A 57,671-nucleotide genomic window follows, 5' to 3' on the forward strand; every position below is an offset into this window, starting at 1 on the left:
CGAGCTGCTCGCTAAGCTGCATGATCGCTGCATCTTCCGGATCCGCCGAGAGCAAAGCGCGCTCTTCGCCGAGGCGTTTCTGCCGATCGGCCAGGCGCTCCAGGCTGGTTTCCAGTTGCTGGATGCGCGACTGCTGGACTTCCGACTGGCGCCGCGGCTCGGCAGCGCTCAGGTTGAAGGTGTCCCACTGCTCCTGCCAGCCATGCATGGTGGTTTCGGATTCTTCCAGCGCAGCGGCGGCCTCTTCGGCGGCGGCGCTGGTGACTTCCTGCTCCGGCGTGAGCATGTCCAGTTCTTCGCCGAGAGTCAGCAGCAGCGTGCGGTCGTGACCAAGGTGCGACTCGGTCTCCAGGCGCGCGCGCTCGGCTTCTTTCAGATCGTCCTGCAACTGACGCAAGCGCTGCTGACCGTGCTGGATGCTCTGTTCGACCCGGGCTATGTCGCCGCCGACCGAATAGAAGCGCCCCTGCACCAGATTGAAGCGCTCGGAGAGGTCGTGATGGCCGTCGCGCAAACGTTCGATACTGGCATCGGCATTACGCTGTTCGGCCACCAGGGCTTCGAAACTGATTTCCTGGGTGCCAATGATCGCTTCGCGCTGGCCGACCTGTTCGTTCAGGTCCTGCCAGCGCAGGGCCGACAGTTGCGCCTTGAGCTGACGCTCTTCGCCTTTGAGTTCCTGATACTTCTTGGCCGCTTCAGCCTGGCGGTGCAGGCGTTCAAGCTGACGTTCCAGCTCTTCGCGCAAGTCGGTCAGGCGCTCGAGGTTTTCGTGGGTGCGGCGGATGCGGTTTTCGGTTTCGCGCCGACGCTCCTTGTACTTGGAGATCCCCGCCGCTTCTTCGATGAAGTTGCGCAGGTCTTCAGGCTTGGACTCGATCAGCTTGGAGATCATCCCCTGCTCGATGATCGAGTAGCTGCGCGGGCCGAGGCCGGTGCCGAGGAAGATATCGGTAATGTCACGGCGCCGGCATTTGGTGCCGTTGAGGTAATAGGTGGTCTGGCTGTCGCGGGTGACTTTGCGGCGGATGGAAATTTCCGCATAGGCGGCGTATTCACCGAGCAAGGTGCCATCGGTGTTATCGAACACCAGCTCGATGCTCGCCTGGCTCACCGGTTTACGGCTGGTCGAACCGTTGAAGATGACGTCGGTCATCGACTCGCCGCGCAGGTTCTTCGCCGAACTTTCGCCCATCACCCAGCGCACGGCGTCGATGATGTTCGACTTGCCGCAACCATTGGGCCCGACCACCGCCGCCATGTTGCTGGGGAAGTTCACCGTGGTCGGGTCGACGAAGGATTTGAACCCCGCCAGCTTGATGCACTTTAGCCGCACGCTTATGCGTCCGTCAGGGCAGAGATCACCAGATCGCAGCTGCGCTGGCCGTAAGCGGTCAGCACTTCGCGGATCTGTGCAAAGTCACGGGCGATCACGGCGGCGAGCAGGCGCTCGAACAAGGCCAGGTATTCGCTCATCGAGGCCTTGCGCTGGTCCAGGGCGAGGAAATACGCACGGCTCATGGCCGGCTGCAGGTTTTCGACGGTTTCCTGCAGGTACGGGTTGTTGGCGAACGGATAGGTGGCGCGCATCACATTGAAACTGTCGTCGACGAAGCTATGGATGTCCTGGCGTTCGAAGCTGGCCGTCAGGCGCTGCTGGATTTGCAGGAATGGCGCCAGGTCGGCCTGGACTTTCCAGCCGTTGGCCACGGCGTTGGCCAGCAGGATGTACATCTCGCTCATCAGCGTGCACAGGCTCTTGACCTTGTGCGCGGTGAGCTCGGTGACGTGGGCGCCCCGGCGCGGCAGGATGGCGATCAGGTGCCGGCGCTCGAGAATCAGCAAGGCCTCGCGAACCGAGCCGCGGCTGACGTCGAGTGCCTGGGTGACCTTCTGTTCCTGGATGCGCTCCCCGGGCTTCATCTCGCCGCGAATGATGCGTTCGGCGAGGTGATGCGCGATTTGCTCGGCGAGGCTGTCCGGCGCCTTGAACGTCATGGTTGTCCTTCAAACTCTTCGATTTGCACAAGCGGCGCAGTGTAGCGCAATTGATACGTCATGGCGCAGGGCCTGCCCGGTGGTTTTGGCACGATTCAAGCAAAAAGCAAGGTATTGATCGAGGGTCAATACTGAAGAAAACAGGCGTTAATCGACAAAATGCATTTTCCTGACCTTTAAGTCAGAAAATCATTGACCGGAAAGTCAGACCTGCTAAATTCGGTTCATGGCGGTTAACAACAATAATGAGTCTGCGAGGCCTTCCGTGATCCAGTTTTTACTCAACCAGGAACTCCGTAGCGAGCACGCCCTGGACCCGAACCTGACCGTGCTCAATTATCTGCGCGACCATGTGGGCAAACCCGGCACCAAAGAAGGCTGCGCCAGCGGTGACTGTGGCGCGTGCACCGTGGTGGTCGGCGAGCTGCAGACCGATGACGACGGCCGCGAACACATTCGCTACCGCAGCCTCAACTCGTGCCTGACATTCGTGTCGTCCCTGCACGGCAAGCAACTGATCAGCGTTGAAGACCTCAAGCACAAGGGTGAGCTGCACAGCGTGCAGAAGGCCATGGTCGAGTGCCACGGTTCGCAATGCGGGTTCTGCACCCCGGGTTTCGTAATGTCGTTGTTTGCCCTGCAAAAGAACAGCGATGCACCGGATCAGCACAAGGCCCACGAAGCCCTGGCCGGCAATCTCTGCCGCTGCACCGGCTATCGGCCGATCCTGGAAGCCGCCGAGCAGTCCTGCTGCGCCAAGCAACCGGATCAGTTCGATGCCAATGAAGCCCAGACCATTTCGCGGCTCAAAGCCATCGCGCCGACCGACATCGGCGAACTCAACAGCGGTGACAAGCGCTGCCTGGTGCCGCTGACCGTGGCCGACCTGGCCGACCTGTACGACGCTTATCCACAAGCCCGATTGCTGGCCGGCGGCACCGACCTGGCGCTGGAAGTGACCCAGTTCCACCGTACCCTGCCGGTGATGATCTACGTCGGCAACGTCGCCGAAATGAAGCGCATCGATCGCTTCGACGACCGCCTGGAAATCGGTGCCGCCACCGCCCTCTCCGACTGCTACGAAGCGTTGAAGGCCGAGTACCCGGACTTCGGCGAATTGCTGCAGCGTTTCGCCTCCTTGCAGATCCGCAACCAGGGCACCCTGGGCGGCAACATCGGCAACGCCTCGCCCATCGGCGACTCGCCACCGCTGCTGATTGCCCTGGGTGCGCAGATCGTCCTGTGCAAGGGCGATACCCGCCGCACCCTGGCCCTGGAAGATTACTTCATCGATTACCGCGTCACCGCGCGCCAGGAAAGCGAGTTCATCGAGAAGATCATCGTGCCGCGCGCCAGCGTCGAACAGCTGTTCCGCGCCTACAAGGTGTCCAAGCGCCTGGACGATGACATCTCCGCGGTGTGCGCGGCGTTCAACCTGCGCCTGGAAAACGGTGTGATCGCCGATGCCCGCGTGGCGTTCGGTGGCATGGCGGCCATTCCAAAGCGCGCCAACAGTTGCGAAACCGCGTTGATCGGTGCGCCCTTTAACAGCGCCACCGTTGAACGTGCCTGCGCTGCCCTGGCGGAAGATTTCACGCCGCTGTCGGACTTCCGCGCCAGCAAGGAATATCGCCTGCTCAGTGCGCAGAACCTGCTGCGCAAATACTTCATCGAACTGCAAACGCCGCACATCGAGACTCGGGTGACCGCTTATGTCTAACCATCACGCCGTAGAGAAGACCCAGGCCGAACTGGCTGAACTGTTCGCCAAGGACCTGACCACCGGTGTCGGCCGCAGCGTCAAGCACGACAGCGCGGCCAAGCATGTGTCCGGTGAAGCGCAGTACATCGACGATCGCCTGGAGTTTCCCAACCAGCTGCACGTGTACGCCCGCCTGTCCGACCGCGCCCACGCCCGGATCATCAGCATCGACACCCAGCCGTGCTACGCCTTCGAGGGCGTGCGCATCGCCATCACCCACGAAGACGTGCCGGGCCTGAAAGACATCGGCCCGCTGCTGCCGGGTGACCCGCTGCTGGCCATCGACGACGTGCAGTTCGTCGGCCAGCCGGTGCTCGCCGTCGCCGCGAAAGACCTGGAAACCGCACGCAAGGCGGCGATGGCCGCGATCATCGAATACGAAGACCTCGAGCCGGTGCTGGACGTGGTCGAAGCCTTGCGCAAGCGCCACTTCGTGCTCGACAGCCACACCCATCAGCGCGGCGATTCGGCCACGGCGCTGGCCACCGCCGAGCACCGCATCCAGGGCACCCTGCACATCGGTGGCCAGGAACACTTCTACCTGGAAACCCAGATTTCCTCGGTGATGCCCACCGAAGACGGCGGCATGATCGTCTACTGCTCCACGCAGAACCCCACCGAAGTGCAGAAGCTGGTGGCCGAAGTGCTGGACGTGTCGATGAACAAGATCGTCGTCGACATGCGCCGCATGGGCGGCGGCTTTGGCGGCAAGGAGACGCAAGCGGCGAGCCCGGCGTGCCTGTGCGCGGTGATCGCGCACCTCACCGGCCAGCCGACCAAGATGCGCCTGCCGCGGGTCGAAGACATGCTGATGACCGGCAAGCGTCACCCTTTCTATGTCGAATACGACGTCGGCTTCGACAGCACCGGGCGCCTGCACGGGATTGCCCTGGAACTGGCCGGCAACTGCGGCTGCTCGCCGGATCTGTCGGCGTCGATCGTCGACCGCGCGATGTTCCACTCCGACAACTCGTACTACCTGGGCGACGCGACCATCAATGGTCACCGCTGCAAGACCAACACCGCCTCGAACACCGCTTACCGTGGCTTCGGCGGCCCGCAAGGCATGGTCGCCATCGAAGAGGTGATGGACGCCATCGCCCGGCACCTGGCCCTCGACCCGCTGGCGGTGCGCAAGGCCAACTATTACGGCAAGACCGAGCGCAACGTCACCCACTACTACCAGACCGTCGAGCACAACATGCTCGAGGAAATGACCGCCGAACTGGAAGCCAGCAGCCAGTACGCCGAGCGCCGCGAAGCGATCCGCCGCTACAACGCCAACAGCCCGATCCTGAAAAAGGGCCTGGCGCTGACCCCGGTGAAATTCGGCATCTCCTTCACCGCCAGCTTCCTCAACCAGGCCGGCGCGCTGGTGCACGTCTACACCGACGGCAGCATCCACCTCAACCATGGCGGCACCGAGATGGGCCAGGGCCTGAACACCAAGGTTGCGCAGGTTGTGGCCGAGGTGTTCCAGGTGGAAATGGACCGCGTGCAGATCACTGCGACCAACACTGACAAGGTGCCGAACACCTCGCCGACCGCTGCGTCCAGTGGCGCCGACCTCAACGGCAAGGCTGCGCAGAATGCCGCAGAGACCATCAAGCAACGCCTGGTGGAATTTGCCGCTCGCCAGTACAAGGTCAGCGAAGAAGACGTGGAATTCCACAACGGCCACGTACGGGTTCGCGATCATATCCTGACCTTCGAAGCGCTGATCCAGCAGGCGTATTTCGCCCAGGTGTCGCTGTCGAGTACCGGGTTCTACAAGACGCCGAAAATCTACTACGACCGCAGCCAGGCCCGGGGGCGTCCGTTCTATTACTTCGCCTTCGGCGCCGCCTGCTGCGAGGTGATCATCGACACCCTGACCGGCGAGTACAAGATGCTGCGCACCGACATCCTCCACGACGTCGGCGCCTCGCTGAACCCGGCTATCGACATCGGCCAGGTCGAGGGCGGTTTCATCCAGGGCATGGGTTGGCTGACCATGGAAGAGCTGGTGTGGAACAACAAGGGCAAGCTGATGACCAACGGCCCGGCCAGCTACAAGATCCCGGCCGTGGCGGACATGCCGCTGGACCTGCGGGTGAAGCTGGTGGAAAACCGCAAGAACCCGGAAGACACGGTGTTCCATTCCAAGGCCGTGGGCGAGCCGCCGTTCATGCTCGGCATCGCCGCGTGGTGTGCGATCAAGGATGCGGTGGCCAGTCTGGGTGATTACAAGCATCAGCCGAAAATCGACGCGCCGGCGACGCCGGAGCGGGTGTTGTGGGGGTGTGAGCAGATGCGCCAGTTGAAGGTGGCCAAAGCCGTTGAGGCTGAAGCCGAACTGGCTTCGCTCTAGACCGAGGCGCGGCCTTCGCGAGCAAGCCCGCTCCCACATTTGGAATGCATTCCCCTGTGGGAGCGGGCTTGCTCGCGAAGAGGCCCGAACTGACAACAGAGATGTCGAGGTGAAACATGTACAACTGGATCGACGCCCTCGCCGACCTGCAAAACCAGGGTGAACCCTGCGTGTTGGTGACCATCATCGAAGAGCTCGGCTCGACGCCGCGCAATGCCGGTTCGAAGATGGTCGTCAGCGCCCGCCAGACCTTCGACACCATCGGTGGCGGGCACCTGGAATTCAAGGCCATGCAGATTGCCCGCGAGATGCTCGCCAGCGGCAAGCAGGACACCCATCTGGAGCGCTTCAGCCTCGGCGCCAGCCTGGGCCAGTGCTGCGGTGGCGCGACCGTGCTGCTGTTCGAACCGATGGGCCAGGTCCAGGCGCAGATCGCCGTATTCGGCGCCGGCCACGTCGGCCGCGCACTGGTACCGCTGCTGGCCAGCCTGCCCTGCCGGGTACGCTGGATCGATTCACGCGAAGACGAGTTCCCGGAACAGATCCCCCACGGCGTGCGCAAGATCGTCAGCGAAGAACCGGTGGACGAAATCGATGACCTGCCCGCCGGCAGCTATTGCATCGTCATGACCCACAACCACCAACTCGACCTCGAACTCACCGCCGCCATCCTCAAGCGCAACGACTTTGCCTACTTCGGCCTGATCGGCTCGAAGACCAAACGGGTGAAATTCGAACACCGCCTGCGCGACCGAGGTTTCGACAGCAGCGTCGTGCAACGCATGCGCTGCCCGATGGGCATCGGCGAAGTCAAAGGCAAACTGCCTGTGGAAATCGCCATCTCCATCGCCGGCGAGATCATCGCCACTTACAACGCCAATTTCGGCCAGCAAACCTCCAGCGCCGAACCGATTGCCAAACTGCTGCCCGTTTCACGCCGCAGTCAGGCGACAAAATTGAAAGCATCCAACTGAGAATAATCATGCCCCTGACTCGCAAAGCCTACCGCGCCGCCATTCTGCACAGCATCGCCGACCCTGCCGAAGTCGGGATCGAAGCCTCGTACGAGTATTTCGAGGACGGCTTGCTGGTGATCGACAACGGCAAGATCAGCGCCCTCGGCCACGCCAGTGAATTGTTGCCAACCCTGCCGGCCGATATCGAGATCACCCATTACCAGGATGCGCTGATCACCCCCGGGTTCATCGACACCCACATCCACCTGCCGCAAACCGGCATGGTCGGCGCCTATGGCGAGCAACTGCTGGACTGGCTCAACACCTACACCTTCCCCTGCGAAAGCCAGTTCGCCGACAAAGCGCACGCCGACCAGGTCGCGGACATCTTCATCAAGGAACTGCTGCGCAACGGCACCACCACCGCGCTGGTGTTCGGTAGCGTGCATCCGCAATCGGTGAACTCGTTCTTCGAAGCCGCCGAGCAGCTGGACCTGCGCATGATCGCCGGCAAGGTGATGATGGACCGCAACGCCCCGGACTACCTGACCGACACCGCCGAATCCAGCTACCTGGAAAGCAAGGCGCTGATCGAGCGCTGGCACGGCAAGGGTCGCCTGCACTATGCGGTCACCCCGCGTTTTGCCCCGACCAGCACCCCGGAACAGCTGACCCTGGCCGGCCAGTTGCTGACCGAATACCCGGATCTGTACATGCAGACCCACATCAGCGAGAACCTCAAGGAAATCGAGTGGGTCAAGGAGTTGTTCCCGGAGCGCAAGGGTTACCTGGACGTCTACGACCACTACCAATTGCTCGGCGAGCGCTCGGTGTTCGCCCACGGCGTGCACCTGTGCGATGACGAATGCGCGCGACTGGCGGAAACCGGTTCGGCCATCTCGTTCTGCCCGACCTCGAACTTCTTCCTCGGCAGTGGTTTGTTCAACCTGCCGATGGCGGAGAAGCACAAGCTGAACGTCGGCCTGGGCACTGACGTTGGTGGCGGCACCAGTTTCTCGCTGCTGCAAACCCTCAACGAAGCCTACAAGGTCATGCAACTGCAAGGCGCGCGCCTGAGCCCGTTCAAGTCGCTGTACCTGGCGACCCTCGGCGGCGCCCGTGCACTTCGCCTGGAAGACAGGATCGGCAACCTGCAGCCGGGCAGCGATGCCGATTTCCTGGTGCTGGACTACAACGCCACGCCTTTGCTGGGTTATCGCTTGCAGCAGGCCAATAACATTGCCGAGACGTTGTTTGTGCTGATGACCCTGGGGGATGACCGGACTGTGTTGCAGACTTATGCGGCGGGGAATCTGGTGCATCAGCGGTAAGGTTTTTCGGGCATAAAAATCCCCCGTAATCGTCAGATTCCGGGGGATTTTTTGTGTCTTTGCGGCCGCCTTCGCGAGCAAGCCCGCTCCCACATTTGATCTGTGTCGTTCACAAATCCCCTGTGGGAGCGGGCTTGCTCGCGAATCAGGCGACGCGGTCTCTCAGATTTTCGCCGGCGACCGCCCCGGCTTCTTGGTCTGCAACAAATGCGAGAACACCGCATGCAAATCATCCGACGCACTTTCCTCATCGAGATTGAGTTTGCTGTCGATGTGATCCATGTGATGCATCATCAGGTTCACCGCCAGTTCCGCGTCGCGCTTTTCAATGGCGTCGATCAACTGGGTGTGCTCGTCGTAGGAGCAGTGGGAACGGTTGCCGCTTTCATACTGGGCGATAATCAGCGAAGTCTGGGACACCAGGCTGCGCTGGAAGCTGATCAGCGGGGCGTTTTTCGCCGCTTCGGCCAGTTTCAGGTGAAATTCGCCCGACAGGCGGATGCCGGCGCCCCGGTCGCCACGGGAAAAGCTGTCGCGCTCGTCGTTGACCATCTGCCGCAACTCGGCAATCTGTTCGGCGGTGGCGTGCTCGACCGCAAGCTCGGTGATCGCCCGCTCCACCAGACGCCGGGCCATGAACACCTGGCGCGCCTCTTCGACGCTCGGGCTGGCAACCACGGCGCCGCGATTTGGCCGCAGCAACACCACGCTTTCATGGGCCAGGCGCGACAGTGCGCGGCGAATGATGGTGCGGCTGACCCCGAAAATTTCCCCCAGCGCTTCTTCGCTCAACTTGGTGCCGGGCGCCAGGCGCTGTTCGAGGATGGCCTCGAAGATATGCGCGTAGACAATATCGTCCTGGGTTCCGCTGCGGCCGGCTTTGCCTGCTCGCGGCTGTTTCTTTAGGGGTTGCAACTGTTCGTTCATGGGCACTCGAGTCGGAAGAACTGCGGCGAATTGACGGTGACTGTAATACGGCACAGTGGGTCGCTGGCAAGTATCGCGTAAAAATCACTGCGATTGTACACAATGGTTAGTGCCAACACGACTGTACGGCTGTTTGTCACATCCGCTGTATGGCAACAATCCATTACGTTTGAGTTTAGGCTTGTTCGCAGAATCCGCCTTTGTTCGCAATCCCTGTGGGAGCGGGCTTGCTCGCGAAGAGGGCGTATCAGCAGACATTAATGTAGCTGACGGACCGCATTCGCGAGCAAGCCCGCTCCCACAGGGGTTCAGTGTTGCAGCGGACATCTTCACACGTATAAAGGAACACCGCCGTCATGAACGACGCCACGCACACCCAACTGCGCCCCTTGGCCGACACCTCTCCATCAGCCATCGTCGCCGGGTTCATCGCCATGATGACCGGCTACACCAGTTCCCTGGTGCTGATGTTCCAGGCCGGGCAAGCGGCCGGGCTGACCAGCGGGCAGATTTCGTCGTGGATCTGGGCGATTTCCATTGGCATGGCGGTGTGCTCGATCGGCCTGTCCTTGCGCTACCGCACCCCCATCACCATTGCCTGGTCCACCCCGGGCGCTGCCTTGTTGATCACCAGCCTGGGGGGCGTGACCTACGGCGAAGCCATCGGTGCCTATATTACCTGCGCGCTGCTGGTGACGATCTGCGGGCTGACCGGCAGTTTCGAACGCCTGGTGAAAAAGATTCCGGCGTCCCTGGCGGCGGCATTGCTGGCGGGAATCCTGTTCAAGATCGGTAGCGAGATTTTCGTCGCGGCGCAGCATCGCACCGCGCTGGTGCTGGGCATGTTCTTGACTTACCTGGTGGTCAAGCGCCTGTCGCCGCGTTATGCCGTGTTGGGCGCATTGCTGATCGGCACGGCCTTGTCCGGCCTCATGGGGCTGCTGGACTTCAGCGCGTTCCATCTGGAAGTGGCCACGCCGGTCTGGACCACACCGCACTTCTCCCTCGCCGCGACCATCAGCATTGGCATCCCGTTGTTCGTGGTCGCGATGACTTCGCAAAACATGCCGGGCATCGCCGTGCTGCGCGCCGACGGCTACAACGTGCCAGCTTCGCCGCTGATCACCACCACCGGCATCGCCTCGCTGCTGCTGGCGCCCTTCGGTTCCCACGGGATCAACCTGGCCGCCATCAGCGCGGCGATCTGTACCGGGCCCCATGCCCATGAGGATCGCAACAAGCGTTATACGGCGGCGGTCTGGTGCGGGATTTTCTATGGCATCGCCGGCGTGTTCGGCGCGACGCTGGCAGCCTTGTTTGCCGCGCTGCCCAAGGAACTGGTGCTGTCGATTGCCGCACTGGCGTTGTTCGGTTCGATCATCAACGGCCTGAGCATCGCCATGAGCGAAGCGAAGGAACGTGAAGCGGCGCTGATCACCTTCATGGTCACGGCATCGGGGCTGACGCTGTTTTCCATCGGTTCGGCGTTCTGGGGGATTGTGGCGGGGGTTGTGACGCTGGTGATTCTGAATTGGCGTAAAGGCTGAAGATCGCAGCCTCGTTTCACTCGACAGCTCCTACAGGGGATCGCGTTCCAATGTAGGAGCTGCCGAAGGCTGCGATCTTTTGATCTTCCCAAAAAAAACGGCGACTCAATGGTCGCCGTTTTTTTATAACATCAGGCTACCGGATTGATCGGCTTTTCCGGGTACCAGACGTCCAGCAGCGGGCTGACTTCAACGCTGGTCAGCTCGGTGCGGCCTTTGAGCCAGGCTTCAACGGCAGCGCGTTGTTCAGCGCTGACCGAGCCACGCTTGATCAGGCAAACCAGACCGTAGTCATCACCGCCGACATAGCCCAGACCGTTGGCTTCCATGGCATCTTTGAGGAACGCCTCGAGGAAGGCATCAATGGCTTCTTCGGACAGATCTTCCTTGAAATCCAGGTTCAGTTCGAAACCCAGCTCTTGAAATTCATCAACGCACAGTTTTTTGCGCAGACGCTGGGAGCGGTTAGTCGCCATTGGAACAATCCTCTTAAGTAATAACGGGCCGCACTTTAGCAGTTTAAGCCGCCAATTGCCCGACTCTCTGGGGCGCAACGCCTACCGTCGGTAAAAAATAGCCCATTGGTGGCCCCGCGCACGGCACAAGCCGTGGCACCTTGGGGCATAATGCCGACACTTTCATGACCACTGAGGGAATTTATCTTCATGCCCTCGTCTTTATTTCCCCCTCGGCTGTAGGGTTTTATGTACATGATCAAATCGTTGCGTCCATTGCTCCTGGCCGGCCTGCTTTTCCCCCTGGCCCTCCCCGTTTCCGCTGAACCGATCAATACCAGCCTGTCACCCAACGTCGAAAAAGCCCTCAAGGCCAGCAAATTGCAGGACAACGCCCTGTCGCTGGTGATGATTCCACTCAACGGCCCCGGCACCCCGACCATCTTCAACGCCGACGTCTCGGTCAACCCGGCGTCGACCATGAAGCTGGTCACTACGTACGCGGCCCTGGAAATGCTCGGCCCCAATCACCAGTGGAAAACCGAGTTCTATACCGATGGCACCCTCAGCGGCGGCATCCTCAACGGCAACCTCTACCTCAAGGGCGGCGGCGATCCGAAGCTGAACATGGAAAAACTCTGGCTGCTGATGCGCGACCTGCGCGCCAACGGCGTGACCCAGGTCACCGGCGACCTGGTGCTGGACAAGAACTTCTTCGTGCAACCGCAACTGCCCGAATTCAACGACGACGGCAACGACGACAACAAGCCGTTCCTGGTCAAGCCCGATGCGTTGCTGGTCAACCTCAAGGCCCTGCGTTTCGTTGCGCGCAATGACTCGGGCAGAGTGCTGGTCTCGGTGGAGCCGCCGATCGCCAGCATCCGCATCGAAAACCAGGTCAAGGCGCTCAATTCCAAGCAATGCACCGGTGGTGTGCGCTACAACCCGGTGCCCCAGCCCGATGGCAGCGTGACCGTGACGGTCGGCGGCCAGTTGGGCGAAGGCTGCAGCTCGCAGACCTACCTGTCGTTGCTGGACCACGCCACCTACACCGCCGGCGCCGTTCGCGCGATCTGGAAAGAACTGGGCGGCAGCATCCAGGGCAAGGATATGCTGGCGCCGACACCGAAGGGCGCCAAGGTACTGGCGCGGGCATTCTCGCCGGATCTGGCGGAAATCATCCGCGACATCAACAAATACAGTAACAACACCATGGCCCAGCAGCTGTTCCTGAGCCTGGGCCAGAGATTCCGCACCGATGCCGACGCCGACGACGCCAAGGCCGCCCAGCGCGTGGTGCGTCAGTGGCTGGCGAAGAAAGGCATTACCGCGCCGCACCTGGTGATGGAGAACGGCTCCGGCCTGTCCCGTGCCGAACGCGTCAGTGCCCGGGAAATGGCGTCGATGCTGCAAGCCGCCTGGCGCAGCCCTTACGCCGCCGAGTACATCAGTTCGATGCCGATTGCCGGCACCGACGGCACCATGCGCAAACGCCTGAAGACCACCGCCATGCGCGGTGAAGCTCACGTCAAGACCGGCACCCTGAACACCGTGCGAGCAATCGCCGGCTTCAGCCGCGACGTCAACGGCAACACCTGGGCGGTGGTGGCGATCCTCAACGACAAGGCACCGTTTGGTGCGTCGTCGGTGCTCGACCAGGTGCTGCTGGACCTGTATCGCCAGCCGAAACTGGCGCAGACCGCTTCGGTGTTGTAATCCCCACCGAACCCATGTGGGAGCGGGCTTGCTCGCGAATAGGGAGTGTCAGGCGACATTATTGTTAACTGACACACCGCTTTCGCGAGCAAGCCCGCTCCCACAGGTATTGCGTACAGTCCGCATCAGTTCATTTCGCCCTGCACCCGATCCCTGCCCTCCTGCTTCGCCACATACACCCCCGAATCCGCCCGCAACAACAACGCATCCGCGCCCTCGCCCTCACGCCAGCTGGCAATGCCGAAACTGGCGGTGACCACACCGACTTCATCGATCGGCGCGCTGCGCAGGCATTGCCACAACTCCAGCGCCAGCAGATGGGCCTGCTCGCCGCCGATGTCCGGGCACAGGACCATGAACTCCTCACCGCCCAGGCGGCAGAACACATCGGTGCGCCGCAGCCGATGGCCAACGCGTTCGCACACCGCCTGCAACACCCGATCGCCCACGGCATGGCCGTACTGGTCATTGATGCGCTTGAAGTGGTCGATGTCGAGCATGATCACCGACAGATCGCCTCCTCCTCGCTCCACCCGCGCCATCTCGGTGGTCAGGCGCTCCTGGAAATAGCGGCGGTTGTGGATGCCGGTCAGGGCGTCGGTGACCGACAGCGCCCGCAGTTCTTCTTCCACCCGCTTGGTGTCGGTAATGTCCGAGATGTAGCCATGCCAGAGTACGCCGCCGCCGGGCAGTTCTTCCGGGGTCGCCTCGCCGCGGACCCAGCGCAGGCCGCGCTGGGGCAGTTGCACGCGGTATTCCTCGCGCCAGTGGCTGAGGGTTTCGGCCGAGTCCCGGATCGAGGCACGCACGCGCGTGGTGTCCTGGGGATGAATCCGCGTGAAAATCGCTTCGGCGTTGAGCAGCAGCACGTCCGGCTCCAGCTCATAGATCTCGCGAATGCCGTCGCTGGCGTAGATCACGCTGAAGCGCCCGTCGAACTCCATCTTGAACTGGTAGATCCCGCCAGGCACATGGGCGCTGAGTTTCTTCAACAACAGGTCCCGTGCGGCCAGGGCCTCATGCACGCGCTTGCGTTCGGTGATGTCGATGCAGATCGCCAGGTGCCCAACCCACAGGCCCTGCTCATCGAACACCGGCGTGGCCAGCATGTTGACGATCAGATGGCTGCCATCGCCACGCACCAGCGTCCACTCCCGCGCCTCATGGCCGCCCTCGACGCGCCCCTCGACCAGCATCGCATGACAGGCCGGTACCGGCTTGCCGTAACAGGCACTCAATTCTGCCGAACGTACCGCGAGCTCCCGGGGCAAGTGCAGGTTTTCCAGGGTCATGCGCCCGACCACTTCGGCGACGGTATAACCGAGCATGTGCTCGGCGCCGGCGTTGAAGGTACTGATCACCCCGCGCAGGTCCGTGGCGATGATCGCGACCTGGGTCGCGGCATCCAGCACCCCGCGTAACTGGCCATGGGTGCCGCGCAGCTCCTGTTCGCGGGCGCGCAGCTCCTCGGTCCTTTGCTCGACCATTTTCAGCGCCCGTTGCCGCTGACTGACCAGCACATAGAGCAATGCGCTGAGCAACACGCTGAGCAAGCCACCGAGCACCATCAGCGTGGTCACCGAAGAGTGATTGGCCCGCAGGAAAGCCTCGCTGGGCTGGATGTCGACCTGATAATCATGGTCGGCCAGACGTAACAGGCGAGACGCGGACAGGTCACTGAGCGCGGGCGCATTGGGCGATTGAAACAACACCTCATGCTGCTCATCGGTGGACAGGTCGAGAATGCGCACCGAGAGATAATCACGGTCCGCCTCCGGCAGACCGTCCGCCAGCAACTGGCGCATGCTGATCACTGCCATGACATAACCGAACGGCTTGCCCGTTGCGTCGGCGGCGCTACTGCGCAGCATGACCGGGGCAACCAAGAGTACGCCTCGCGCATAAGCCGGCTCGATATTGACCAGGTGCAGCGGTTGCGACACGGCCATGCCCCGGCGCTGCCCGGCCCGTTCCAGCACAGCGCGACGCAAGGGCTGCGCCAGCAAGTCATAGCCCAGTGGCGCACCGAGTTTGCTCTGTGTCTGGCTATACAACACCGCTACGTACTCATCCCGCTCGCCGGCCACTTGCAACTGGCCGTCGGCATTCAGTTCGCGCAGCGTGAACTCGCCCAAGCCCTCCTCGCGCGCCCGGCGCTCGAAGGCTGGTCGCTGGTCGCGAGTGATCCGTTCGGCAAACGAGTACGCCTGGGTCCGGTGCAGCAGAGGTTGGGTGTAGCCGTCGAATTCCGCGCGGGAGACCGCATCGGAGTTGGCAAAGAACCGGCGCAGGCCATCGAGGCGCTGTTCCTGATCCTGGAAGCGTTCTTCGATACGGCTGTAGCGTTCGCTGGCCAGCAACTGGAAGCGCTGGCGCAATTGATGGTGAAACAGGTTCAGCGTCGACCAGGCGAGCAATGCCGTGAGAGTCCCGCCGATAAGCAAGACCATGAGCGCGACCAGCCCGGCCGAGACATCTTCGCTGATAAAACCCAGGATCTTGGGGCGCACGGCGTGCAACGACATAGACGCAACTCAAAACGCCAGGTGCGGGAAAGCCCATTGGCCATGAGTTGAGTTATAGCTATTAGCCACTAATTTGACCAGTACCGTAGGCGCCGGCTTGTCGGCGAAGGCGATCCTGAAATCGCCTTCGCCAAGCCGGCGCCTACAGTGCCATTCACCCCATCAACGGGCAGTGATTTTCCAGGCGCGGTGGATCTTGGTGTTACGGGAAAAATCCGCGTCGATGGTCTGGGCGGTGATCTCTTCGATCGCGTAGCGCTCGCTGAGGTTAGGCTCGAGCTCGAACTTGCGGAAGTTGTTGGAGAAATACAGCACTCCACCCGGTGCCAGGCGCGCCATGGCCAGGTCGATCAGTTGCACCTGGTCACGCTGCACGTCGAAGATCCCTTCCATGCGCTTGGAGTTGGAGAAAGTCGGCGGGTCGATGAAGATCAGGTCGTACTCTTCACGGCAGGCTTCCAGCCAGACCATCACGTCACTCTGCTCCAGGCGGTTCTTGTCGGAGAAACCGTTCAGCGACAGGTTGCGACGCGCCCAGTCCAGGTAGGTTTTCGACAAGTCGACGCTGGTGGTACTGCGCGCGCCGCCCTTGGCCGCATGGACACTGGCGGTGGCCGTGTAGCAATACAGGTTGAGGAAGCGCTTGCCGGCGGCCTCTTTCTGGATGCGCATGCGCATCGGCCGGTGGTCGAGGAACAACCCGGTATCGAGGTAATCGGTGAGGTTGACCAGCAGCTTCACCCCGCCTTCGTTGACCTCGACGAACTTGCCCTGGGCGGCCTGGCGCTCGTACTGCTTGGTACCGCTCTGACGCTCGCGGCGCTTGACCACCACGCGGCTCTTGTCGACGTTCAGGGCCTGCGGGATCGCCGCCAGGGCGTCGAACATGCGCGCCGAGGCCTTCTCCGGATCAATGGATTTCGGCGCGGCGTATTCCTGGACGTGGACCCAGTCGTGGTACAGGTCGATGGCCATGGAGTATTCCGGCATGTCGGCATCGTAGACGCGATAGCAGTCGATGCCTTCACGCTTGACCCACTTGCCCAGCGCCTTGAGGTTTTTCTGCAGGCGGTTGGCAAACATCTGCCCGCCTTCGCTCAGGCGCGGCTGCTCGATCACCGGCGCCGGTGCCGGCGTCGGTTTGATCGGGTTGCCGTTCTTGTTGTACTGGCGCTCTTGCGGCTCGCTCGGCGCCTGGTCGTAGGCCGCCTGCTCACGCTCAGCCTGACGCTGTTCCGGGGTACGACGTTCGCCGGTGACGAATTGATCCGGCAATACCTTGATCAGCAACAGCTTGCACGGCAAGGCGCCGTTCCAGAACGAATACTGCTTGTGGCTGCGGATGCCCATGCGCTTGCCCAGGTCCGGGGCGCCGGTGAACACCGCCGCTTCCCAGTTCAGGCACGCCTGACGCAGGCGTTCGCCGAGGTTCTGGTAGAGGTAGAGCAGGCTCGCCTCGTCGCCCAGGCGCTCGCCGTACGGTGGGTTGCAGATCACCAGGCCTTTCTGGTTCTGGTCCGGACGCGGCTCGAAGGTCGCAACTTCGCCCTGGTAGATCTTGATCCACTCGCTCAGGCCGGCACGCTCGACGTTGTTGCGACCCGGTTGAATCAGGCGCGGGTCGGCTTCATAACCGCGAATCCACAACGGTGGCTTGGCCAGGCCGGCCGCCGCACGTTCACTGGCTTCTTCATGGAGCTTTTTCCACAGTGCCGGCACGTGGCCGAGCCAGGCGGTGAAACCCCATTGCTCGCGGCGCAGGTTCGGTGCGATGTCGGCAGCGATCATCGCCGCTTCGACCAGGAAGGTGCCGACACCGCACATCGGGTCAGCCAGGGCGCCGCCTTCAGCGGCAATACGCGGCCAGCCGGAACGGATCAGGATCGCCGCCGCGAGGTTTTCCTTCAGCGGTGCCGCACCTTGCTGCAGGCGATAGCCGCGCTGGTGCAGGCTGTGGCCGGAAAGGTCGAGCGAGAGGATCGCTTCACCGCGATCCAGGCGCAGATGGATGCGCAGGTCCGGGTTGAGCTTGTCGATGGATGGACGGTCGCCCTGCGGGGTGCGCAGTTTGTCGACGATGGCGTCCTTGACCTTCAAGGCGCCGAAGTGGGTGTTGTCGATGCCTGAGCCGTGACCGCTGAATTCGACGGCCAGGGTACCGTCATTGAGCATGTGGTCCTGCCACTCGATGTCCAGCACGCCGTGGTAGAGGTCTTCGGCGTCTTTCATCGGGAAACGCTTGAGGACCAGCAGCACCCGGTTGGCCAGGCGCGACCACAGGCACAGGCGATAAGCGGTTTCCATGGTGGCCATGCCACGCACGGCAGAAGTGTGCTCACGCGCTTCCTCAAGGCCAAGCCCGACGGCTTCCTCGATGAGCAGGCCTTCAAGGCCTTTAGGGCAAGTGAGGAAGAGTTCGAAACGATCGGACATGGGAATTCGGAGCCTTTGCTGAGTGGACCGGCAACGCATTGCCGGCCCGGTTTTCAATCAGGCGCTTTTCTCGAAGAGCGCCCGCGTGGCACGAGGGTGTGCCATTCCACCCTTGCTGCCCGGGTTAAATGAGCTTAGATGCAAGGACAGATAAAAAGGTTGATGCAACAAAATGACATAAGTCGACCCTTCGTCGAATAGTCCGTCCCGGCAACGGGAGGCATTCTCAGCAAAGGATTAACCTGATCATCCAACGCAGGGCCGATCATACCGGGGTTTGATCAATAAAGACGCCACAAACATCATGTTACTTAGTGCCATAGCACATTAACGGTTACGTCCTTATGACAAAACGATCATTCCCTCGATGTGACGCATTGGTTAGAACTCAACACAGGTTGGCGCCGCAATGACGTCAACACCTTGGCTCGTCACGCCGGCAACGAGCCCCAACGGCAGGTTTTTTCTGCCAGACCTCGATTGAGGTCAACGCGATACATACAGTCAACAAGTGAGGGCAACACCCTATGAGAAGACTTAAGCGTGATCCGTTGGAAAGAGCATTTTTGCGCGGATATCAATATGGCGTTGGTGGTAAATCCCGTGAGCTTTGCCCATTTACTCTACCGTCGGTACGCCAAGCCTGGATTAACGGCTGGCGAGAAGGACGCGGCGACAACTGGGACGGTATGACCGGCACTGCGGGAATCCACAGACTCAACGAACTTCACGCCGTCGGCTAACACAGGGCACACACTCCGACACACAATCTGATTTGTAGCGAATTAACCACGCACGTCCCATCCGGACGGCGGGCTACGGCCCAGGGGCTCCTTAGAAGGGGCCCTTTTTTATGTCTGCTCGCAATGCCCTTGTAGGAGCTGCCGAAGGCTGCGATCTTTTGATCTTGCTTTTTTAAGGTCAAGATCAAAAGATCGCAGCCTGCGGCAGCTCCTACAGGGACCGGGTTATCTCAGGGCAGCGATGGCGTCTACCGACTCGCGGATGAGCGCCGGGCCCTTGTAGATGAAGCCCGAGTAGATCTGCACCAGGCTCGCACCCGCGGTGATTTTCTCCGCTGCGTGTTTGCCTTCGGTGATACCGCCCGCTGCAATGATCGGCAAGCGCCCACCCAACTCCGAAGCCAGCACCTTCACGGTGTTCGTGCTCTTGTCACGCACCGGTGCGCCGGACAGACCGCCCGCCTCGTCACCGTGTTCCATGCCTTCGACGCCCACGCGACTCAGGGTGGTGTTGGTGGCGATGACCGCGTCCATCCCGGTTTCGATCAACGCTTGCGCAACCTGCGCGGTTTCTTCGTCGGTCATGTCCGGGGCGATCTTGATCGCCAGCGGCACGTGTTTGCCATGGCGCAGCGCCAGTTCGGCCCGACGGGTGGCGAGGTCCGCCAGCAGCTGCTTGAGCGAGTCACCGAACTGCAGGCTGCGCAGGCCCGGGGTATTGGGCGAGCTGACGTTGACCGTCACATAGCTGGCATGGGCATAGACCTTGTCCAGGCAGATCAGGTAGTCGTCGACCGCACGCTCGACCGGAGTGTCGAAGTTCTTGCCGATATTGATGCCCAGCACGCCCTTGTATTTGGCGGCCGCCACGCGGGCCAGCAGGTGATCGACGCCCAGGTTGTTGAAGCCCATGCGGTTGATGATCGCCTCGGCCTCCGGCAGACGGAACAACCGCGGTTTCGGATTGCCCGGTTGCGGACGCGGGGTAATGGTGCCGATTTCGACGAAACCAAAACCCAATTGTGCAAAACCGTCGATGGCGGCGCCGTTCTTATCGAGACCGGCGGCCAGGCCCACCGGGTTCGGGAACTCCAGGCCCATGACGTTCACCGGCAATCTTGCCGGGGCCTTGCACAGCAAACCGTTGAGCCCCAGACGCCCGCCCGCGCCGATCAGGTCCAGGGACAGATCGTGGGAGGTTTCCGGGGAAAGTTTGAACAACAGCTGACGGGCCAGGGTGTACATGGGCGGATTTGACTCGATTGGCGGCGAAATGAGGCGGCGATTATACCCGCGCATCGGGGTCGCAAGCGAGGCGCGCGACAAAATCAGCGGGCGATGGCATATGCCTTGCACCAGCACAGGCATCAGCACGCAGGCCAACGGCGGAATGCGTGCCAGGACAATGGCGTCGTCAGCCGGCCCTGCTCTTGCGGGGTCCGGGACGACGTTTTTTTTGGAAGGTGCGAAATCGATGAACGAACCCTCATTCGGCCCCCTGGCCTGGGTCAATGGCAGCGACGCTCCGGAAAAGAGCGAAATCAACCTCGGCTTCATGGCCCTGAGCGACTGCGCTTCGGTGGTGGTCGCCGCCACCCAGGGCTTCGCCCAGCCCTATGGACTGACCTTGAACCTCAAGCGCCAGTCGTCCTGGGCCAACCTGCGGGACAAACTGGTCAGCGGCGAACTCGATGCCGCCCACAGCCTGTACGGCTTGATCTATGCCGTGCACCTGGGCATCGGCGGCGTGGCCCCCACCGACATGGCGGTGCTCATGGGCCTGAACCAGAACGGCCAGAGCATCAATCTCTCCCACGGCCTGCAGGCCGCCGGCGTGACCAGTCCTGAAGCATTGGACCGGCACGTGCACCAAAGTCGCCCAAAACTGACCTTCGCCCAGACCTTTCCCACCGGCACCCATGCCATGTGGTTGTACTACTGGCTGGCGAGCCAGGGCATTCATCCGCTGCACGACGTCGACAGCGTGGTGGTGCCGCCACCGCAAATGGTCGCGCACCTGCAGGCCGGGCGCATCGACGGCTTTTGCGTCGGCGAGCCCTGGGCCGACAGCGCAGTGAAACAGGACCTCGGGTTTACCCTGGCCACGTCCCAGGCCATCTGGCCCGACCACCCGGAAAAAGTCCTCGGCTGTACACGCGCCTTTGTCGAGCAATACCCCAACACTGCCCGCGCGTTGGTGATGGCGATTCTCGAAGCCAGCCGCTTCATCGACGACAGCAGCGAAAATCGCCGCAGTACCGCGCAATTACTCAGCGCACCGCAGTACCTCGATGCGCCGCTGGCGTGCATCGAACCGCGGTTGCTGGGCGACTACGCCGACGGCCTGGGCAATCAATGGCAAGACCCGCACGCCCTGCGCTTCCATGGGCAGGGGGAAGTCAACCTGCCGTACCTGTCCGATGGCATGTGGTTCATGACCCAGTTTCGTCGCTGGGGCCTGTTGCGCGACGACCCCGATTACCTCGCCGTAGCCCGCCAGGTGCAACAACTAGGCTTATACCGTGAAGCCGCCAGCGCCGTCGGTGTCGCCGCCCCGGGCAACGAGATGCGCAGCAGCCAGTTGATCGACGGCAAGGTCTGGGACGGTTCGGACCCGGCCGGTTATGCCCGCGGCTTCAAGCTGAACGCCTTGAGCGACAGCTCGCCCCTTCTCGCCAGCCGCTGAACAGGAGACTGCGAACATGTTGCGTATCCTGCTGATCAACGACACCGCGAAAAAAGTCGGACGCCTGAAAGCCGCCCTCACCGAGGCCGGTTTCGAGGTCATCGACGAATCCGGGCTGACCATCGACCTGCCCGAACGCGTCGAAACGGTGCGCCCGGACGTGATCCTGATCGATACCGAGTCACCGAGCCGCGATGTCATGGAGCAAGTGGTGCTGGTCAGCCGCGACCAACCACGGCCGATCGTGATGTTTACCGACGAACACGACCCCGATGTGATGCGCCAGGCGATCAAGTCCGGGGTCAGTGCCTACATCGTCGAAGGCATTCACGCACAGCGCCTGCAACCGATTCTCGACGTGGCCATGGCACGCTTCGAAAGCGACCAGGCCCTGCGCGCACAACTGCACGCCCGCGACCAGCAACTGGCCGAGCGCAAGCGCATCGAGCTGGCCAAAGGGCTGCTGATGAAGATGAAGGACTGCAACGAAGAAGAGGCCTACACCCTGATGCGTCGCCAGGCGATGAGCCGCCAGCAGAAGCTGATCCAGGTGGCGGAGCAGATCATTGCCATGAGTGAGTTGTTGGGCTGAACGGCAAAAGATCGCAGCCTTCGGCAGCTCCTACAGGGGTAGGCATTCCAATTGTAGGAGCTGCCGCAGGCTGCGATCTTTTCGGTTGGCACAGATCTCGCTAGGTATTCACTACAGGTAACCAACGGCGGTTGCCCCACCTACGACAAAGACGTCGCTCACCTCATTTGCCCCATGGCGAATCAGGTGGCGGCGTTTTTTTTGTTTTGGCCCCCGTTCGAGACTCCTATCAGCTGAGGTGCGCGATGAATTCAAGCTTCTGGAAATCCGGCCACACCCCGACACTGTTCGCGGCCTTCCTCTATTTCGACCTGAGCTTCATGGTCTGGTACCTGCTCGGCCCGCTGGCCGTACAGATCGCCGGCGACCTGCACCTGACCACCCAGCAACGCGGGATGGTCGTCGCCACGCCGATTCTGGCCGGCGCGGTACTGCGCTTTGCGATGGGCATGCTGGCTGATCGCCTGTCACCCAAGACCGCCGGCCTGATCGGCCAGGTGATCGTCATCTGTGCGCTGTTCGGCGCCTGGAAACTGGGCATCCACAGCTACGAGCAAGCCTTGCTGCTGGGGCTGTTCCTCGGCATGGCCGGCGCGTCCTTCGCCGTCGCCCTGCCTTTGGCATCGCAGTGGTACCCGCCGCAACATCAGGGCAAGGCCATGGGCATCGCCGGGGCCGGTAACTCCGGCACCGTACTGGCGGCGCTGATAGCACCGGTGCTGGCTGCTGCCTTTGGCTGGAGCAACGTGTTCGGCTTTGCGCTGATCCCATTGATCCTGACGCTGATCGTCTTCGCCTGGCTGGCGAAAAACGCGCCTGAGCGACCAAAAGCCAAGTCCATGGCCGATTACTTCAAGGCCTTGGGCGACCGCGACAGCTGGTGGTTCATGTTTTTCTACAGCGTGACCTTCGGTGGTTTCATCGGCCTGGCCAGCGCCCTGCCCGGTTACTTCAACGACCAATACGGCCTGAGCCCGGTCACTGCCGGTTACTACACCGCAGCCTGTGTATTCGGCGGCAGCCTGATGCGGCCGCTGGGCGGCGCCCTGGCCGATCGCTTCGGTGGCATTCGCACCCTGCTCGCGATGTACACCGTCGCGGCCATCTGCATCGCGGCCGTTGGATTCAACTTGCCGAGTTCCTATGCCGCACTGGCCCTGTTCGTGTGCACCATGCTCGGCTTGGGTGCAGGCAACGGCGCGGTGTTCCAGTTGGTACCCCAGCGTTTCCGTCGCGAGATCGGCGTGATGACCGGGCTGATCGGCATGGCCGGCGGCATCGGTGGCTTTGCCCTGGCAGCCGGCATGGGCGCGATCAAGCAGAGCACCGGCAGCTACCAGATGGCCTTGTGGTTGTTCGCCAGCCTGGGAGTGCTCGCCTGGTTCGGCCTGCATGGCGTAAAACGCCGCTGGAGGACAACCTGGGGTTCGGCCGCCGTGACGGCTGCACGGGTCTGACAGCGCGATGAGCCTGCAACTGAGTTTTGCCCAAGCCAGCGCCATCGGCCCGCGCGAAGAGAACCAGGATGCCTTGCGCCTGGTCACGCCGGCCCCGGCGCTGGCGGCCAGCAAGGGCTTCCTGTTCGCCATCGCCGACGGCGTCAGCCAGTGCGCCGATGGCGGCCTGGCGGCTCGCTCGACCTTGCAGGCCCTGGCCCTGGATTACTACGCCACGCCGGAAACCTGGGGGGTTGCCCAGGCCCTGGATCGCTTGCTGCTGGCGCAAAACCGCTGGTTGCAGGCCAACGGCGCAGGCCAACCGCTGCTGACCACCGTCAGCGCCCTGGTCCTGCGTGGCCGGCGTTTTACCCTGGCCCATGTCGGCGATTGCCGAGTCTATCGCTGGCACGCCGGGCAGTTGCAGCGGGTCAGCGAAGACCACGTCTGGGACCAACCGGGCATGCAGCACGTACTCAAGCGCGCACTGGGACTGGATCAGCACCTGGTGCTGGATTTCCTCGATGGCGAGCTGCGCACCGATGAAAGCTTCGTGCTGCTCAGCGACGGCGTGTGGGCGGTCCTGGGTGACACTGCCATTGCGGCGATCCTGCGCGATCAACCGGACCTTGACAGCGCCGCGCAAACCCTGGTCAACGCCGCGCACCTGGCGGGGAGCCAGGACAACGCCAGCGCCTTGCTGGTGCGCGTCGATGCCCTGGGTGAAGCGAGTATCGGCGATGCCTTGATCCATCTGCAGCAATGGCCGCTGCCACCGGCACTGAAACCGGGGCAGGTTTTCGAAGGCTGGCAGATTGAAGGGATTCTCGGCCAGAGCCAGCAATCGTTGCTTTATCGGGTACGCGACATCCAACAACAACCCTGGTTGCTGAAAACCCTGCCCGCGCGCTTGCACGACGATCATCAGGCCGGACAAGCACTGCTGTCCGAAGAGTGGTTCCTCAAGCGCGTGGCCGGGCGGCACTTTCCTGAAGTGCATGCGGCCAGCCAGCGTCAGCATCTGTACTACGTGATGCGTGAGTATCCGGGCTCGACCCTGGCGCAACTGCAGGAGCAGATCGGGCCCTTGCCCCTGGCGCAGTGGCAGGATGTGGCGGAACGCCTGCTGCGAGCGGTCGGCCTGCTGCATCGACGGCAGATCCTGCATCGCGATATCAAGCCGCAGAACCTGCTGTCTGGGGACGACGGCGAGCTGCGCCTGCTGGATTTCGGCCTCGCCTACTGCCCCGGCCTGTCTGAGGATCAACCCAGCGCCCTGCCGGGAACCCCCAGCTATATCGCCCCGGAAGCCTTCCGCGGTGACGCACCCACGCCGCAACAGGACCTGTATGCGGTGGGGGTGACTTTGTATTTTTTGCTCACCGGGCAGTATCCCTACGGTGAGATAGAAGCCTTTCAACGCCCCCGGTTCGGCGTGCCGGTCAGTGCCAGTCGCTACCGCCCCGACCTGCCGGATTGGCTGGCGCAAAGCCTGGAACGCGCGGTGGCCGCAGACCCGGCCCAGCGCTTTGAAACGGCAGAGGAATGGTTGCGGCTGCTGGAACAGGGGGAGCGACACAGCTTAAGCGTACGGCCCAGGCCTTTGCTGGAACGCGAACCGCTGAAGGTGTGGCGCACATTGGCCCTGCTGTCGCTGGTGGCGAACCTGGCGCTGCTGTTCCTGGTGTTCCATGGCTGAGCCTGTCTTGCCTTTTAAACCGATCATCGTCATTTCGTGAGGAAAAACCCTATGAACGCAAAAGTCTGGCTGGTGGGCGCGGGACCCGGTGATCCTGAACTGCTGACCCTCAAGGCGGTGCGCGCATTAAAAGAAGCGGATGTGGTGCTGATCGATGACCTGGTCAATGGCGCGATTCTCGAACACTGCCCTGAGGCACGGATCGTGGCCGTGGGCAAACGCGGTGGTTGCCGCTCCACGCCGCAAGCGTTCATTCATCGCCTGATGCTGCGTTACGCCCGGCAGGGCAAATGCGTGGTACGACTCAAGGGGGGTGACCCGTGCATCTTCGGGCGTGGTGGCGAAGAAGCCCAGTGGCTGCGCGAGCGCGGAGTCGAGGTCGAACTGGTCAATGGCATCACAGCTGGGCTCGCAGGCGCTACGCAATGCGATATCCCACTGACCCTGCGCGGTGTGGCGCGCGGTGTGACGCTGGTTACCGCCCATACCCAGGACGGCAGCAGCCTGAACTGGCAGGCACTGGCCCAGGGCGGTACGACCCTGGTGATCTACATGGGTGTGGCCAAACTCAGCGAAATCCGCGAGCAGCTGTTGGCCGGCGGGATGGCGGCGGACACGCCGGTGGCGATGATCGAAAACGCTTCATTGCCCCATCAGCGGGAATGCAGGAGTGATCTGACAGGCATGGAGGAAGATGCCTACGCCTTTGAGTTGAAAAGCCCGGCCATTCTGGTAATCGGCGCTGTCGCGGCCCGCGAGGAAAATCTAAAGATCGCTGCCTTCGGCAGCTCCTACAGGTTGAACGCAGAGTTTGTGTAGGAGCTGCCGCAGGCTGCGATCTTTTCACACCACACAAATCCTCAAATCGCAGACAAAGAAAAGCCCGGCCTGAGCCGGGCTTTTCTCGTAGCTGCGAGCTAATTACTTAGCTTGAGCTTCAACCTGCGCTTCTACGCGACGGTTTACAGCACGGCCAGCGTCAGTAGCGTTGTCAGCAACTGGGCGGGATTCGCCGTAGCCAACAGACTGAACGCGGGACGATTCAACACCGTACTGGTTGGTCAGAACCTGCTTAACGGCGTTTGCACGACGCTCGGACAGTTTCTGGTTGTAAGCGTCAGGACCGACGGAGTCAGTGTGACCTTCAACAGTGGTGCTGGTGGATGGGTACTGCTTCATGAAGTCAGCCAGGTTCTTGATGTCGCCGTAGCTGTTAGGCTTGACTACCGACTTGTCGAAGTCGAATTTCACGTCCAGCTCAACACGAACAACTTCAGCAACTGCTGGGCAGCCATCAGCGTCAACAGTTACGTTGGCTGGGGTGTCCGGGCACTTGTCAACGTTGTCGCAAACGCCATCGTTGTCGCTGTCGGAGCAAACTTCTGGAGCTGGAACTGGAGCAGGAGCTGGTTTGGAGCCGCCACCGAAGTTCACACCGATACCGACGCTAGGAGCCCACTCGGTGTTGCCCTGGTCGATGTTGTATTGAGCTTCAACGCCAGCACGGGCGTAGAAGTTCTCGGTGAAGTACAGCTTGGCACCGCCGCCAACGTTGGCGAAGGTGGAGTGGTTACGACCGCCCGAACCGTTCTGGTCGATGCTCTGGTGGGAGAAACCGCCGGAGAGGTACGGACGAACCATGTCGCCTGGGTTGTTGAAGTGGTACAGGCCGTCCAGAGCTGCGTTCGAGCCCTTCACGTCCTGGCCATCATCGGTAACGGCGTTGTGGACTTCGTCGTAGGACAGACGCAGTTCAACGTCGTCAGTCAGGAAGTAACCGATCGAACCGCCCGGCAGGATACCGTCGTTCTTGAAGTTACGGTCGCTATCGAAATACTGCTTCTTTGCGTAGCCTTCGATTTCAACTGCGCCTTGGCCCTGTGCCAGAGCGCCGAACGAAGTGGCGGCAATAAGAGAACCAATGGCCAAGCCCAAGGTGTTTTTCAGTTTCATCCGTTAAATCCCCATCTGGTGATTGTGAAGCAGTCCCGCAAACCGGGGGACAACTCGGCAGCAAGTCTATCAGAACTTGCCTACACGTAAGAGATATTTGCGCTGAACTAAGTTTCAGCAATGCCTGCAAATTTCTCACGCAATTTATCTAGAGCGCGTTTGTACCGCATTTTTGTTGCGCTCAAGCCCATGTGCATGATGTCTGCGATCTCCTGAAACTCCAGCTCTGCGACAAATCGTAGCACCAAAATTTCGCGGTCAATCGGGTTCACATACACTAACCAACGATCAAGTCCACCCTTCTCCTCGGGTTTCGGCGCCTTTTCTTCGGACGCTTCCTCGAGGGGGTCAAGACTCAATGCGTCCATCAATCGACGCTTTCGCCTTTCCTTTCGATACTGCGTAATGCACTCGTTGTACGTGATGCTATATAGCCATGTCTTGAACTTCGATTTGCCCTCGAAGTTCTTCAGGCCATACAGCACCTTCAACATGACCTCCTGACAGACATCATCAGCGTCGCGATCGTTCCCGAGATACCTTGCACAGACGTTAAATAATGTTCGTTGGTAACGCCGCATCAGTTCTTCATAAGCGCGCGTCACGTGAAACAGCTCGGTATGCGAGCGCGCGACCAACTCCTCATCAGAGAGCTCGCGGGGGTCGTAGCGCATGGATAGCGATTGGGCTTTATTCAAAACAAGTCGTGCCGACAGTCAGGTCAATGTCCGCCGCAGCCAGCATCAGGCGGCATTTTACGGCGGCATACATTAGCAGGGTTTGCCGGGTTAGCGGCTACTCACATGCTGCTCGAGGAGGATCCGATTGGAAAGAGAGACTAGCTCACCCTCATCGGTCAGCAATGTGGTTTTAACCGTGCCGATCTCTTCGATCTGCCCTTCGACCTCTCCAACTCGCACTTGTTGCCCAACCTGGTACAACTCACGCACATAGATTCCCGCAAGAATCTGACCGGCAATTTCCCGGCTTCCCAGCCCCATGGCCAGCGCAACCGCCAGACCAACGGTTATCAATACGATCACGATCACGTGGTTGAGCAGGTCAGTCTTGACCTCCAACTGACTGATCGCGACCGAGATACTGATGATGATCACCAGGCCCTGGGCAATTCTCCCAAGTCCGGAAGCGTAGTCCAGTCCTACGCCTTCTGCCGCACCGCGTACCAGGCCATTGGCCAGTTGCGCCAGCAGGACACCCACCAGCAGCACCAGCGCCGCGCCGAATACTTTCGGCAAATACAACGCAAGCATATCCAGCGTAGCTGAAACTCTCTCAAGTCCAAGGGATTCTGCGGCAGAAACCAGAAAAATAAGCAGAACGAACCAATAGACGATTTTGCCGATCAGCGTCGAGATGGGGACTTGAAGCCCGGCGCGGGACATCAACTTGGTCAAACCGGTACCGCCCATCAGGCGATCCAGACCCAGTTTGGCGAGCAATTTGGACAACAGGGTGTCCAGCAGCTTGGCCACGACAAACCCTAGCAGGAGCACAACCAGTGCGCCAAACAGGTTCGGAATGAAGTTCGCGACCTTGGTCCATAACGCAGTCATTGCAGTGACGAGGCTCTGTGTCCAGAGATCAAGTTCCATATTCAATCAGCCTTATCAGCAGTGCGAGCGGTAGGTTTACGAAGTCGGGAGACCGGCGTGACATGGGCCGAGCCGTTATTGAGGGCGATCATCAGGGCGGGCAGCCAGCGGCCCAGCAGGCTGAACAAATCACCGGCGCCAACCTGGCGATTGGCGGTTTTCAGGACACGTCCCAGGCACGCATCGTCGTCCCGGGTGGACGGTGATGCATTGAGCATGTCGCGCAAAGACTGTTCAAACGGATCGTGCATACGCACCTCTCGTGATGTCTGTGAAAGACGCGGTCAAATTTGCCCGGGTCACATGGCGCATTTTCAAACCCAGCGCAAACGTCGGAATAACCACCACTGCCCAAGCGCCACCGAGATCATCAGCAGGCAGGCGACGAGGAAGCCATAGGGGCTTTCTGAAAATGGAATGCCTCCGACGTTGATCCCCAGAAGACCGGTCAGAAAACTCATTGGCAAAAATATCCCGGTGATGATGCCGAAGCGATACATCGTGCGGTTCATGCGCACGCTCAATCGTCGGTCTTCAGCCTCCAGGACCAGCCCCACCCGCTCCCGCGTCAATTCAAGCTCTTCCAGATAGCGGGTCAGGCTGTTGTTCAATTCGTTCCAGTAATCGCCGTCGTCCTCGACGAACCAGGGCAGCTTGATCCGCGTCAGTTGACCAAAAATGTCCCGTTGCGGAGCGAGAAAGCGCTTCAACGCAGCGGCCCGGCGACGGATCTGTAAAACGGCGCCGTGCTCGGGCGTGTACCGTTCGTCGGAATCCAGCTTTTCTTCTTCCTCATCGACCACTTCCGAGAGGCAGCTGACCAGGTCCTGCACCTTGTTGGTGAGGTACTGGGCCATGTAGAGAATGAGTTCGGAAGCGGTTTTCGGCCCCTTGCCCTCCTCCAGCTGCACCAGCAGTTCTTCTGTGGCGCGCAACGGACGCAAGCGCAGGGAAATCACCCGCTGGGCGGAGGCGAAGATCCGCACCGACACCATGTCTTCAGGCTCGGCCCCCGGATTGAGGTTGACCCCGCGTAAAAACAGCAACAGTTCGCTGTCCGAAAGCGCGAGAAGACGCGGGCGGGTGTTTTCTTCCAGCAGGAGGTCGCAGCTGAACTCACTCAGGCCACTGGACTTGCGCAGCCAGGTCTGGGTCTGCGGGTGACTGCGATCCCAGTGCAGCCACAGGCTTTCGTGAGCCTGCAGCTGCAATTCGTCGAGTTCTGTCCGGGCTATCGAACGCGCACCGCCTTTACCGTCCAGCACCAGGGCATGTACCAGCCCCCACTGCACGTTTTCTTCCTCGAACATCCGCATTCCTTGGCTCAAAAAATTACTCAGGCATCTTCAGCGGGCTGGGCGAGACGATCACGCCGTTGTTGTCCGCATAGATGTAGTGGCCAGGATGGAAGGTCACGCCGGCGAAGGTCACGGCAACGTTCAGGTCGCCAATGCCGCGCTTGTCGGTTTTCATCGGGTGGCTGGCCAATGCCTGGACCCCCAGGTCGGTTTGCGCGATGACGTCGACATCGCGGATGCAACCGTAGATCACCAACCCTTCCCAGCCGTTTTTTGCGGCTTTCTCGGCGATCATGTCGCCCAGCAATGCGCGGCGCAGGGAGCCGCCGCCATCGACTACCAACACCTTGCCATTACCCTTGAGCTCGGCTTGCTCCTTGACCAGCGAGTTGTCTTCGAAGCACTTGATGGTCACGATCTCGCCGCCGAAGGAATCCCGGCCACCGAAATTGCTGAACATCGGTTCCAGCACCTGCACCAGTTCCGGATAGGCGTCGCACAGGTCAGGCGTGAGGTAATGGTTCATCGAGAAACTCCTGTAAAGAGGAAGAAAGCACGAACATCACTACTGATTCAGTCACGGAAAATGACCGGAACAGCTCAATGCGTCATATCTTAGCCGCATGCCGACCAGAGCGAAATGCCCTTGATAGAGCGTCCAGCTTAGATCGCCGCGGCCAAATCCGCTTGATCACCGAGCAATGGCCTGTGCTGATCGGTCAACCAGCGCGCTACCAGGGGCCAGACTTCAGCCTGGGCGGCCTTGCTGACCAACATTTCCACATGACCGAAATTATCGGCAAAACCCTGCTCGCGTCCCAGGTTGATAAATTGCTTGTGCTCGGAACCCAACTGATCGAACAACTTGCGACACGCCCAGGCCGGGTCCTGATGATCGCCTGCGGCGCTCACCGCCAGCACTGGCATCCTGACCTCGGCCAGCCCCGCCCACCAGTCCTTGTCGGCGTCGCCAAAGCGCCCGAACAGACCGTACCAGCGCATGCTTTCCAGGGCCAGGCCGATCGGCTCGTCCTCCGGGCCACGCTTGAGCCGTGAACCGGACAGCTGGGCAAAGCGCTTGAGGATGAAACGACCGCTCCATTCCACCGGTGGAATCTTCAGCGGCCAGTAGGTGCGGCTGACTTGCGTGCCAAAAAACGCCGCGGAAGCGACCACGGGTTCGCCAATGTATTCACCCCCCAGCGCGGCCGCCAGGGTAATGCCGCCCAGCGAATGGCCGATCCAGTGCGGGACCTGGCCGCTCTGCTCGCGCACGAAGGCGCCAATGGCGGGCAGATCGTATCGCGCGTAGTCGGCAACACGGTTCTTGCGATAGTTCTGGTTGCGCTGGGACAGGCCGTGACCGCGCATTTCCGCGATCCAGACATCGAACCCCAGGCGCGTCAGATAGGCACCCAGGCCCAGCCCCTTGGGGGAGAACCAGAAACGTCGATTGGAAAAACTGCCGTGCAACAGGATCACCGGCACGCCACGGGACGCCGGTTCATCAGCCATGCCGAGGCGCGTCACCGCCAGCTCTACGGTGCCGTCGGGGCTGTTACCGGGTTTCAGCCGATAGACATCTTCGCTCAGATCGCCGCGCCGCTCGGCACTGATCAGGGCGACAGGAAACAGGTTGCTGCTGCTTTGCATAATCTCTTGCACAAAAAAGGGCGGCATCCGGAGGAGCCCGCCCTACTTGAAATCTCAAAACAGACCGCCCCTTTGTAGGAGCGAGCTTGCTCGCGATGGACTCCAGGACAACGCGTTTATCCAGGATAAGCGCGTCATCGTTGACGTCCATCGCGAGCGAGCTCGCTCCTACAGAGAGAGAGCGGCCCGTTCACACCGGATCAGGCCTGCGCCTGACCCTCAGCCAGGAAGAACCAGGTTTCCAGAACGGAATCGGGGTTCAACGAAACGCTTTCGATGCCCTGTTCCATCAGCCACTTGGCCAGGTCCGGGTGGTCCGAAGGACCCTGGCCGCAGATGCCGATGTACTTGCCAGCCTTGTTGCAGGCGGCAATGGCGTTGGCCAGCAGCTTCTTCACCGCCGGGTTACGCTCGTCGAACAGGTGCGCGATGATCCCGGAGTCACGGTCCAGGCCCAGGGTGAGCTGGGTCAGGTCGTTGGAGCCGATGGAGAAGCCGTCGAAGAACTCGAGGAACTCTTCCGCCAGGATCGCGTTGGACGGCAGTTCGCACATCATGATGATGCGCAGACCGTTGTCGCCACGGGCCAGGCCGTTTTCGGCCAGCAGATCGATCACCTGGCTGGCTTCGCCCAGGGTACGGACGAACGGCACCATGATTTCGACGTTGGTCAGGCCCATCTCGTTGCGCACGCGCTTGAGGGCACGGCACTCGAGTTCGAAGCAGTCACGGAACGATTCGCTGATGTAACGCGAAGCGCCGCGGAAGCCCAGCATCGGGTTTTCTTCTTCCGGCTCGTAGAGCTTGCCGCCGATCAGGTTGGCGTATTCGTTGGACTTGAAGTCCGACAGGCGCACGATGACCTTTTTCGGCGTGAACGCTGCAGCCAGGGTGCTGATGCCCTCGACCAGTTTGTCGACATAGAAGTCGACCGGATCGTTGTAACCGGCGATGCGCTTGTCGACGCTTTCCTTGATGTCCTGCGGCAGACCGTCGTAGTTCAACAGCGCTTTGGGGTGCACACCAATCATGCGGTTGATGATGAATTCCAGGCGGGCCAGGCCCACACCGGCGTTCGGCAGCTGGGCGAAGTCGAAGGCGCGGTCGGGGTTGCCGACGTTCATCATGATCTTGAACGGCAGGTCCGGCATGGCGTCCACGGAGTTCTTCTTGATGTCGAAGCCCAATTCGCCTTCGAAGATGAAACCGGTGTCGCCTTCAGCGCAGGAAACGGTCACGCCCTGGCCGTCTTTCAACAGCTGGGTGGCGTTGCCGCAACCGACCACGGCCGGGATGCCCAGCTCACGGGCGATGATCGCCGCGTGGCAGGTACGGCCGCCACGGTTGGTGACGATGGCGCTGGCGCGCTTCATGACCGGTTCCCAGTCCGGGTCGGTCATGTCGGACACCAGTACGTCGCCTGGCTGGACCTTGTCCATCTCGGACACGTCCTTGATGATGCGGACCTTGCCGGCGCCGATGCGCTGGCCAATGGCACGACCTTCGACCAGGACGGTGCCGGTCTCTTTCAACAGGTAACGTTCCATGACGTTGGCCTGGGTGCGGCTCTTCACGGTTTCCGGACGGGCCTGCACGATGTACAGCTTGCCGTCGTCACCGTCCTTGGCCCATTCGATGTCCATCGGGCACTTGTAGTGCTTTTCGATGATCATCGCCTGCTTGGCCAGCTCGCTGACTTCGGCGTCGGTCAGGCAGAAACGCGCGCGTTCGGCCTTGTCGACGTCGACGGTCTTGACCGAACGACCGGCCTTGGCCTCGTCGCCGTAGATCATCTTGATGGCTTTGCTGCCCAGGTTGCGGCGCAGGATCGCAGGGCGACCGGCGGCCAGAGTGCCTTTGTGGACGTAGAACTCATCCGGGTTCACCGCGCCTTGTACGACGGTTTCACCCAGGCCGTAGGCGCCGGTGATGAACACCACGTCACGGAAACCCGACTCGGTGTCGAGGGTGAACATCACGCCGGCAGTGCCGGTTTCGGAGCGGACCATGCGCTGCACACCAGCCGACAGGGCGACCAGCTTGTGGTCGAAGCCCTGGTGCACGCGGTAGGAAATGGCGCGGTCGTTGAACAGGGAAGCGAACACCTCTTTGGCGGCGCGAATGACGTTTTCGACACCACGGATGTTCAGGAAGGTTTCCTGCTGGCCGGCGAAGGAAGCATCCGGCAGGTCTTCGGCGGTAGCGGAAGAGCGCACGGCCACGGCCATGTCAGGGTTGCCGGCGGACAGCGTGGCGAACGCGGTGCGGATTTCGGCATTCAGTTTTTCCGGGAACTCGGCTTCCATGATCCATTGGCGGATCTGGGCACCGGTCTTGGCCAAGGCATTGACATCGTCGACGTCCAGGGCGTCGAGGGCGGCATGGATCTGATCGTTCAGGCCGCTCAGTTCGAGGAAATCACGATATGCCTGAGCGGTCGTGGCGAAGCCACCGGGCACCGATACACCGGCACCCGCAAGATTGCTGATCATCTCGCCCAGGGATGCGTTCTTGCCCCCCACGTGCTCAACGTCGTCTTTGCCGAGCTTGTCGAGGGAAACTACGTACTCTACCAAGGTGATCTCTCCACTAACTGTGTTGGAAAAGCTCAGAAACCGGCGGCTCAAAGGAGCGTTTGCCAGTTGTATGGCCTGGACCTGGAAAATAAGTGAGAATGCGGGCCATTGGCGGCCGGCAAATCGCGCCTATCATATCCAAGATTCGTCACTAGCTTAAGGCCCAAGGTGCAAATGAAACGATCTGCTTTCTTTATCTCCGATGGCACGGGCATTACCGCCGAAACCCTCGGCCAAAGCCTTTTGGCGCAGTTCGAAAACATTACCTTCAGCAAAGTCACGCGGCCGTACATCGACAACGTGGACAAAGCGCGGGCCATGGTACAACAAATCAACAAAGCCGCCGAAACCGACGGCTTCCGTCCGATTATCTTCGATACCATCGTCAATCAGGACATTCGTGAGATCCTCGCGACTTCCAATGGTTTCATGATCGACATTTTCTCGACCTTCCTGGCGCCCCTTGAACAGGAACTGACCGAGCATTCTTCCTATACCGTGGGCAAATCCCACTCCATCGGTGCCAACACCAATTACATGGAGCGTATCGAGGCGGTGAACTTCGCCCTCGACAACGACGACGGTGCCCGCACGCATTATTACGACAAGGCCGACCTGATCCTGGTCGGCGTATCGCGCTGCGGCAAGACCCCGACCTGCCTGTACATGGCCATGCAATTCGGCATCCGCGCGGCCAACTACCCGCTGACCGAAGACGACATGGAGCGCCTGCAACTGCCCAGCGCCCTGCGTGCCCACCAGCACAAGCTGTTTGGCCTGACCATCGACCCGGACCGCCTCACCGCGATCCGCAACGAGCGCAAGCCCAACAGCCGCTATTCGAGCTACGCCCAGTGCGAATTCGAAGTGCGCGAGGTGGAAAACCTGTTCCGCCGCGAGAACATTCCGAACATCAACTCCACGCATTTTTCCGTGGAAGAGATCTCCGCGAAGATTCTTGTGGAGAAAGGTGTGGAGCGGCGCTTCAAGTAGTTTGTAGCGCCTGTCCCGCCGCCTTCGCGAGCAAGCCCGCTCCCACATTGGACCGCATACCATTCCCACGACGCGGTCAAATGTGGGAGCGGGCTTGCTCGCGAAGAACGATGACGCGGTCGCCTAGATAACAAACAAATCCAAAAACCGATTAACAGGCGTCGCTTCAAGCGCTGCCTGATCCTTGCACAGATCTAAAATCTCCTTACTGCGCTGCCCGGTGAATCGCGTCAGCAGGTTCGCCCTGAACTTGTCCTCCAACAATGGAATGCCCTCGGCACGCCGCCGACGATGACCGATCGGATACTCCACCACCACGTTCTCAGTGCTGGACCCATCCTTGAAAAACACCTGGACGGCATTGGCGATCGAGCGCTTGTCGGCCTCCAGGTATTCGCGGGTGAAGCGCGGATCTTCGACAATGACCATCTTGTCGCGCAGCACATCGATGATCGGATGCGCCTTGTGAAAATCATCTTCGTAGTACTCGGCGACCAGGTTACCGAACGCCAGTGGCACCGCGGTCATGTACTGGATGCAGTGATCGCGGTCAGCGGCATTGGCCAGCGGGCCGACCTTGGAAATGATGCGGATCGCCGATTGTTGGGTGGTGATGACGATCCTGTCGATTTCATGCAGGCGATTGCGCACTAGCGGGTGCAGGGTCACCGCAGCCTCACAGGCCGTCTGTGCGTGGAACTCGGCCGGAAAACTGATCTTGAACAGCACGTTTTCCATCACATGACTGCCGTATGGCCGCGAGAAGCTGAAACCACGCTGGTCTTGCGGCTTGAGCGCCAGGTCGTTGTTGGTGTGACTGAACAGCACGTCGTAAAAACCCCATTGTTTGGCACTCAACACGCCTGGAATGCCCATCTCGCCACGCAGGGCGATGTCCGCCAGGCGCACACCTCGGCTGGAGGCATCCCCCGCCGCCCAGGATTTTCGCGAGCCGGCATTCGGTGCATGGCGATAAGTTCGCAATGCCTGGCCGTCAGCGAACGCATGGGACAACGCCGAGAGCAACTGCTCGCGGTTGGCGCCCATGAGCTTGGCGGTGACGGCGGTGGAAGCGACTTTCACCAGAATGACGTGATCGAGGCCGACACGGTTGAACGAGTTTTCCAACGCGATCACGCCCTGGATTTCATGGGCCATGATCATCGCTTCAAGCACCGTGCGCACGGTCAGCGGCGCTTCGCCATTGGCCAGGCGCTTTTGCGACAGGTGGTCAGCCACGGCGAGGATGCCACCGAGGTTATCCGACGGATGACCCCATTCGGCGGCGAGCCAGGTGTCGTTGTAGTCGAGCCAACGCACGATGCATCCGATGTCCCACGCGGCCTTGACCGGGTCGAGTCGGTAACTGGTGCCGGGCACGCGGGCGCCGAACGGCACGACGGTGCCTTCGACCATAGGCCCCAGGTGCTTGGTGCACTCGGGAAAACGCAAGGCCAGCAGGCCGCAGCCGAGGGTGTCCATCAGGCAGTTGCGGGCAGTGTCGAGGGCTTCCAGGGAGTCGATCTTGTAGTTCAGTACGTAATCGGCAATGTCCTGCAGGACCTGGTCGTAGTCGGGGCGGTTGTTGAGGTCAACGTTGGCGCTCATGTTCGATTCACTCTGCACATGGTTCGTTGATGGGACCTCGGTTCAGGGATCAATCTCGGTGGGTGACACCATTTTTGTTTAAAATACGATCCAAGTGTGGGAGCGGGCTTGCTCGCGAAAGCGGTGTGTCATTCGACATCAATGTTGAATGGCAGTCCGTATTCGCGAGCAAGCCCGCTCCCACATGGGGTCGGTGCCAGGTTTAGAACGAATCGCCCGGCACGCGGACGTAACCTTCCATCAACACCCGTGCACTGCGGCTCATGATGGCCTTGTTCACGGTCCATTCGCCGTTGACCTGGCTGGCTTCGGCGCCAACGCGCAAGGTGCCCGACGGATGACCGAAGCGCACCGCGTTGCGTTCGACGCCGCCCGCCGCGAGGTTGACCAGGGTGCCGGAAATCGCTGCTGCCGTGCCGATCGCCACTGCCGCCGTGCCCATCATCGCGTGGTGAAGCTTGCCCATGGACAGTGCGCGTACCAGCAGGTCGACATCCCCCGCCGCAACCGTCTTGCCGCTGGACGACACGTACTCCGCCGGCTTGGCCACGAACGCCACTTTCGGCGTGTGCTGGCGCTTGGCTGCTTCGTCGACGTTGGATATCAGGCCCATGCGCAGTGCCCCGTAGGCACGGATGGTTTCGAACATCAGCAACGCTTTCGGATCGCCGTTGATCGCGCCCTGCAATTCGGTGCCCTTGTAGCCGATGTCTTCGGCATTGACGAAGATGGTCGGGATACCGGCGTTGATCATGGTTGCCTTGAAGGTCCCGACGCCCGGCACTTCCAGGTCATCGACCAGGTTGCCGGTAGGGAACATCGAACCGCCACCGCCCTCTTCTTCCGCTGCCGGGTCGAGGAATTCGACCTGCACTTCCGCCGCCGGAAAGGTCACGCCGTCGAGTTCGAAATCGCCGGTTTCCTGCACTTCGCCATTGGTGATCGGTACGTGGGCGATGATGGTCTTGCCGATGTTGGCCTGCCACACGCGCACCACGGCAATGCCGTTGTGCGGGATGCGGCTGGCGTCCACCAGGCCGTTGCTGATGGCGAACGAACCGACCGCCGCGGTCAGGTTGCCGCAGTTGCCGCTCCAGTCGACGAACGGCTTGTCGATCGACACCTGACCGAACAGGTAATCGACGTCGTGATCCGCCTTGATGCTTTTCGACAGGATCACGGTCTTGCTGGTGCTGGACGTCGCGCCGCCCATGCCGTCGATCTGCTTGTCGTACGGATCGGGGCTGCCGATCACGCGCAGCAACAAGGCATCGCGGGCCGGGCCTGGAACCTGTGCGGCCTCGGGCAAGTCCTTCAGGCTGAAGAACACGCCTTTGCTGGTGCCGCCACGCATGTAGGTGGCTGGAATTTTAATCTGAGCTGCGTGAGCCATGGTGCTCGTTACTCCTGATCTGAAAGCAGACACGGGACTCAAGGTCCCGTGTCTGTGCTGCGTGTGTTAGACGGCTACCGCCGATTCTTCGAGGAAGTCCTGGGCGAAGCGTTGCAACACGCCGCCAGCCTCGTAGATCGACACTTCTTCAGCGGTGTCGAGGCGGCAGGTCACCGGCACATCGACGCGCTCGCCGTTCTTGCGATGGATCACCAGCGTCAGCTCGGCACGCGGGGTGCGGTCGCCGATCACGTCGTAGGTTTCGCTGCCGTCGATGGCCAGGGTGTGACGGTTGGTGCCCGGCTTGAACTCCAGCGGCAACACGCCCATGCCCACCAGGTTGGTGCGGTGGATACGCTCGAAACCTTCGGCGGCAATCGCTTCGACACCGGCCAGACGTACGCCCTTCGCTGCCCAGTCGCGGGACGAACCCTGACCGTAGTCGGCGCCGGCGATGATGATCAGCGGCTGCTTGCGATCCATGTAGGTCTCGATGGCTTCCCACATGCGCATCACTTTGCCTTCCGGCTCGACGCGAGCGAGGGAGCCCTGCTTGACCTTGCCGTTTTCCAGAACCATTTCGTTGAACAGTTTCGGGTTGGCGAAGGTTGCGCGCTGCGCGGTCAGGTGGTCACCGCGGTGAGTCGCGTAGGAGTTGAAGTCCTCCTCCGGCAGGCCCATTTTTGCCAGGTATTCGCCGGCGGCGCTGTCGAGCATGATCGCGTTGGATGGCGACAGGTGGTCGGTGGTGATGTTGTCCGGCAGTACCGCCAGCGGGCGCATGCCCTTGAGCGGACGCGCGCCGGCCAGTGCGCCTTCCCAGTACGGCGGACGGCGGATGTAGGTGCTCATCTCGCGCCAGTCGTACAGCGGCGCGACTTTCGGGCCGGTGTCTTCGTGAATGGCGAACATCGGGATGTAGACCTGGCGGAACTGCTCCGGCTTCACCGAGGCTTTCACTACGGCGTCGATTTCTTCGTCGCTCGGCCAGATGTCTTTCAGGCGGATTTCCTTGCCGTCGACGACGCCCAGCACATCCTTCTCGATATCGAAACGGATGGTACCGGCGATCGCGTAAGCGACGACCAGCGGCGGCGAAGCGAGGAAAGCCTGCTTGGCGTACGGGTGGATCCGGCCGTCGAAGTTACGGTTGCCGGACAACACAGCCGTGGCGTACAGGTCACGGTCGATGATCTCTTGCTGGATCACTGGGTCCAGCGCACCGGACATGCCGTTGCAGGTGGTGCAGGCGAAGGCCACGACGCCGAAACCGAGCTGTTCCAGCTCATCGGTCAGGCCGGCTTCGTCGAGGTACAGGGCGACGGTTTTCGAGCCCGGTGCCAGGGACGACTTGACCCAAGGCTTGCGGGTCAGGCCGAGCTTGTTGGCGTTGCGTGCCAGCAGGCCGGCGGCGATCACGTTGCGCGGGTTGCTGGTGTTGGTGCAGCTGGTGATGGCGGCGATGATCACCGCGCCGTCCGGCATTTGCCCCGGCACATCGTCCCACTGACCGGAGATGCCTTTGGCAGCCAGGTCCGATACCGCGACACGGGCGTGCGGGTTGCTCGGGCCGGCCATGTTGCGCACTACCGAAGACAGGTCAAAGGTCAGGCCGCGCTCGTATTGCGCGCCTTTGAGGCTGTCAGCCCACAGGCCGGTGGTCTTGGCGTAGTTCTCGACCAACTGCACCTGCTCGTCTTCACGACCGGTGAGCTTGAGGTAGTCGATGGTCTGCTGGTCGATGTAGAACATCGCCGCGGTGGCGCCGTATTCCGGAGCCATGTTGGAGATGGTTGCGCGGTCGCCCAGGGTCAGCGCCGCGGCGCCTTCACCGAAGAACTCCAGCCATGCACCCACGACTTTCTGCTTGCGCAGGAACTCGGTCAGCGCCAGCACCATGTCGGTGGCGGTGATGCCCGGTTGCAGCTTGCCAGTCAGTTCAACGCCAACGCTTTCCGGCAGGCGCATCCAGGAGGCGCGGCCGAGCATCACGCTTTCGGCTTCCAGGCCGCCAACGCCGATGGCGATCACGCCCAGGGCATCGACGTGCGGGGTGTGGCTGTCGGTGCCGACGCAGGTGTCAGGGAACGCCACGCCGTCACGCACCTGGATCACCGGAGACATTTTCTCCAGGTTGATCTGGTGCATGATGCCGTTGCCCGGCGGGATCACGTCGACGTTCTTGAACGCCTTCTTGGTCCAGTTGATGAAGTGGAAACGGTCTTCGTTGCGACGGTCTTCGATGGCGCGGTTCTTCTCGAACGCCTCCGGATCGAAACCACCGCGCTCGACGGCCAGGGAGTGGTCGACGATCAGTTGCGTCGGTACCACCGGGTTCACTTGCGCTGGATCGCCGCCTTGCAGGGCGATGGCGTCACGCAGGCCGGCGAGGTCGACCAGTGCGGTCTGGCCGAGAATGTCGTGGCACACCACACGGGCCGGGAACCACGGGAAGTCGAGGTCGCGCTTGCGCTCGATGAATTGCTTGAGGGATTCGGTCAGCGTGGCCGGGTCGCAGCGACGCACCAGGTTTTCCGCCAGCACGCGGGAGGTGTACGGCAGGGTGTCATAGGCGCCGGGCTGGATGGCCTCGACCGCCGCGCGGACGTCGAAGTAATCCAGGTGGCTGCCGGGCAGCGTTTTACGGAATTCAGTGTTCATCGTCAGGACTCGGGTCACGGTAGTTACAAAGGGTGGGGGCCTGGCACAGCTCCCGAATTGAACACAGACCTCTGTAGGAGCCGGCTTGCCGGCGAATGCGGTGGGTCAGCAACAACAATGTTGAATGACAAACCGCCTTCGCTGGCAAGCCAGCTCCTACAGGGTCACCGGTTCATTCAGTGACCTGGGCAGGCATTCCCACCATTCAGCGTTGTTCGATTGGCACGAACTTGCGCTGTTCGACGCCGGTGTACTCGGCGCTCGGGCGGATGATGCGGTTATTGGCACGTTGTTCGTACACGTGGGCCGCCCAGCCGGTCAGGCGCGAGCAGACGAAGATCGGTGTGAACAACTTGGTCGGGATGCCCATGAAGTGGTACGCCGAGGCATGGTAGAAGTCAGCGTTCGGGAACAGCTTCTTCTGCTCCCACATGGTCTTGTCGATGGCTTCGGAAACCGGGAACAACACCGTGTCGCCCACTTCGTCGGCGAGTTTTTTCGACCAGGCCTTGATCACTTCGTTACGCGGATCATTGTCCTTATAGATCGCGTGGCCGAAGCCCATGATCTTGTCCTTGCGCTCGAGCATGCCGAGGGTGCCCTTGATCGCGTCTTCAGGCGACGAGAAGCGCTCGATCATTTCCATCGCCGCTTCGTTGGCGCCGCCGTGCAACGGGCCACGCAGCGAGCCGATGGCCGCGGTGATGCACGAGTACAAGTCAGACAGGGTCGACGCGCAAACACGGGCAGTGAAGGTCGAGGCGTTGAATTCGTGCTCCGCGTAGAGGATCAGCGAAACGTTCATCACCTTGACGTGCAGCTCGCTCGGCTTCTTGCCGTGCAGCAGGTGCAGGAAATGACCACCGATGGACTGCTCGTCGCTCACGCATTCGATGCGCTTGCCTTCGTGGCTGAAGCGGTACCAGTAGGTCATGATCGCCGGGAAAGCAGCCAGCAGGCGGTCAGTCTTGTCGTGCTGCTCGGAGAAGTCGTTCTCCGGCTCCAGGTTGCCCAGGAACGAGCAGCCGGTGCGCATCACGTCCATCGGGTGGGCGTCGGCGGGGATGCGTTCCAGCACTTCTTTCAGCGCTTGCGGCAGGTCACGCAGCTTGCTCAGCTTGGTGATGTAGGCGTTCAGTTGCGCCTTGCTCGGCAGTTCGCCGTACAGCAGCAGGTAGGCGACTTCTTCGAACTGCGCGTCAGCCGCCAGTTCACGAACGTCATAACCACGATAGGTCAGACCGGCACCCGACTGGCCCACGGTGGACAGTGCGGTTTGCCCGGCTACCTGGCCACGGAGCCCGGCGCCACTGAGTACTTTTGCTTCGGCCATTTCTGCCTCCAATATTTTTGAATTTGTCAGGGAATCGGCAAATTGTGATTCATCAGGTCTTTTGGGTGTTGCCGAAAAGATCGCAGCCTCGTTTCACTCGACAGCTCCTACAGGGGAAAGCGGTCGGTGTAGGAGCTGCCGAAGGCTGCGATCTTTTGATCTTCATTTCTTTGCGGCAAACAACGCATCGAGCTTCTGCTCGAAGGTGTGGTAGTCGATGCGATCGTAAAGCTCCATGCGGGTCTGCATGGTGTCGATGACATTCGCCTGCGTGCCATCGCGGCGTAGCGCGGTGTAGACGTTTTCCGCGGCCTTGTTCATGGCGCGGAAGGCCGACAGCGGGTACAGCACCAGCGATACATCCGCTCCAGCAAGCTGCTCGGTGGTGTACAGCGGCGTCGCGCCGAATTCAGTGATGTTGGCCAGGATCGGCGCTTTCACACGGTTGGCGAACAACTTGTACATGTCCAGTTCGGTGATGGCTTCCGGGAAAATCATGTCGGCGCCAGCTTCGATGCACGCAGCGGCGCGATCCAGGGCAGATTCCAGGCCTTCCACCGCCAGGGCGTCGGTACGGGCCATGATCACGAAGCTGTCATCGGTACGGGCATCGACCGCCGCCTTGATGCGATCGACCATTTCCTGCTGGGTCACGATCTCTTTATTAGGACGGTGACCGCAACGCTTGGCGCCAACCTGGTCTTCGATGTGAATCGCCGCCGCGCCGAACTTGATCATCGACTTCACGGTACGGGCCACGTTGAAGGCCGAGGAACCGAAACCGGTGTCCACGTCCACCAGCAGCGGCAGGTCGCAAACGTCGGTGATACGGCGCACGTCGGTCAGCACGTCATCCAGGCCGGTGATGCCCAGGTCCGGCAGGCCGAGGGAGCCAGCAGCCACCCCGCCACCGGACAGGTAGATCGCCTTGAAACCGGCGCGCTTGGCCAGCAGCGCGTGGTTGGCGTTGATCGCGCCGACCACTTGCAATGGATGCTCGCTGGCGACCGCATCGCGGAAACGCTGGCCTGGAGTGCTCTTGTTCAAACTCATGACTCACCTCGTTTGGCTGTCGGGTTGGCGCCGTCCTGGTAATGACGGGCGATGTTGCGTTTGGAGGCGCCGATGTGACGGCGCATCAACAACTCGGCCAGTTCACCGTCACGGTCGGCGATGGCATCGAGAATTCGGTGGTGCTCGGCGAACGCCTGGTGTGGGCGATTGGGGGTGCTGGAAAACTTCATGCGGTACATGCGCACCAGTTGATACAGCTCGCCGCAGAGCATTTGCGTCAGGGTGCGGTTACCGCTGCCCTGGATAATCCGGTAGTGGAAGTCGAAATCGCCTTCCTGCTGGTAATAGCCGCGACCGGCCTGGAAGGCCTCGTCGCGCTCGTGGGTTTCGAGGACGCGACGCAGTTCGTCGATTTCTTCGACGCTCATGCGTTCGGCGGCCAGACGACAGGCCATGCCTTCAAGGGATTCGCGAATTTCGTAGAGCTCGATCAACTCGGCATGATCGAGCGACACCACCCGCGCCCCGACGTGCGGCACGCGCACCAGCAGGCGCTGGCCTTCCAGACGGTGGATGGCCTCGCGCAGCGGGCCGCGGCTGATGCCGTAGGTCCGGGCCAGCTCCGGCTCGGAGATCTTGCTGCCGGGGGCAATATCGCCCTTGACGATGGCCGCCTGAATACGCCGGAAGACGTTCTCGGAAAGCGTTTCCGAGTCGTCCTGAACGATGAGCGGGGGATCCAGTTGATCCAACATATTGTCGACACCTTGAAAGCCAGTGCCGCAAAAACTAACCAAAACAGGCGCGTCAGTCAAAGGATAATTCGATATTGTCGACAATCGTCTAATAACCGACTGCGCCATAACCAAACAGGGCCCTCTGTTTATAGCCGCCCCCCACCGGTGGCGCCATAAACCCACCGTGCTAGAATGCCGCCCGCATTTGTCTGTCACATCTGCACGGCTTGTCATGAATAGCTGATAGGCCTACGAGGGAGCTTGCGCAGTGATGCCAGGGCCTTGAACCGAAATACGCACCGCTGCGCACCAGGATTTATGAGACTCAAGCCCTTCTCCACACTCCTTTATTGTCTTTGCCTGCCAGGTTTTGCCGTGGCGGGGGAAAAGTCCGTCTATGGCCTCAACGAATACGCATCCCTGGGCGGTATCGACCTGGAAGTGGCTGCCAAACTCGATACCGGCGCGAAAACCGCGTCCCTGAGTGCCCGCGACATCAAGCGTTTCAAACGCAATGGCGAGTCCTGGGTACGTTTCTACCTGGCCATCGACGCCGCCCATTCGCACCCGATCGAACGACCGCTGGCCCGTGTCAGCAAGATCAAGCGCCGGGCTGGTGACTACGATCCGGAAGAGGGCAAGAAGTACACCGCCCGTCCGGTGATCGAGCTGGATATCTGCATGGGTTCAGCTTTACGCAGCATAGAAGTGAACCTGACCGACCGAAGTGCGTTCCAATACCCGCTCCTGATCGGCTCCGAAGCGCTCAAACGCTTCGATGCGCTGGTCGACCCCAGTCTTAAATACGCTGCCGGCAAACCCGCCTGCGCCACCGACGCTCATACCGCCGAGTAATTCAAATGCGCTCTCTTACCCTTCATCTGAAAATGCTGATCGCCATCCTGGTGGTGTTGGGCATTTCAGTCACGGCCTACCAGATTTTCGTACTCGGCATTCCCGTGACCGAAGACGCCACCGACGACTTGTGGAACATCGACGCCAAGGTCGAGTTCGTCGCCAGTGCCAAGGATCCGGTCAAGATCCAGATGTTCGTGCCGCCGCTGAGCCGCGATTACGTGAGCCTCAACGAAAGCTTCATCTCCAATAACTACGGCGTGGCCGTGAACCGGGTCGACGGCAACCGCAAGGTCACCTGGTCGGCGCGCCGGGCCAAAGGCAACCAGACCCTTTATTACCGCCTGGTGCTGACCAAGCGCTACACCGCCGAAAAAGCCAAGATCAAGGGGCCGACCTTCCGCGACAGCATTGCCCTGGAAGGCCCTGAGAAACTCGCCGCCGAAGCGCTGCTGGCGCCGATTCGCCAGCACTCGGCCGACGTCGAGACCTTCATCAGCGAAGCGATCAAGCGGGTCAACAACAGCAACGACGACAATGCCAAGATGCTCCTGGCCGGCGACCCGACACCGGCGCACAAGGCGAAGATCGTCGAACTGCTGCTGTCCATCGCCCACGTGCCGGTGGAAAAGGTCCATACCATTCGCCTGGTGGCCGACCAGCCGCAAACCCCGGAACTCTGGCTGCGCAGCTTCAACGGCACCGACTGGCTGTACTTCAACCCCGAAACCGGCGAACAGGGCCTGCCAACCGACCGCCTGCTGTGGTGGACCGGCGACGAAAACCTGATCACCGTCGACGGCGGCAAGAAGGCCACTGTGACCTTCAGCATGAATAACAGCGAGATGAACGCCATTCGCCTGGCCAAGCTGACCGACGAAAATACCGACGCCAACTTCCTCGAATACTCGCTGTACGGCCTGCCGCTGCAAACCCAGCAGACCTTCATGATCATGGTGATGATCCCGATCGGCGTGCTGGTGATCCTGATCCTGCGCAACCTGATCGGCCTGCAGACCCTCGGCACCTTTACCCCGGTGCTGATCGCCCTGGCCTTCCGCGAAACCCAGCTCGGCTTCGGCATCGTTCTGTTTACCATCATCACGGCGCTGGGGCTGTCGCTGCGCTCCTACCTTGAACACCTGAAGCTGCAAATGCTGCCGAGGCTGTCGGTGGTACTGACGTTCGTGGTGGTGTTGATCGCCGCCATCAGCCTGTTCAGCCACAAGCTCGGCCTGGAGCGCGGACTGTCGGTGGCGTTGTTCCCGATGGTGATCCTGACCATGACCATCGAACGCCTGTCGATCACCTGGGAAGAACGCGGCGCCAGCCATGCCATGAAAGTGGCGATCGGCACCCTGTTCGCGGCCTCCCTGGCGCACCTGATCATGAGCGTGCCGGAACTGGTGTACTTCGTGTTCACCTTCCCGGCGATCCTGCTGATCCTGGTGGGCTTCATGCTGGCCATGGGTCGCTATCGCGGCTACCGCCTGACCGAGCTGGTGCGCTTCAAGGCCTTCCTGAAGAAGGCTGACGCCTGATGTTCGGCTTCTGGAAGACCTGGAAAGCCCTGGAAGCCCGGGGCATCATGGGCATCAACCGGCGTAACGCGGACTACGTGCTCAAGTACAACAAGCGCAGCCTGTACCCGATCGTCGATGACAAGATCATCACCAAGGAACGGGCGATTGCCGCCGGCATCCACGTGCCGCAGCTGTACGGGGTGATCTCCACCGAGAAGGAAATCGACAAGCTCGGCGAGATCATCGACGGGCGCAACGATTTCGTGATCAAGCCGGCCCAGGGCGCGGGCGGCGACGGCATCATCGTCATCGCCGACCGCTTCGAGGGCCGTTATCGCACGGTGTCCGGCAAGATCATCAGCCACGAAGAGATCGAGCACCATGTCTCGAGCATTCTGACCGGGCTGTACTCCCTTGGCGGGCACCGCGACCGGGCACTGATCGAATACCGGGTGATTCCGGACCAGATCTTCAAGAGCATCAGCTATGAAGGCGTGCCGGACATCCGCATCATCGTGCTGATGGGGTACCCGGTGATGGCCATGCTGCGCTTGCCCACCCGCCAGTCGGGCGGCAAGGCCAACCTGCACCAGGGCGCCATCGGCGTCGGTGTCGACCTGGCCACCGGCCTGACCCTGCGCGGCACCTGGCTGAACAACATCATCGCCAAGCACCCGGACACCACCAACGCGGTGGACGGCGTGCAACTGCCCTACTGGGACGGCTTCATGAAACTCGCCGCAGGCTGCTATGAGCTGTGCGGGCTGGGCTACATCGGTGTCGACATGGTGCTGGACCAGGAGAAGGGCCCGCTGATTCTTGAGCTCAATGCCCGGCCAGGGTTGAACATCCAGATTGCCAATGATTGCGGCCTGACGTTGCGCACCCACGCGGTCGAGGCGCGGCTGGAAGAGTTGAAGGCCCGGGGTGTGACCGAAACCGTCGAAGAGCGGGTAGCGTTCGTGCAGGAGATGTTTGGGCATATTCCGCCGGTCGAGGGCTGAGTTCCTCCTTGCAGGAGCGAGCTTGCTCGCGATGGACGTCAACGATAACGCGTGCTTCCTGGATGTACGCGTTGCTCTCAGGTTCATCGCGAGCAAGCTCGCTCCTACAAGTCCCCGACATCCCTCTAGGAGCAATTCCCCGAGAGGACTACAATCGCCACCCCGCCTCGATGGCTGATCTCCCTCGCCCATGCTGACCTGTTCCGTACACCCGCTGCCCTATCGCGCCAATCCCGCCGACTACTTTGCGGCCATTCGTCATGCCCCCGGTGCCGTGCTGCTCGACAGCGGCCGCCCGAGTGCCGAGCGCGGGCGCTTTGACCTGCTCAGCGCCTGGCCGCTGGAACAGCTGGCGGTCGCGCCTGACGAACGCGGCGGCGATTTCCTGCAACGCCTGCGGGACAATCTGACGCGCCTGGGCGAAGCGACACTACCCAATGACCTGCCGTTCGCCGGTGGCCTGATCGGCTACCTGAGCTACGATTTTGGCCGCCACCTGGAAAACCTGCCGAGCCGGGCCCTGGATGACCTGCATTTGCCGGATGCGCGGTTCGGCCTGTACGACTGGGCGCTGGTCAGCGATCACCAGCAGGCCACCAGCCAACTGGTGTTCCACCCGACGCTGGCCGACAGCGAACGTCAGCGCCTGATCCAGCTGTTCAGCCAGCCAGCCGTTGCCGTGGGCGAGCCGTTCAGGTTGCAGGCGCCGATGAATGCAGATCTGAGTGCCGGGCAGTATCGCCAGGCGATCGAACGCATCCAGCAATACATCCAGGCCGGTGACTGCTACCAGGTCAACTTCGCCCAACGCTTCCGCGCGCCCTGCCAGGGTGATCCATGGACGGCGTACTGCGCGTTGCGCTTGGCGTGCCCCACGCCGTTTTCCGGTTTCCAGAGCCTGCCCGACGGCGGCGCGGTGCTGAGCCTGTCACCGGAACGCTTCGTCAAAGTCACAGAGCGCCTGGTTGAAACCCGCCCGATCAAAGGCACGCGCCCACGGGGCCTCACGCCAGGCGAAGACGCGGCGAACGCCGCCGAACTGCTGGCCAGCCCCAAGGACCGCGCGGAAAACCTGATGATTGTCGACCTGCTGCGCAACGACCTCGGCCGCACCTGCCGCACCGGCTCGGTTCGTGTGCCGGAGCTGTTCAGCCTGGAAACCTACCCGAATGTGCACCACCTGGTGAGCAGCGTGACCGGCGAACTGGCGGCTGATCGGGATGCACTGGACCTGATCGCCGGCAGCTTCCCGGGCGGCTCGATTACCGGCGCGCCGAAAATTCGCTCGATGCAGATCATCGACGAGCTGGAACCCACTCGACGCGGACTGTACTGCGGTTCATTGCTGTATCTGGACGTGCGCGGCGAGATGGACAGCTCAATCGCCATCCGCAGCCTGCTGGTCAAGGATGGGCAGGTGTGTTGCTGGGGCGGTGGCGGAATCGTCGCGGACTCCGAGTGGCAGGCCGAGTATCAGGAGTCGATCACCAAGGTGAAGGTGCTGCTCGACACCCTGCAAAGCCTTTAAAAGCATCGCGAGCAAGCTCGCTCCCACAAGGATTGCGACGATCCTGTAGGAGCTGGCTTGCCAGCGAAGGCGTCCGAGCAGACGACTACAGACTCAACGCCCGATTCGAAGCCTTGATGAACTCCTGCTTCAACGCTTCAAACGTGTGCACCGCCGGGAACTGCGGGAATTCGGCGATCACATTGTCCGGCGCATGGAACAGAATCCCGGCATCCGCTTCGCCCAGCATCGTGGTGTCGTTGTAGGAATCACCCGCCGCAATCACCCGGTAGTAAAGGCTCTTGAACGCCAGCACCGACTGGCGCTTGGGATCTTTCTGACGCAACTGGTAGCCAGTAACGCGCCCGCTATCGTCAGTGATCAGACGGTGGCAGAGCAAGGTCGGGAAGCCCAGCTGACGCATCAGCGGCTGGGAGAACTCGTAGAAGGTATCCGACAGAATCACCACCTGGAAGCGCTCGCGCAGCCAATCGACGAACTCGACGGCACCGTCCAGCGGCTTGAGCGTCGCGATCACTTCCTGGATGTCGGCGAGCTTCAGGCCGTGTTCGTCCAGAATCCGCAAACGCTGCTTCATCAGCACGTCATAGTCGGGAATGTCCCGGGTGGTGGCCCTGAGGGATTCGATCCCGGTTTTTTCCGCGAAGGCGATCCAGATTTCCGGGACCAGCACACCTTCAAGATCCAGACAGGCAATTTCCACAAGACACTCCCATTGGTATTGTTTATTGAGTCGAGCGAGCCCGAACTCTAGCGATAACTCCCCCACCACGCAACGCAGAGGACGCCCCGGCCAGTGCCGCTTTTTGTTACCATCGGCCCCATATAGAGCGCCAAGCGCCACCGACCTGTAGGAAGCCGCCCTGATGAGCCCAACGTTCGACGTCGTGGAACTCGCCACGACCTATGCCAATAAATCCGCCCAGGACATCCTCAAACTCGCCTTCGCCGAGTTTGGCGATGAGCTGTGGATATCTTTCAGCGGCGCCGAAGACGTGGTGCTGGTGGACATGGCCTGGAAGCTGAACAAGAACGTCAAGGTGTTCAGCCTCGACACCGGCCGCTTGCATCCCGAGACCTACCGCTTCATCGATCAGGTGCGCGAGCACTACAAGATCGACATCGAACTGGTGTCACCGGACTACACCAGGCTGGAACCGTTCGTGAAGGAAAAAGGCCTGTTCAGTTTCTACAAGGACGGCCATGGCGAGTGCTGCGGCATCCGCAAGATCGAGCCGCTGCGTCGCAAGCTGTCTGGCGTGAAGGCCTGGGCCACCGGCCAGCGCCGCGACCAGAGCCCCGGCACGCGCAGCGCCGTGGCGGTGATGGAAGTCGATACCGCGTTCTCCACCCCGGAACGCACCCTGTACAAGTTCAACCCGCTGGCACAGATGACCAGCGAGGAAATCTGGGGCTACATCCGCATGCTCGAACTGCCGTACAACAGCCTGCACGAACGCGGCTTCATCAGCATCGGCTGCGAACCGTGCACCCGCCCGGTACTGCCGAACCAGCACGAGCGTGAAGGCCGCTGGTGGTGGGAAGAAGCGACCCAGAAAGAATGCGGATTGCATGCAGGCAATATCATCAGCAAGTCCAAGGTCTGATCTCTCTGCAAATCCCCCTGTAGGAGCGAGCTTGCTCGCGATGAACCCTGGAACGCCGCGGGGTATCAGACACCCCGCGTTATCGTTGACGACCATCGCGAGCAAGCTTGCTCCTACAGGATTCGTGACCGAGCCGAAAAATGTGTACACAGGAATGTCACCATAGGTGCCATTTATGTGTGCACTTTTATTTTCCACGCCCCAAAAAGTTACATCCTCCTTTCCTGACTTCCCCAGTCGACCAAACCCAACAATCCCGCTGAAAAATAAATACCTGTTCAAACGGTCAATTTATATTTCCATTTTTTCAATAACTTGGCGAAAAACCATAACAAAACGAAATGAGCAGCGCATTTCATATATCTCCCGACTGGCACGCATCTCGCTTAAGTGCATACATGTTTTGTATACAATAAAGCCAAAACATAACAACACTTAGATCCGCAAGCCTGAAGCGCCCTATCCCGTACAGGCTGCAGATGCCCCGTAACCAATGATATTCGCCACCCGCGACGAAGATTGCCGAGCAAAGGCTCAAGCACAGTCATCGCGGCGTCGAGCATCAGGAGCCTGCCGGAATGCGTACAAGTCTCTCCAATAACAATGTCGCGCTGGATCTACCCTCCTCCCACGTCACCCAGACAGCTTTTGGGCAATCGCTTGAATCCTCTGTCGTGCTCAGCCCCCGCCTGCACAACAAGGACCTGGCGCCAACGAAGGCGGAAGGCCGGCGCTGGGGTCGCTACAGCATCTTCGCGTTGTGGACCAACGATGTGCACAACATCGCCAACTACTCGTTTGCCATCGGCCTGTATGCCCTGGGCCTGGGCGGCTGGCAGATTCTCCTGTCCCTGGGCATCGGCGCGGCGCTGGTGTATTGCTTCATGAACCTGTCGGGCTACATGGGCCAGAAAACCGGGGTGCCGTTTCCGGTCATCAGCCGCATCAGTTTCGGCATCCACGGGGCACAGATTCCCGCTTTGATCCGCGCCGTGATCGCCATCGCCTGGTTCGGCATCCAGACCTACCTGGCCTCCGTGGTCTTTCGGGTGTTGCTGACCGCCATCCATCCCGGTTTCGCCGAGTACGACCATGACTCGATCCTCGGTCTGTCGACACTCGGTTGGGTGTGTTTCGTCTCGATCTGGTTGGTGCAGTTGGCGATCCTCGCCTATGGCATGGAGATGGTGCGGCGCTACGAAGGGTTTGCCGGGCCGGTGATCCTGCTCACCGTCGCGGCCCTCGCCGCCTGGATGTACTTCCAGGCCAATGCGACCATCGCCTGGTCGATCCGCGAGCCGCTGAGCGGTGGCGAGATGTGGCGCAATATCTTTGCCGGCGGTGCGTTGTGGCTGGCGATCTACGGCACGCTGATCCTCAATTTCTGCGACTTCGCCCGCTCTTCGCCGTGCCGCAAGACCATCAAGGTCGGCAACTTCTGGGGCCTGCCGGTGAACATCCTGGTCTTCGCCGCCATCACCGTCCTGCTCTGTGGCGCGCAATTCCAGATTAACGGCCGCATCATTGAAAGCCCGACCGAGATCATCGCCTCGATCCCCAACACCTTCTTCCTGGTCCTGGGTTGCCTGGCGTTCCTGATCGTCACCGTGGCGGTCAATATCATGGCCAACTTCGTCGCCCCGGCCTTTGTCCTCAGCAACCTGGCGCCCAAGTACCTGACGTTCCGCCGTGCCGGGCTGATCAGCGCGACCATTGCCGTGCTGATCCTGCCGTGGAACCTCTACAACAGCCCACTGGTGATCGTCTACTTCCTCTCCGGCCTCGGCGCCCTGCTCGGCCCGCTGTACGGCGTGATCATGGTCGACTACTGGCTGGTGCGAAAAGGCCAGGTCAACGTGCCGCAGTTGTACAGCGAAGACCCCAACGGCGCCTATTACTACAGCCGCGGGGTCAACCTGCGCGCGGTGGTGGCCTTCATTCCCGCCGCGCTGATCGCCATCGTCCTGGCGCTGGTACCGGGTTTCCACCTGGTGTCGCCGTTCTCCTGGCTGATCGGTGCCGGGATTGCCGGGATGCTCTATCTGATCATCGCCAAGCGCCAACCCCACTACGCCGACGTCAGCGGTGAAGCCATCGCCGTGGACAACGTCAGCCATTAACTCCCTCGCGGCCCGGCAGTATCGGGCCGCTGAACCACCCGTTATAAGGACTTCCCATGCGCATTCTCGTGGTCAACGTCAACACCACCGAATCCATCACCCAGGCGATCGCCCGCTCGGCCCAGGCCGTGGCCGCGCCCGGCACGGAGATCGTTGGCCTGACGCCCTACTTCGGTGCCGACTCGATCGAAGGCAACTTCGAAAGCTACCTGGCCGCCATTGCGGTGATGGACCGGGTCATGGCCTACGACCAGCCTTTCGATGCGGTGATTCAAGCCGGCTACGGCGAACACGGCCGCGAAGGCCTGCAGGAATTGCTCAACGTACCGGTGGTCGACATCACCGATGCGGCCGCAAGCACCGCGATGTTTCTCGGTCACGCCTATTCGGTAGTCACCACCCTCGACCGCACCGTGCCGCTGATCGAAGACCGCCTGAAACTGTCCGGGCTCTGGGACCGCTGCGCCTCGGTGCGGGCCAGTGGCCTGGCGGTGCTGGAACTGGAGCACGAGCCGCAACGCGCGCTGGAAGCCATCGTGCATCAGGCTGAACTGGCGGTGACCCAGGACAAGGCCGAAGTGATTTGCCTGGGCTGCGGCGGCATGGCCGGGCTGGATGAGCAGATTCGCCTGCGCACCGGCGTGCCGGTGATCGATGGCGTGACCGCGGCGGTGACCATCGCCGAATCGCTGGTGCGACTGGGGTTGTCGACGTCCAAGGTGCGCACTTATGCGACACCGCGGCCGAAGAATATCGTCGGCTGGCCTGGGCGGTTTGGGCGCTGAATTCCCAACATTGAACCGAGTCGCCCCCTTCGCGAGCAAGCCCGCTCCCACAGGGGATTTGTGCACGCCGCAGATTCGATGTGGGAGCGGGCTTGCTCGCGAAGGGGGGCCTCGGTTTCCAACCTGGTTCATACCGCACTAAAACGCTGCCCCAACCCCCGCTCCGCAAACTGCTCAATGATGAAATCCACAAACGCCCGGGTCTTGCCGGGCAGCAGTTTATGTTCAGCGTAATAGATGGAAATATTGCCATCGTCGACATACCAGTCCGGCAACACCCGCTGCAACGTCCCCGCCTCCAGATAGCCCAACGCAAAGGGCATGCTCACCAGTGCAATACCCAAACCCTGGACCGCCGTGGCACAGGCCGCCTCAGAATCGCTCATGGTCATCCGCGCCTTGAGGGTCAAGGAACTGTGTTGCTGGGTGCGACTGGTCAACTGCCAGGAACGCACGCGACCGGTCTGCGGCGAGCGTATAAGGATGCCGTCGTGCGGCTTGAGATCGTCAGGCTCGCGGATCGCCTCGTGCGCCGCCAGGTAATCGGCAGAGGCCACCAACACGCGATGGGCTGGCGTCAGCTTGCGCGCCACCACCCCTTGGGGCAGTTCGAAGCCGCCACCAATCGCGGCGTCGAAACCCTGGGCGATCAGGTCGACCTGCCGGTTATCGAAATGCCAGTCCGGATTGATCGCCGGAAAGCGCCGCAAAAACTCACCGAGTAGCGGCACGATGTACAAACGTCCGAACACGGTGCCCATGCTGACCTTCAGGGTGCCCGCAGGACGGCCTTCGGCGCTGGCCAGATTGGCTACGGCGTTCTGGATGGTGAGCAGGCTGCCACTGACTTCATCGAGAAACAGCTGACCGGCCTCGGTGAGCGTGAGGCTGCGGGTGCTGCGCTGAAACAGCCGCACGCCCAGCCGGGCTTCAAGCTTGGCCACGCTCTTGCCCACGGCCGCCGGGGTCAGGCTCAAGCGTCGCGCGGCTTCGGCAAAGCTGCCGACCTCGGCGCTGCGTACAAAGCATTCGATACTGCTGAAGGTTTCCATGGCCAACCATTATAAACTTATGGTTTACACAGACTATCGCAATTACCCCCTACTCAGCGTGCAATCCTGAATCGATACTAGGCTCCATCAACCGGGACATCTCGCCTCGGGACTTTGGAGATCGATATGACTACTCAGAACCTCAGTGGCAAAGTGGCTTTGATCCAGGGCGGTTCCCGCGGTATCGGCGCTGCCATTGTCAAACGCCTGGCCGCTGAAGGCGCGACTGTCGCCTTTACTTACGTCAGCTCCACGGCCAAGGCCCAGGAACTTCAAGACAGCATCATCGGAAATGGCGGCAAAGCCCTGGCGATCAAGGCTGACAGCGCCGACGCCGAGGCCATCCGAAGCGCCGTAACGGCTACCGTAGAGGCCTTTGGTCAGCTGGATATCCTGGTCAACAACGCGGGCGTGCTGGCCGTTGCACCGCTGGAAGATTTCAAACTCGAAGACTTCGACCAGACCCTGGCGATCAACGTACGCAGCGTGTTCATCGCCACCCAGGCTGCCGCCAAACACATGACCGAAGGCGGTCGAATCATCAACATCGGCAGCACCAACGCCGACCGCATGCCCTTCGCCGGTGGCGGCCCGTACGCCATGAGCAAATCGGCGCTGGTCGGCCTGACCAAAGGCCTGGCCCGCGACCTCGGCCCCAAAGGCATCACCATCAACAACGTGCAGCCGGGCCCGGTCGATACCGACATGAACCCTGCCCACGGCGACTTCGCCGACAGCCTGATTCCGTTGATGGCAGTGGGGCGTTACGGCAAAGTCGAAGAGATCGCCAGTTTCGTCGCCTACCTGGTCGGCCCCGAAGCCGGCTACATCACCGGCGCGAGCCTGACCATCGACGGTGGTTTTGGCGCCTGATGAATTGAATGCAATCAAACTGTGGGAGCGGGCTTGCTCGCGAAGAGGGAGTGTCAGTCGAAATTGACGTGGGCTGACACACCGCTTTCGCGAGCAAGCCCGCTCCCACAGTTAATGTCATCAGGTCCACTCAAGTGCAGGCAGGCCACAGGCATCCGGTACAAATGCCTTCAACGTACGAAGAATACCGTCGGCATGGGCGTATTTTTCGTCAGCCATCGCCGCATCCGGAATCGCAATCGCCGTCATCCCCGCCGCTTTGGCTGCCGTGACACCGAACGGCGAATCCTCGAACACCAGGCAATCCTGTGGCTCCACACCCAGGCGTCGCGCTGCCGTCAGGAAGATATCCGGCGCCGGTTTGGCCGCGCCGACGTCCGGATCATCGGCAGTGACGATGAAGTCGAACAAGGCGAACCAGTCGCGGTGCAAGGTGGTTTTCTGGCCGAACGACTGGCTCGAGGAACTGGTACCCACCGCAATCGGAATGTTATGCGCCTTCAAGTGCCGGACCAGTTGTTCCGCACCCGGCATCGCCTGCGCCGCAGGAAAACGCTCGCGCATCAGCGGCTCGCGAATCACCAGGAACTCTTCGGCGCTGATCGGCAAGTCCAGCGCCTGCACCACATAGCGCGCCAGATCACCGGCACCACGGCCGATGATGTTCTGCTTGACGCTCCAGTCGAACGTGCGTCCATAGCGCGCGGCAATCGTCGCCGTGACTTCGGTGTAGATCCCCTCGGTGTCCAGCAGCAGGCCGTCCATATCGAAAATCACGGCCTTGATCGGGCCGAATTCTTTGCACAGTGAATTCATCGCATCTGATCCGTTTTCATGACATCCCAGGCGGCTCAGTACGGCCGGCTCCGCGACAGATTAAAGGTTTCAGCAGCATAACGAGCAGCCGCTACCAAGAGCAACGGAGGAGTACGCAAAAAGCCCGGCAAATCGCCGGGCTCGTCAGTTCACTGCTGTAGATTCTTTTGGCAGGCTAACCGCCCGCTTTTTTGCCAGTCCCGCCATCCGCGGGCGCTGTGGTCCCGTCGGTAGAATTACCTGATCCTCCAGACCCACTCCCAGAACCGCTCCCCATCGAATTGCCACCGCTGGTCGAGCCGCTTTTTGTCTCCGGGCGGGTGCTGCTCCCATTGGCATCGCCTGCATTGCCATTATTGATGGAGCCAGGCGGCAGCGCATTTTCCGGGCCAGAGCCTGCATTCATTTCAGTGGACGGTGGCATCCCGCCTTTGTCGATGGGTGCATCGTTGCCAGAGGACTGGGAAAATGCCATGCCGGACCCGAGCGACAACAGACCGGCCACTGTCAGGGCCATCCATCTTGACCTGATCATGGTGCGTCTCCTTTACGAGTTGCATACCTTATGTCTGGCAACGATGTGTTGGCATGGTTGCCGCTCATTCGACAGGCGGTCTCGCACCCGACGTCGATCAGCTTGGCTCGCCGGAGGCATCCTCCCCGGCGATGTCCGGATCGCTCGGGTCTGCTTCGACATCAGAATCCGTGCGCTTGAGGTCATCGTTGGGAACCTGCTCGACGCCGGGCTCGTCATCGGGCGGACGCTGGTCCCGACTCAGCGAATCGGTGGGCGAAGGCAGGGGGTATTCGGGGGTTTCGTCGATGTCGGAGACTTTTGGATCAGCGTTCATGTGACACCTCTCAACGGGCCTGAAAGGCAGGCCCTGAAAGTTGGAGGGATGGGCGATCGTCAGGTTCGATCAGGGAGACCATCGGTTACGTCGCTGAGCGATGCCCGTCAGTGATGCTTGTTCTTGTGTTTGTTTTTATGTTTATGGCCGCCACCGGAATGGGACCCGCCATCGTCGCTTCCCAGATTGTTGCCCACCGCACCACCGGCTGCGCCACCCAGGCCTGCACCAATGGTCGAGCCGGTGGAGCCACCCAGGCTGTTGCCGATCACCGAACCGCCTGCCGAACCTAATCCACCGCCGACCGCGGCCTCGGTGCGGCTGCCCTTGGGTGCGCCGACCGCACTGCCGGCGGCGCCGCCGACACCGGCACCAATGGCGGCGCCTGTGCTGCCGCCCATTTGTCCGCCAACCACATTGCCTAATGCACCACCAAGTCCACCGCCAACGGCGGCAGTACCGTCGCCTGCCGCCAGCGCGAACGGAGACAGAAACAATCCAAAAACAAGCGCCGGCAACGTCAAGCGTCGAGTACCTGGGTATCGCACTTCATTGCCTTTGGTTTTCGGGGTCATGGCACGCCTCGTATTTTATCGGGGGTATGGAGCATTCGAGGCGCAAACGGCAGAAACGTTCAAAACGCAAAAGCCCGGCATCAAGCCGGGCTTT

At 61.2% G+C, this 57,671-nt stretch carries 47 protein-coding genes (1 of these 47 cut by a window edge); 21 read left to right on the forward strand and 26 right to left on the reverse strand.

From position 1 onward, the window contains the following. Together smc and DKB71_RS24535 are read right to left on the reverse strand one after the other, a co-directional pair. Positions 1–1,336, reverse strand: the 5' end (the start) of a protein-coding gene (gene smc / locus DKB71_RS24530; RefSeq protein ID WP_408597988.1) for a chromosome segregation protein SMC. The gene continues 2,153 nt to the left of window position 1, outside the view; only the first 1,336 of its 3,489 coding nucleotides appear in the window; its start codon is at positions 1,334–1,336; its stop codon lies off the left edge, out of view. A gap of 2 nt (positions 1,337–1,338) precedes the next feature. Continuing rightward, positions 1,339–1,998 carry a GntR family transcriptional regulator gene (locus DKB71_RS24535; protein WP_274073194.1) on the reverse strand — a complete coding sequence of 220 codons (660 nt, stop codon included), beginning with the start codon at positions 1,996–1,998 and terminating at the stop codon, positions 1,339–1,341. A gap of 265 nt (positions 1,999–2,263) precedes the next feature. Here DKB71_RS24535 and xdhA point away from each other — a divergent pair, with 265 nt between their 5' ends. The 4 genes from xdhA to guaD all read left to right on the forward strand — a co-directional run bounded on the left by xdhA (position 2,264) and on the right by guaD (position 8,397). Next, on the forward strand, positions 2,264–3,718 hold the full coding sequence (gene xdhA, locus DKB71_RS24540; RefSeq protein WP_408597990.1) for a xanthine dehydrogenase small subunit: 1,455 nt from the start codon (positions 2,264–2,266) through the stop codon (positions 3,716–3,718). Next, positions 3,711–6,110: a xanthine dehydrogenase molybdopterin binding subunit gene (xdhB, locus tag DKB71_RS24545; protein ID WP_408597992.1), complete on the forward strand. Its 2,400-nt coding sequence runs from the start codon at positions 3,711–3,713 to the stop codon at positions 6,108–6,110. Before xdhA ends, xdhB begins: the two co-directional genes overlap by 8 nt. 116 nt (positions 6,111–6,226) lie before the next feature. Then, a complete protein-coding gene (gene xdhC / locus DKB71_RS24550) occupies positions 6,227–7,084 on the forward strand; it encodes a xanthine dehydrogenase accessory protein XdhC (RefSeq protein ID WP_408597994.1) in 858 nt (285 codons plus the stop codon). Between the two features lie 8 nt (positions 7,085–7,092). After that, positions 7,093–8,397, forward strand: a complete 1,305-nt coding sequence (gene guaD / locus DKB71_RS24555) for a guanine deaminase (RefSeq protein WP_274073190.1) — start codon at positions 7,093–7,095, stop codon at positions 8,395–8,397. A gap of 162 nt (positions 8,398–8,559) precedes the next feature. Here guaD and DKB71_RS24560 read toward each other — a convergent pair whose 3' ends face one another. Then, the gene (locus DKB71_RS24560; protein ID WP_046816196.1) at positions 8,560–9,324 is read right to left on the reverse strand and encodes a GntR family transcriptional regulator; all 765 of its coding nucleotides are present in this window, start codon (positions 9,322–9,324) and stop codon (positions 8,560–8,562) included. 356 nt (positions 9,325–9,680) lie between these two features. Between DKB71_RS24560 and DKB71_RS24565 the strand changes: the two genes are divergently transcribed. Continuing rightward, positions 9,681–10,871 carry a benzoate/H(+) symporter BenE family transporter gene (locus tag DKB71_RS24565; protein ID WP_408597997.1) on the forward strand — a complete coding sequence of 397 codons (1,191 nt, stop codon included), beginning with the start codon at positions 9,681–9,683 and terminating at the stop codon, positions 10,869–10,871. 131 nt (positions 10,872–11,002) lie between these two features. Here DKB71_RS24565 and DKB71_RS24570 read toward each other — a convergent pair whose 3' ends face one another. Continuing rightward, positions 11,003–11,347: a YggL family protein gene (locus DKB71_RS24570; protein ID WP_274073188.1), complete on the reverse strand. Its 345-nt coding sequence runs from the start codon at positions 11,345–11,347 to the stop codon at positions 11,003–11,005. Positions 11,348–11,581: 234 nt separating this feature from the next. Between DKB71_RS24570 and dacB the strand changes: the two genes are divergently transcribed. Beyond that, positions 11,582–13,042, forward strand: coding sequence for a D-alanyl-D-alanine carboxypeptidase/D-alanyl-D-alanine-endopeptidase (dacB, locus tag DKB71_RS24575; protein WP_408597999.1), 1,461 nt, complete (start codon positions 11,582–11,584; stop codon positions 13,040–13,042). A 125-nt stretch (positions 13,043–13,167) separates the two neighbouring features. Here dacB and DKB71_RS24580 read toward each other — a convergent pair whose 3' ends face one another. Together DKB71_RS24580 and rlmKL are read right to left on the reverse strand one after the other, a co-directional pair. Next, complete coding sequence (locus DKB71_RS24580; RefSeq protein ID WP_408598001.1) at positions 13,168–15,567, reverse strand: diguanylate cyclase; 2,400 nt, start codon at positions 15,565–15,567, stop codon at positions 13,168–13,170. 162 nt (positions 15,568–15,729) lie between these two features. Continuing rightward, entirely contained in the window at positions 15,730–18,000 is a 2,271-nt protein-coding gene (gene rlmKL / locus DKB71_RS24585; protein WP_408598003.1) for a bifunctional 23S rRNA (guanine(2069)-N(7))-methyltransferase RlmK/23S rRNA (guanine(2445)-N(2))-methyltransferase RlmL, read from the reverse strand. Positions 18,001–18,527: 527 nt separating this feature from the next. Here rlmKL and rmf point away from each other — a divergent pair. Next, positions 18,528–18,743, forward strand: a complete 216-nt coding sequence (gene rmf, locus DKB71_RS24590) for a ribosome modulation factor (RefSeq protein WP_003223300.1) — start codon at positions 18,528–18,530, stop codon at positions 18,741–18,743. 225 nt (positions 18,744–18,968) lie between these two features. On the opposite strand, the gene DKB71_RS24595 is transcribed toward rmf, so the two are convergent. Continuing rightward, entirely contained in the window at positions 18,969–19,988 is a 1,020-nt protein-coding gene (locus DKB71_RS24595) for a quinone-dependent dihydroorotate dehydrogenase (protein WP_323607092.1), read from the reverse strand. Positions 19,989–20,217: 229 nt separating this feature from the next. Between DKB71_RS24595 and DKB71_RS24600 the strand changes: the two genes are divergently transcribed. From DKB71_RS24600 to cobA, 5 genes are all read left to right on the forward strand, one after another. Beyond that, positions 20,218–21,429 (forward strand): CmpA/NrtA family ABC transporter substrate-binding protein, encoded by a 1,212-nt coding sequence (locus tag DKB71_RS24600; RefSeq protein WP_408598006.1) that lies wholly within the window; start codon positions 20,218–20,220, stop codon positions 21,427–21,429. Positions 21,430–21,445: 16 nt separating this feature from the next. Next, a complete protein-coding gene (locus DKB71_RS24605; RefSeq protein ID WP_008056396.1) occupies positions 21,446–22,021 on the forward strand; it encodes an ANTAR domain-containing response regulator in 576 nt (191 codons plus the stop codon). Between the two features lie 245 nt (positions 22,022–22,266). Beyond that, positions 22,267–23,478 (forward strand): NarK/NasA family nitrate transporter, encoded by a 1,212-nt coding sequence (locus DKB71_RS24610; RefSeq protein WP_274073182.1) that lies wholly within the window; start codon positions 22,267–22,269, stop codon positions 23,476–23,478. 7 nt (positions 23,479–23,485) lie between these two features. Then, complete coding sequence (locus DKB71_RS24615) at positions 23,486–25,156, forward strand: protein kinase domain-containing protein (RefSeq protein ID WP_408598009.1); 1,671 nt, start codon at positions 23,486–23,488, stop codon at positions 25,154–25,156. A gap of 51 nt (positions 25,157–25,207) precedes the next feature. Then, positions 25,208–25,975 carry a uroporphyrinogen-III C-methyltransferase gene (cobA, locus tag DKB71_RS24620; protein ID WP_274073180.1) on the forward strand — a complete coding sequence of 256 codons (768 nt, stop codon included), beginning with the start codon at positions 25,208–25,210 and terminating at the stop codon, positions 25,973–25,975. 102 nt (positions 25,976–26,077) lie between these two features. Here cobA and DKB71_RS24625 read toward each other — a convergent pair whose 3' ends face one another. From DKB71_RS24625 to ppsA, 8 genes are all read right to left on the reverse strand, one after another. Next, positions 26,078–27,109 carry an OmpA family protein gene (locus DKB71_RS24625; protein ID WP_274073179.1) on the reverse strand — a complete coding sequence of 344 codons (1,032 nt, stop codon included), beginning with the start codon at positions 27,107–27,109 and terminating at the stop codon, positions 26,078–26,080. A 107-nt stretch (positions 27,110–27,216) separates the two neighbouring features. Continuing rightward, positions 27,217–27,807: an RNA polymerase sigma factor SigX gene (gene sigX, locus DKB71_RS24630; RefSeq protein ID WP_075949123.1), complete on the reverse strand. Its 591-nt coding sequence runs from the start codon at positions 27,805–27,807 to the stop codon at positions 27,217–27,219. A gap of 90 nt (positions 27,808–27,897) precedes the next feature. Then, on the reverse strand, positions 27,898–28,722 hold the full coding sequence (locus DKB71_RS24635; protein ID WP_007916401.1) for a mechanosensitive ion channel family protein: 825 nt from the start codon (positions 28,720–28,722) through the stop codon (positions 27,898–27,900). A gap of 2 nt (positions 28,723–28,724) precedes the next feature. Beyond that, positions 28,725–28,973, reverse strand: a complete 249-nt coding sequence (locus DKB71_RS24640; protein WP_274073178.1) for a CrfX protein — start codon at positions 28,971–28,973, stop codon at positions 28,725–28,727. A 63-nt stretch (positions 28,974–29,036) separates the two neighbouring features. After that, positions 29,037–30,032: a zinc transporter ZntB gene (locus DKB71_RS24645; protein WP_408598013.1), complete on the reverse strand. Its 996-nt coding sequence runs from the start codon at positions 30,030–30,032 to the stop codon at positions 29,037–29,039. A 22-nt stretch (positions 30,033–30,054) separates the two neighbouring features. After that, positions 30,055–30,546, reverse strand: coding sequence for a ribonuclease E activity regulator RraA (gene rraA / locus DKB71_RS24650; RefSeq protein ID WP_008061717.1), 492 nt, complete (start codon positions 30,544–30,546; stop codon positions 30,055–30,057). A 137-nt stretch (positions 30,547–30,683) separates the two neighbouring features. Beyond that, positions 30,684–31,673: an alpha/beta fold hydrolase gene (locus DKB71_RS24655; protein ID WP_408598015.1), complete on the reverse strand. Its 990-nt coding sequence runs from the start codon at positions 31,671–31,673 to the stop codon at positions 30,684–30,686. A gap of 200 nt (positions 31,674–31,873) precedes the next feature. Then, a complete protein-coding gene (gene ppsA, locus DKB71_RS24660) occupies positions 31,874–34,249 on the reverse strand; it encodes a phosphoenolpyruvate synthase (RefSeq protein ID WP_274073175.1) in 2,376 nt (791 codons plus the stop codon). Between the two features lie 174 nt (positions 34,250–34,423). Between ppsA and DKB71_RS24665 the strand changes: the two genes are divergently transcribed. Then, complete coding sequence (locus tag DKB71_RS24665) at positions 34,424–35,242, forward strand: pyruvate, water dikinase regulatory protein (RefSeq protein ID WP_008048584.1); 819 nt, start codon at positions 34,424–34,426, stop codon at positions 35,240–35,242. A 123-nt stretch (positions 35,243–35,365) separates the two neighbouring features. On the opposite strand, the gene prpD is transcribed toward DKB71_RS24665, so the two are convergent. The 6 genes from prpD to DKB71_RS24695 form a co-directional block, all read right to left on the reverse strand. Next, positions 35,366–36,850, reverse strand: a complete 1,485-nt coding sequence (gene prpD, locus DKB71_RS24670) for a 2-methylcitrate dehydratase (RefSeq protein WP_408598018.1) — start codon at positions 36,848–36,850, stop codon at positions 35,366–35,368. Between the two features lie 202 nt (positions 36,851–37,052). After that, positions 37,053–38,243 carry a 2-methylaconitate cis-trans isomerase PrpF gene (prpF, locus tag DKB71_RS24675; RefSeq protein WP_274073173.1) on the reverse strand — a complete coding sequence of 397 codons (1,191 nt, stop codon included), beginning with the start codon at positions 38,241–38,243 and terminating at the stop codon, positions 37,053–37,055. A 66-nt stretch (positions 38,244–38,309) separates the two neighbouring features. Beyond that, on the reverse strand, positions 38,310–40,904 hold the full coding sequence (gene acnD / locus DKB71_RS24680; protein ID WP_274073172.1) for a Fe/S-dependent 2-methylisocitrate dehydratase AcnD: 2,595 nt from the start codon (positions 40,902–40,904) through the stop codon (positions 38,310–38,312). Positions 40,905–41,109: 205 nt separating this feature from the next. Further along, positions 41,110–42,237: a 2-methylcitrate synthase gene (prpC, locus tag DKB71_RS24685; protein WP_274073171.1), complete on the reverse strand. Its 1,128-nt coding sequence runs from the start codon at positions 42,235–42,237 to the stop codon at positions 41,110–41,112. A 162-nt stretch (positions 42,238–42,399) separates the two neighbouring features. Further along, entirely contained in the window at positions 42,400–43,290 is an 891-nt protein-coding gene (gene prpB / locus DKB71_RS24690; RefSeq protein ID WP_274073170.1) for a methylisocitrate lyase, read from the reverse strand. Next, complete coding sequence (locus DKB71_RS24695) at positions 43,287–44,003, reverse strand: GntR family transcriptional regulator (RefSeq protein WP_172668661.1); 717 nt, start codon at positions 44,001–44,003, stop codon at positions 43,287–43,289. Before DKB71_RS24695 ends, prpB begins: the two co-directional genes overlap by 4 nt. Before the next feature lie 303 nt (positions 44,004–44,306). On the opposite strand from DKB71_RS24695, the gene DKB71_RS24700 reads away from it, so the two are divergent. From DKB71_RS24700 to pabB, 4 genes are all read left to right on the forward strand, one after another. Continuing rightward, complete coding sequence (locus DKB71_RS24700) at positions 44,307–44,843, forward strand: ATP-dependent zinc protease (protein ID WP_408598021.1); 537 nt, start codon at positions 44,307–44,309, stop codon at positions 44,841–44,843. A gap of 5 nt (positions 44,844–44,848) precedes the next feature. Beyond that, the gene (locus DKB71_RS24705; RefSeq protein ID WP_274073169.1) at positions 44,849–46,384 is read left to right on the forward strand and encodes an inactive transglutaminase family protein; all 1,536 of its coding nucleotides are present in this window, start codon (positions 44,849–44,851) and stop codon (positions 46,382–46,384) included. Next, entirely contained in the window at positions 46,384–47,370 is a 987-nt protein-coding gene (locus tag DKB71_RS24710; RefSeq protein ID WP_408598023.1) for an alpha-L-glutamate ligase-like protein, read from the forward strand. The genes DKB71_RS24705 and DKB71_RS24710 overlap by 1 nt, the downstream gene beginning before the upstream one ends. Positions 47,371–47,560: 190 nt before the next feature. Then, positions 47,561–48,898, forward strand: coding sequence for an aminodeoxychorismate synthase component I (gene pabB, locus DKB71_RS24715; protein WP_408598025.1), 1,338 nt, complete (start codon positions 47,561–47,563; stop codon positions 48,896–48,898). A gap of 85 nt (positions 48,899–48,983) precedes the next feature. Here pabB and thrH read toward each other — a convergent pair whose 3' ends face one another. Next, a complete protein-coding gene (gene thrH, locus DKB71_RS24720) occupies positions 48,984–49,601 on the reverse strand; it encodes a bifunctional phosphoserine phosphatase/homoserine phosphotransferase ThrH (RefSeq protein WP_408598027.1) in 618 nt (205 codons plus the stop codon). A 163-nt stretch (positions 49,602–49,764) separates the two neighbouring features. Here thrH and DKB71_RS24725 point away from each other — a divergent pair, with 163 nt between their 5' ends. The 3 genes from DKB71_RS24725 (at position 49,765) to DKB71_RS24735 (ending at position 53,410) form a co-directional block, all read left to right on the forward strand. Beyond that, positions 49,765–50,505: a phosphoadenylyl-sulfate reductase gene (locus DKB71_RS24725; RefSeq protein ID WP_408598029.1), complete on the forward strand. Its 741-nt coding sequence runs from the start codon at positions 49,765–49,767 to the stop codon at positions 50,503–50,505. Positions 50,506–51,083: 578 nt separating this feature from the next. After that, positions 51,084–52,625 (forward strand): NCS1 family nucleobase:cation symporter-1, encoded by a 1,542-nt coding sequence (locus DKB71_RS24730; RefSeq protein WP_274073164.1) that lies wholly within the window; start codon positions 51,084–51,086, stop codon positions 52,623–52,625. 56 nt (positions 52,626–52,681) lie between these two features. Further along, a complete protein-coding gene (locus tag DKB71_RS24735; protein WP_150701005.1) occupies positions 52,682–53,410 on the forward strand; it encodes an aspartate/glutamate racemase family protein in 729 nt (242 codons plus the stop codon). Between the two features lie 128 nt (positions 53,411–53,538). Here DKB71_RS24735 and DKB71_RS24740 read toward each other — a convergent pair whose 3' ends face one another. Beyond that, positions 53,539–54,462 (reverse strand): LysR family transcriptional regulator, encoded by a 924-nt coding sequence (locus DKB71_RS24740; RefSeq protein WP_408598032.1) that lies wholly within the window; start codon positions 54,460–54,462, stop codon positions 53,539–53,541. A gap of 126 nt (positions 54,463–54,588) precedes the next feature. Between DKB71_RS24740 and DKB71_RS24745 the strand changes: the two genes are divergently transcribed. Continuing rightward, entirely contained in the window at positions 54,589–55,335 is a 747-nt protein-coding gene (locus DKB71_RS24745; protein ID WP_408598034.1) for a 3-oxoacyl-ACP reductase family protein, read from the forward strand. Positions 55,336–55,455: 120 nt separating this feature from the next. On the opposite strand, the gene DKB71_RS24750 is transcribed toward DKB71_RS24745, so the two are convergent. The 3 genes from DKB71_RS24750 to DKB71_RS24760 form a co-directional block, all read right to left on the reverse strand. Beyond that, complete coding sequence (locus tag DKB71_RS24750; protein WP_323628417.1) at positions 55,456–56,151, reverse strand: HAD-IA family hydrolase; 696 nt, start codon at positions 56,149–56,151, stop codon at positions 55,456–55,458. A 632-nt stretch (positions 56,152–56,783) separates the two neighbouring features. Next, entirely contained in the window at positions 56,784–57,002 is a 219-nt protein-coding gene (locus tag DKB71_RS24755) for a hypothetical protein (protein WP_274073159.1), read from the reverse strand. A 107-nt stretch (positions 57,003–57,109) separates the two neighbouring features. Beyond that, positions 57,110–57,577 carry a glycine zipper domain-containing protein gene (locus DKB71_RS24760; RefSeq protein WP_323607080.1) on the reverse strand — a complete coding sequence of 156 codons (468 nt, stop codon included), beginning with the start codon at positions 57,575–57,577 and terminating at the stop codon, positions 57,110–57,112. Between the last annotated feature and the right edge of the window lie 94 nt (positions 57,578–57,671).

The organism is Pseudomonas sp. PLMAX, from assembly GCF_046042685.1.
In the GTDB taxonomy this organism is placed as follows: Bacteria; Pseudomonadota; Gammaproteobacteria; order Pseudomonadales; family Pseudomonadaceae; genus Aquipseudomonas; species Aquipseudomonas putida_AE.

What these genes read in the sequence shown, in the direction of transcription:
- DKB71_RS24535 (WP_274073194.1), bottom strand. Translation starts at nt 1,998, where the DNA reads ATGACGTTCAAGGCGCCGGACAGCCTCGCCGAGCAAATCGCGCATCAC.
- xdhB (WP_408597992.1), top strand. Translation starts at nt 3,711, where the DNA reads ATGTCTAACCATCACGCCGTAGAGAAGACCCAGGCCGAACTGGCTGAA.
- xdhC (WP_408597994.1), top strand. Translation starts at nt 6,227, where the DNA reads ATGTACAACTGGATCGACGCCCTCGCCGACCTGCAAAACCAGGGTGAA.
- guaD (WP_274073190.1), top strand. Translation starts at nt 7,093, where the DNA reads ATGCCCCTGACTCGCAAAGCCTACCGCGCCGCCATTCTGCACAGCATC.
- DKB71_RS24560 (WP_046816196.1), bottom strand. Translation starts at nt 9,324, where the DNA reads ATGAACGAACAGTTGCAACCCCTAAAGAAACAGCCGCGAGCAGGCAAA.
- DKB71_RS24565 (WP_408597997.1), top strand. Translation starts at nt 9,681, where the DNA reads ATGAACGACGCCACGCACACCCAACTGCGCCCCTTGGCCGACACCTCT.
- DKB71_RS24570 (WP_274073188.1), bottom strand. Translation starts at nt 11,347, where the DNA reads ATGGCGACTAACCGCTCCCAGCGTCTGCGCAAAAAACTGTGCGTTGAT.
- dacB (WP_408597999.1), top strand. Translation starts at nt 11,582, where the DNA reads ATGATCAAATCGTTGCGTCCATTGCTCCTGGCCGGCCTGCTTTTCCCC.
- DKB71_RS24580 (WP_408598001.1), bottom strand. Translation starts at nt 15,567, where the DNA reads ATGTCGTTGCACGCCGTGCGCCCCAAGATCCTGGGTTTTATCAGCGAA.
- rlmKL (WP_408598003.1), bottom strand. Translation starts at nt 18,000, where the DNA reads ATGTCCGATCGTTTCGAACTCTTCCTCACTTGCCCTAAAGGCCTTGAA.
- rmf (WP_003223300.1), top strand. Translation starts at nt 18,528, where the DNA reads ATGAGAAGACTTAAGCGTGATCCGTTGGAAAGAGCATTTTTGCGCGGA.
- DKB71_RS24595 (WP_323607092.1), bottom strand. Translation starts at nt 19,988, where the DNA reads ATGTACACCCTGGCCCGTCAGCTGTTGTTCAAACTTTCCCCGGAAACC.
- DKB71_RS24600 (WP_408598006.1), top strand. Translation starts at nt 20,218, where the DNA reads ATGAACGAACCCTCATTCGGCCCCCTGGCCTGGGTCAATGGCAGCGAC.
- DKB71_RS24605 (WP_008056396.1), top strand. Translation starts at nt 21,446, where the DNA reads ATGTTGCGTATCCTGCTGATCAACGACACCGCGAAAAAAGTCGGACGC.
- DKB71_RS24610 (WP_274073182.1), top strand. Translation starts at nt 22,267, where the DNA reads ATGAATTCAAGCTTCTGGAAATCCGGCCACACCCCGACACTGTTCGCG.
- DKB71_RS24615 (WP_408598009.1), top strand. Translation starts at nt 23,486, where the DNA reads ATGAGCCTGCAACTGAGTTTTGCCCAAGCCAGCGCCATCGGCCCGCGC.
- cobA (WP_274073180.1), top strand. Translation starts at nt 25,208, where the DNA reads ATGAACGCAAAAGTCTGGCTGGTGGGCGCGGGACCCGGTGATCCTGAA.
- DKB71_RS24625 (WP_274073179.1), bottom strand. Translation starts at nt 27,109, where the DNA reads ATGAAACTGAAAAACACCTTGGGCTTGGCCATTGGTTCTCTTATTGCC.
- DKB71_RS24635 (WP_007916401.1), bottom strand. Translation starts at nt 28,722, where the DNA reads ATGGAACTTGATCTCTGGACACAGAGCCTCGTCACTGCAATGACTGCG.
- DKB71_RS24640 (WP_274073178.1), bottom strand. Translation starts at nt 28,973, where the DNA reads ATGCACGATCCGTTTGAACAGTCTTTGCGCGACATGCTCAATGCATCA.
- DKB71_RS24645 (WP_408598013.1), bottom strand. Translation starts at nt 30,032, where the DNA reads ATGTTCGAGGAAGAAAACGTGCAGTGGGGGCTGGTACATGCCCTGGTG.
- rraA (WP_008061717.1), bottom strand. Translation starts at nt 30,546, where the DNA reads ATGAACCATTACCTCACGCCTGACCTGTGCGACGCCTATCCGGAACTG.
- DKB71_RS24655 (WP_408598015.1), bottom strand. Translation starts at nt 31,673, where the DNA reads ATGCAAAGCAGCAGCAACCTGTTTCCTGTCGCCCTGATCAGTGCCGAG.
- DKB71_RS24665 (WP_008048584.1), top strand. Translation starts at nt 34,424, where the DNA reads ATGAAACGATCTGCTTTCTTTATCTCCGATGGCACGGGCATTACCGCC.
- prpD (WP_408598018.1), bottom strand. Translation starts at nt 36,850, where the DNA reads ATGAGCGCCAACGTTGACCTCAACAACCGCCCCGACTACGACCAGGTC.
- prpF (WP_274073173.1), bottom strand. Translation starts at nt 38,243, where the DNA reads ATGGCTCACGCAGCTCAGATTAAAATTCCAGCCACCTACATGCGTGGC.
- acnD (WP_274073172.1), bottom strand. Translation starts at nt 40,904, where the DNA reads ATGAACACTGAATTCCGTAAAACGCTGCCCGGCAGCCACCTGGATTAC.
- prpC (WP_274073171.1), bottom strand. Translation starts at nt 42,237, where the DNA reads ATGGCCGAAGCAAAAGTACTCAGTGGCGCCGGGCTCCGTGGCCAGGTA.
- prpB (WP_274073170.1), bottom strand. Translation starts at nt 43,290, where the DNA reads ATGAGTTTGAACAAGAGCACTCCAGGCCAGCGTTTCCGCGATGCGGTC.
- DKB71_RS24700 (WP_408598021.1), top strand. Translation starts at nt 44,307, where the DNA reads ATGAGACTCAAGCCCTTCTCCACACTCCTTTATTGTCTTTGCCTGCCA.
- DKB71_RS24705 (WP_274073169.1), top strand. Translation starts at nt 44,849, where the DNA reads ATGCGCTCTCTTACCCTTCATCTGAAAATGCTGATCGCCATCCTGGTG.
- DKB71_RS24710 (WP_408598023.1), top strand. Translation starts at nt 46,384, where the DNA reads ATGTTCGGCTTCTGGAAGACCTGGAAAGCCCTGGAAGCCCGGGGCATC.
- pabB (WP_408598025.1), top strand. Translation starts at nt 47,561, where the DNA reads ATGCTGACCTGTTCCGTACACCCGCTGCCCTATCGCGCCAATCCCGCC.
- DKB71_RS24725 (WP_408598029.1), top strand. Translation starts at nt 49,765, where the DNA reads ATGAGCCCAACGTTCGACGTCGTGGAACTCGCCACGACCTATGCCAAT.
- DKB71_RS24730 (WP_274073164.1), top strand. Translation starts at nt 51,084, where the DNA reads ATGCGTACAAGTCTCTCCAATAACAATGTCGCGCTGGATCTACCCTCC.
- DKB71_RS24735 (WP_150701005.1), top strand. Translation starts at nt 52,682, where the DNA reads ATGCGCATTCTCGTGGTCAACGTCAACACCACCGAATCCATCACCCAG.
- DKB71_RS24740 (WP_408598032.1), bottom strand. Translation starts at nt 54,462, where the DNA reads ATGGAAACCTTCAGCAGTATCGAATGCTTTGTACGCAGCGCCGAGGTC.
- DKB71_RS24745 (WP_408598034.1), top strand. Translation starts at nt 54,589, where the DNA reads ATGACTACTCAGAACCTCAGTGGCAAAGTGGCTTTGATCCAGGGCGGT.
- DKB71_RS24750 (WP_323628417.1), bottom strand. Translation starts at nt 56,151, where the DNA reads ATGAATTCACTGTGCAAAGAATTCGGCCCGATCAAGGCCGTGATTTTC.
- DKB71_RS24755 (WP_274073159.1), bottom strand. Translation starts at nt 57,002, where the DNA reads ATGAACGCTGATCCAAAAGTCTCCGACATCGACGAAACCCCCGAATAC.
- DKB71_RS24760 (WP_323607080.1), bottom strand. Translation starts at nt 57,577, where the DNA reads ATGACCCCGAAAACCAAAGGCAATGAAGTGCGATACCCAGGTACTCGA.